Origin of the sequence: Aliidiomarina shirensis (genome assembly GCF_003987345.1) — a bacterium.
In the GTDB taxonomy this organism is placed as follows: domain Bacteria; phylum Pseudomonadota; class Gammaproteobacteria; order Enterobacterales; family Alteromonadaceae; genus Aliidiomarina; species Aliidiomarina shirensis.
Window position 1 is genome coordinate 57,672 of record NZ_PIPP01000004.1, and the last position, 57,671, is coordinate 115,342.

Sequence of the window (57,671 nt, forward strand, 5' to 3'; positions counted from 1 at the left end):
GTTAAGCGGTGAATGCGGCCAGCAATGTTTTTCAAGCCTTCAGGGCCATGATAAACCGCATAGAACGATGCGATGTTGGCTAACAACACCTGCGCGGTACAAATATTCGACGTCGCTTTCTCGCGGCGAATATGTTGTTCACGGGTTTGCATAGCCATACGCAGAGCTGTTTTACCGCGTGAATCTTTTGATACACCGATAATACGGCCAGGCAACGCACGTTTGAATTTTTCACGGGTTGCAAAGAATGCCGCGTGTGGACCACCGTAGCCCATTGGCACACCAAAGCGTTGCGCCGAACCGAACACCATATCCGCGCCCATTTCACCCGGTGATTTACAAGCAACTAAGCTCATTAAATCAGTAGCTACTGCCACTAAACCTTTGTTGGCTTGAACCGCTGCAATTACGTCGGTTAAATCGAGAAGCTCACCATTTTCGGCTGGGCTTTGTAGTAACGCACCAAACACATCGTAATTTGCCGCTTCATGCCACGCGCCTTGCACGATTTCGAAGCCGAACATTTCTGCCCGTGCTTTTACTACATCAACGGTTTGTGGAAACACGTTATCGGCAATAAAGAATACGTTCGATTTTGATTTGCTCACGCGCTGCGCCATCGCCATCGCTTCTGCCGCTGCAGTGGCTTCATCTAACAATGATGCGCTGGCCATTTCCATACCAGTTAAATCAATGGTTACCTGTTGGAAATTCAAAATTGCCTGTAAACGGCCTTGCGCAATTTCTGGCTGATAAGGCGTATAAGCAGTGTACCAACCCGGATTTTCTAAAACGTTGCGCAGAATCACATTTGGCAACAAAGTATCGTAGTAACCCATACCAATGTAGCTAGAAAACACTTTGTTTTTCTTTGCTATTTTACGCAGGCGTGCAAGCGCATCGCGCTCTGTCATGGCGCCGCCTACTTGCAAAAATGGTTCGCGCAAAATCGAGCCTGGCACGGTTTGTGCTGTCATATCTTCAAGGCTTTTGGCCCCTACAAGCGCCAGCATATCTTGCTGTTCTTGGGCATCTGGGCCGATGTGGCGGGATACAAATTCTTCGTGATTTTCTAGCTGGGTTAGCGTTTTACTGCTCATTTGCCTGATCCTGGTTTACTGTAATTATCGCTACAGTGTTTAAGAAATTACGGGCGTTCATACCTAAATTTTCTTTACTTTCGTTCGCGTTAAAACGCGCAAACATGCGCAGCACTTAATGATTTAACGCGCGAAAGTAAGAAGAAAGCCCCGGCAATCTGCCAGGGCTCTTCGTGCTTTAATGCTTATTCTTCTTCAATTGAAGCAGCGTAGCTTTCCGCATCAAGCAAGCTTTCTAATTCGCTTTCATCGTCGGCTTTAATCTTAAATAACCAACCATCACCGTAAGGGTCGCTGTTTACCAATTCTGGAGAATCTTCCAATTCTTCATTTACCGATAAAATTTCACCCGCGATAGGCGCATAAATATCAGAAGCGGCCTTTACCGATTCAGCAACTGCTACATCATCGCCAGCAGCAACGTTATCGCCTACTTCAGGCAGTTCTACAAAAACCATATCGCCCAATAATTCTTGAGCGTGCTCACTAATACCTACGGTGTACACGCCATCGCCTTCACTGCGAATCCATTCGTGTGAGGATGCATACTTTAATTCGTTTGGTACATTGCTCATGATTTAACCCTTACCTAAGCCTTTACAGGCACTGTGTTGTTATTAATTGAATCAATTTTAGAACGCTTGCCAACCGAATGGTTAGCTAACCGCTTTGCCGTTGCGAACGAAAGACGGCTTCACAACTTTTACTGTAACTAATTTTTTGCGCATTTCCACCTGAGCGGTTTCGCCAACAGGTTGTGGCACTCGAGCCATCGCTACACTGTAACCTAAAGTTGGCGAGAAAGTACCTGAAGTAATAACGCCTTCACCACCTTCCACAATTACTTTTAAGCCACCGCGGAGCACGCCTTTTTCTTCCATAACCAAACCAACTAACTTCTCGGTTCCTGCAGCTTTTTGTGCTTCTAATGCGGCACGGCCAACAAAATCCCGATCGCTTGGTTCAAACGCTACCGACCAAGCCATGTTAGCGGCTAATGGCGATACGGTTTCATCCATATCTTGGCCATATAAATTCATACCGGCTTCTAAGCGCAACGTATCACGCGCACCCAAACCACATGGTTTAACGCCAGCAGCGATTAATTTATCCCACACGGCACCTACAGTATCATTTGGAATAATAATTTCGTAGCCAGCCTCACCGGTGTAGCCAGTAGTTGCTACAAACAAATCGTCTAGTTGGATACCCACGAAAGGCTTAAGCTCACTCACTTGCGCGTGTTGCTCAGCGTTCATTAATACTGCAACTTTCTCTTTCGCTGCTGGGCCTTGTACCGCGATCATGGCAAATTCTGTGCGCTCAGTGATGGCAACATCAAACTCACCGCTTTGTGTTTCTAACCACGCCATATCTTTATCGCGTGTGGCTGAGTTAACAACCAAACGGTAAGAATCTTCGTTGAAGAAATACACGATCAAATCATCGATTACACCGCCGTCGTTATTCAACATAGCGCTGTAAAGTGCTTTACCTGGAGTTTGCAGTTTTGCCACATCGTTCGCTAACAGGTGGCGTAGGTAAGGTTTCGCATCACGGCCGGTAACATCCACTATAGTCATGTGGGATACATCGAACATGCCAACATCGCGGCGCACTGCATGGTGTTCTTCAATTTGAGAACCGTAATTCAACGGCATATCCCAACCATGAAAATCAACCATTTTCGCGCCAGCAGCCAAATGATTCGGGTAAAGCGGAGTACGTTTCGTCGCAGTTAATGCCATAAGTTGCGCTCACTTCTCTGTAGTTTTTTTGTGCAATCAGAATGGGCATCATTATAGAAGCCAAGTGCCTTTGCAACAAATTAAAAACCACAATAACAGTATTTATAAAATTTATACTTCGTACGCTAAAATTGATATTATTAATAGCAACAATCACTTTGACGATATTTGAAGCGCCATATACACGCGCCAAGTACACGCATCAAATACGCGATTAACTGCCTGAGTACGCCAAAATGAATAGCTTATCGTTAGAAAGCCTACGCTCGTTTATTACGGTTACCGATTTGCAAAGCTACACCCAAGCCGGTGAACGGCTGGGCCGCTCGCAACCGGCCATCAGTTTGCAAATAAAACGCCTCGAAGAGCGCATTGATCACGCCGTGTTCGAGCGCCAGGGTAACAAACTAAAACTGACGCCCGCGGGCCAAGATCTTTACCAAGGTGCCCGGCAGTTGCTAGCGATGCATGATCAACTGCTTGCGCGTTTTGCGAAAGCGCCAATATCTGGCCAGGTGCGCCTAGGTATTCCAAGTGAGTTTGCCACGGCATTGTTGCCACGCATACTTGGCCAATTCGCCAGTAGCTACCCGCAAATAACACTTGAGGTTACTTCTGCGCTCAGCCGCGAACTGCGTTTGGGCGCCAGCCGAGGGCAATTCGATATTATTCTCACGGTTGCGGAGCAAGCTCCGGAAGATTCGGTAAAGGTTAAAGAAGATGAATTAGTTTGGGTTGCCGGCCGCCCTGATTTTCAATGGCAAGGTGCGGTGCCCTTAGTATTAGCCGCCGAGGGCTGCATTTATCGCCGCCGCGCACTACAAACGCTAAAAAGTGGTAATAGTGCCTGCCGAATTGCCTACACCAATAGCGATTTAACGGGTATTAGTAGCGCACTGAAAAGCGATTTAGGTATCACCGTGCTCGCCCGCAGCTCGTTACCGAATGATTTGATAGAAATGAAAGGTGCCGAGCTATTGCCACAATTGCCACCTCTCGGCACGGTAGGTATTTATTTAGAGCGCCACGGCTCTCGAAAAAACGATGCGGCAGAGCATCTATTGGAATACCTGCACGAGTATTTAAACCCTGCCTAAATTATTTTTTTGCTAACCCAGTTCATTCGCTTGGCGAAGAAAGAAATCTTTTACCGGGTTGGTTTGATTTACCAAGCTTAACCCAACCGAACGCGCGGCTTTTAACACCGGGTTAGTGCCGGTAAATAGCTGGTGGAAACCTTCCATCGTGGCGATATGCCGAACCGCGGCGGCTTTCCGTGCGCGCTCATAACCGCGCAACGCCCGGCTTAGTTCATGGTTATCCCACTGCCCGTTTAACGTACCCAAGGCATTGAGTTTATTCGCGAGGTGAAACGCATCGCCAAAACCCAAATTTGCCCCTTGGCCTGCTAACGGATGAATCGTGTGCGCAGCATCGCCCACTAACACCTGGCGGCCATGCACCCATTCTTGGGCATATTGCATCACGAGCGGAAAGCTCATGCGCTCACTTACCGGTTTTAATAAGCCAATACAGTTGTTGCTCGCCACTGTGAGTTGCTGGCTGAATGCTTCTTCGGGCATTCCGCACAGTTCTTGGGCTTCTGTGCTTGGCAAACTCCACACAATTGAACACTGGTGCGGATTCGCCATCGGCAGCAACGCGAGTGGCCCACCGGCAAGAAACACTTGCCGAGCGATACCTTCATGCGGTTCGCTTGATTCAACGGTTGCTACTAGGCCTTGTTGTTCATAATCGCGATGGATAACCGGTGTGCCGACATGCTCGCGCAATTGCGAACGAGCACCATCAGCGGCTACCAACAGCTGCGCCAAAATTACGTTGCCGTTATCCAGCTCAACGCTAACATCGTTTTCGTGATACTCAGGCTTCGCAATGCCCACGCCCGATACCAATTCCACGCCCACGTTTTTCGCCTGTTGCCAAAGCGCCGCTACCAACACTTGGTTCTCGAGGATGGTGCCTAAGGAAACAAGATCAGCTTGCGCCGCAGTAAACTCAATCTTGCCAAAACTATCATGCTCCCAAACCGACATGCCTTGATAAGGCGCAATTCGTTCCTGCGGTAATCGTTCCCACGCGCCGAGCTCGGTGAGCCATTGTTGTGCTCCGGAATTAATAGCACTTACTCGCAACGTTGGCTGCTCCGGCATTGTTTCCGGATGTTCATTGCGCTCAACCACCACCACACGGCGCCCAGCTTTAGCTAACGAAATAGCGAGCGCCAAGCCAACCATTCCGCCGCCAACAATTAAAACCTGAGTGCGTTGTAATGCCATGAGAACTCCAAAAAATTGCGATGCCTAGATTACGATGCCTAAATTCTGGTGCGTAGATACAGTGTAGAGCGTATTACCATAATGAGCGAAAGCCCATCGCCTTCCGCATCAGTGGCTTTTTCAATACCGAGCAGGCTCTGAGTGCATACAAACCTTTACTACGTATATTCCGCCATAGTGGTTCTTGATTGGAAAACACCGCTACTAAACCATGGGTTAAGCCAACAATTTCAGCGTAATCTCGTTTCCGTAAGGCTTGGTAACGGTTCAGCCCTTCAATTCCGCCAAAATCACTCGCTGTTATATTGGTCGCCAAATCAAGAATATCGCGCACACCTAAGTTGTAACCCTGCCCCGCAACGGGGTGCAACGTATGGCAAGCGTTACCCAATACAACGGCGCGATAGCCAATAAAGCGCTCCGCCATTGCTAACTGCAGCGGAAACGTGGCTTGGTACTCTACTTCGGCAATCCGCCCAGGCGCTGCACCAAATATATTTTGCACCGCGCGAACTTGATCGGCGGCATTCGCGGCTTGTAATTGCTGAGCGTTTTCTTGATGCATACACCATACTAACGCCGCTTCGTGTTTGCCCTGTGGCAAAAGAGCGGCCGGGCCTTCCGCAGTAAAGCGTTCAAACGCCCAATTGTGATGCTGCTTCGCAAATCGCACTTTGGCAGCCACCGCTACTTGCGGGTAGGCTTCCTGTTGCATGGCAATACCAAGCTTAGTACGCGTTGGTGAATTCGAGCCTTCCGCTACAATCAATAATTTCGTGGCTATTTGCTCGCCGTTATTTAGGCCAAGCCTTAATGCGGTATCTTCAGCATTGATCGTGGTTATTTGCACACCTTCAAGATGGGCAAACGTCGCTTCTGTGCAGCGCTTCGATAATTCCTGCTGCAACGCGCCAGCCATAGCGACGTACCCAAGAGCCGGTAAATTTTCTTGGCTGGCATGCATAGTTGTTGTGCCGGGGCTATTGGCATCAGAAACATGAATGTGCTGAATTGCCGGGCTTTGCAATAGCTCGCCCTGCCACACACCATGTTCCGCCAATACTTGCTGTGTTCTTAAGGCCAAGGCTAACCCGCGCGGATCTTGTTTAGCCGGGCCTTGCTGTTGATCGAGCAATACAATTTCGGCACTGGGGAATTTTCGTTGTAATACTAACGCGGCTAAACAACCCGTTAAGCCGCCACCCGAAATAGCAATATCAACGTTGCGCCGCATGGCTTTGCTCCTGTTGACGGCGTGCTTGCGCCATCAACGCCTCAATTCCTTCAATACTTTTGGGAACACCCGCAGTTAAATTCTCGTGGCCTTGGGCTGTTATCAATAAATCATCTTCAATTCGCACGCCAATCCCCCGATACTGCTCAGGCACCGCCGTATTATCAGGCGCAAAATACAACCCTGGCTCCACCGTTAGCGCCATTCCTGCGGCAAGTTTTACCGGCTTATCATCTTTTTGATAGCGGCCAACATCGTGCACATCAAGGCCCAACCAGTGGCTCAAACCATGAATAAAGAATTGCCGGCAACTTAATTTATCAATGTGTTCACGCACCGAGCCGTGCAAAATCCCAAGTTTCACCAAGCCTGCCGTAAGCACCTCGATGCAGGCTTCCTGCGCTTTCACTATCGTTGAACCTGGCTGTAAATGTTCAAATGCGGCTGCTTGCGATGCTAAAACTAATTCATAAATTTCCCGCTGCGGCTTACTAAATTTACCGTTTACCGGAAATGTGCGGGTGATATCGCCAGCATAACCAGCGTATTCAGCGCCCGCATCGATCAAGATCAAATCACCATCGTTTAATACATCGGTATTTGCTGTGTAGTGCAAAATACAGGCGTTCGCACCACCGCCACAAATACTGCCATAGGCGACACCGCTGGCTCCGTGCATGGTGAATTCGTGCTGTAATTCTGCCGCCACCTGATATTCATGCACGCCCGGTTTTACAAACCCCAGAGCCCTGCGATGCCCTGCCACGCTGATTTCCGCAGCTTTGCGCATCAACGCCTGCTCTGCCGGGGATTTAATTAAGCGCTGCTGATGCAGTTGGGGGCGTGGATCATGTAAACGATCAGGCGCAACTTTACTGCGTTTTGGTGCATTTCGCAGTGTGGCTAATATTTCGCGTAACTGCTGTTCGAAACTTGGAAACTGCTCAAACGCCACATATAAATCACTATGACCATTAATTAACTCGGGTAACTGCAGATCTAAGGTACTGCTTTCATAACACGCGGAAACTCCGCTCAATAGCTGTGCCTGTTCCGTGCCTAGCCGGCGCCCGTGCCATACTTCTTCGTGCGGATCTTTCGGCAACACAAACAATATTTCACTGTCTTCGAGCTCAGGTGCAAGCACAAGCACCGCATCGGGCTCGTTGATGCCGGTTAGATAGAAAAAATCACTATCCTGACGAAACGGAAAATGAGTATCGCGGCTACGCACCACTTCACTCGCCGCAGGAAATACCGCAATACTTCCGGGCACCATGGATTTTATAAATGCCGCGCGGCGGGCCTGCAATTCAGATACAGCTATCATCATGGTCTCAATGCAACGTTGAATTACTTGGAACAGACGGAGCCGGCGTTGAGCCTAACTCGTTAAAACACATAATGGCGGTAATGCGCACGTATTCGCTTACTTCATAGTAGGCGCGTTCGTCATCTTCACCGGTTGCTACTTCAGAAGATAAGCGTGCAATTTCGGCTAAATCTTGAATCGCTTCTTTTAAATCGTCCGAAGCTTTCGCTAAATTCTGTTGATGAATGCCAAAGCCGACCAGAAAACACTGAGCCCATTCGGTGAGTGCAGTTAACCGATCGCTAAGTGGCTCATCGTCGCTTGGTAAAATCAGTTGGAAATCTAAATCATGGCTGGCTAAATCAACGATGGTTTGCTGCTGTAACACTTCTAGCGTGTTGATCATGCTATCGCTAAATTTCTGGCCTTCATTCGCAAGATCAGCCATAGCTGCAAGCCATTCGCGTTCTTTCGAGGGCGCACTACTTGCAATTAAACCGGTTAGCATTCCATGTACCTCGGCCGCGCTAAGTATAATATTCTCTTCCTGCAACTGCCGATTTAACTGTTCAAACGTTTGTGCTGAAGTTTCACTCATAAGGAATCCGCGTTTTCTGCTAAATATGTGCTTATGCTACCACTGCAATTACCTTGCAGCCAGAAAAGCTGTGTTAATCCCGTTGCAAGTTGCGAGCGGGATAGTTATGCTTCGCGCTATAGGAAATAGGCAATCGCTAAAACTTGGGTCAGAAGGAAACTCGCATGAGTGGTAATGTTGTGGACATCAAAATTCTCGATCGGAATTATCGAGTGATGTGCCCAGATGGGCAAGAAACAGCTTTGCGTGATGCGGCTCGCCAGCTTGATGAGCGCATGGTAGATACGCGCACATCAACCAAGCTTACGAATATGGAACAAATTGCCATTATGGCGGCGTTAAATTTGTGCCATGAATGGATTCAAGAAAAAGCAGCCGAAACGAAAAAGATTACCGCGCTAGAAGATAAAATTGGTTTATTGCAAGCCACTATCGAGAAAGCGATTGGGAATCCGAAAGCCGCAGCCGCTGAATTAAAATCCATCGATGCTGCCGCTAAGCCGGATTCAGAATAAACAACTAGTACAGCGTTCTCTGGGGTGTTTGCCAGCATGTGCATGTCCCTGAGCCGATACCGTTAGACCAGGGTCCTGTCGAGCTGCCAGTGCGCAAGCCCACCATGCAGTGGGAAGCCTGCGGTAGTTTGTTCAGCACCCGCCTTGAACCTTTGGGTTCAAGGGCTACCACGATGCAGCGGCACCTTGGAGAACACCCTATTCTTGCTCGTCGGCCTTCGCTTGCCGAACCATTTCCCGAACATTCGCCAACATTGCCTGCGCATCATAGAGCACACCATCACGCATGGTATATAAAACACCTTGGCTGCGAACCGCTTCATTTTCACTGTTCAGCATGTAGTGCCCAGTTCCGTATAGCACTTTAAAGTTACGCAACGGATTCTCTTTTACGATAACGAGATCAGCCTTTTTGCCCGGGATCACGCTGCCAATATCATCTTCCAAGCCTAACGCTTCGGCTCCTGAAAGGGTTGCCGCACGTATTACTTCTAACGGATTAAAGCCGGCTTCACGCAATAATTCGAGTTCTTGCACATAACCAAAACCATAAATTTTGTAAATATAGCCCGCATCGGAGCCGGTTGTTACGCGGCCGCCGTGGTTTTTAAAATCGTTCAAAAATGCCATCCACAACCGGTAATTTTCACGCCACGCAATTTCATCATCGGTGGTCCAATCGAACCAATATGAACCATGAGCATAACGGCTTGGGGTGAAGAAGCGTTCCAGTGTAGGTAAGGTGTAATCCGCGTGCCATTCAGCATTGCGTTGAGCACTGGCATTGCGGCTCGCTTCGTAAATGGTAAGGGTTGGGTTAATGGTAAAATCCATTTCTATTAATTTGTCGCGAACATAGTTCCAACGCTCGCTACCCGGTTTTGCGGCTTGCGCCCACAAGCGCCCGGCTTCACTGAAACGATCTTGCTCATTTTGATAATTGTAATCTGCTGAATAATCTTGAATTACCCGATCGGTGAACAATGCTTCCGGTAAGCCATACCAATGCTCCATACTGGTTAAGCCCATGGCTGCGGAATCGAGTACATTCGTGCGCACTACATTCAACTGCGCATGATGCATCATGGTACCAAGCCCTAATGCATTCGCCGTTTCAATAGCCGCCGCGATGACCCGTGGTGGCGCGCCAAAGAATTTTACGCCTTGCGCACCTTTCTCGGCCGCTTGCTCTACCCATGCCGTGGCTTGCTCGGCAGAAATAATCGGCTCACTCGAGCCCATACCAAATCCAGCGTAAGGAATAACGCGCGGAGCCACAATTTCATGCGCAGCGGCTTTTCGCGCTTGTTCTACCGTCCATTCTAAGCCCCGAAAGCTGCCCGGTTCGCGCACCGTAGTTATTCCGTGAGCTAACCATAATTGATAAACATATTCCGGCGGAATATTTGGCGCCGAACCACCTGTATGGCCATGCATATCCACAAAGCCCGGCAACACATAATGACCGCTAATATCTATTTCACGATCGCCTGGACGAGCTTCTGGCCGACCATTTTCGCGAATGGGCACACCCGGGTAACCCACAACATCAACACGCACTATTCTATCGCCCTCAATCACGATATCTACTGGCCCCACAGGCGGTGCACCTTCACCATTGACTAGGGTGCCACCCCGTAAAATAATGCGTTGAAAAGGCCCTTCGCTAACGCTATCGTTTGCGAACGCAACCGAAGTGTTCATGCTGAAAGCAACCACAACAAGCGTGCAGCTCATTGCAAAAACCGAAATAATCCGTGAAATGCTCATGGGTGTGCCTTGTATTTGAATGTTATATTGTGGTTATGATGAAGCTAGTTTCGCAAGCTACGGTGAAGCTGTAAAGCACCAGCCGATAACTGCACGCATAAATCAGCTCTATGGCATTTTCAGATCCGAGCGAAGATAACGTTAAAAGAGAGCCGCTGTGAGTAACCACTTCGAACACAAGCAAGCCACTCGAAACGAATTGCGCAAGTATTTTCGCCAACGCCGGAATGTTTTGAGTGCTGAACATAAACATAGCGCGAAAAAAGCACTGGCACAGCGCCTCATGCAATTTGTGAATGAACAGCCAAGTATTCAAACCGTAGCCGTTTATTTAAGTAACGACAGCGAGCCCGATTTACACGCGTTTATCGAAGCATTGTGGCAAGCGAATATCCGTGTTGCTTTACCCGTGATTCACCCCATTGTGGCCGGCCATTTACTATTCGTTCACTACACACCAACAACGCAAATGCATGAGAATCGATATGGCATAGCGGAGCCGAAGCTGGCGTGCCAACAGGTTATTCCCCTTTCGCAAATCAATTTGATGTGTATGCCGCTCGTGGCCTTCGATGCGCAAGGAAATCGCTTAGGAATGGGCGGAGGCTTTTATGATCGAACCTTGGCGCACTATCGCCAACAAGCATATCCAAACCTGCAACTCATGGGAATTGCCCACGATTGTCAGCAAGCGCCTTCCTTACCCACAGAAGCCTGGGATATTCCTTTAGCGCACGTTTTAACACCCAGCAAGCATTGGCAATTTGCCGCTACCGGAACTTTAAGCACTGACAGCTCAAGCGAATAGCCGTATAATATCTATCCATTCTCGTACGCCGTAAATATTTAACTCAACAGCAAGGATTCCGAGCAATGGCAGAGCCTACCAATCGCCAAGACCGTGCAAAAAAACAAGCCGCTGAAGCAGCCATTGAATTTATCCAGCCTGGCATGATAGTTGGTGTTGGCACGGGTTCAACCGTTAACTACTTTATTGACGCCCTTGCGAATATTAAGCAGGAAATTGAAGGCGCCGTAAGCAGTTCAGAAGCTTCAACCCAACGCTTAAAAGATCATGGCATTCCGGTTTATGATTTAAATGGCGTGGGCGCACTTCAGGTATACGTTGATGGTGCCGATGAAATTACTTCACAACTACACATGATTAAAGGCGGTGGCGCCGCACTTACCCGCGAAAAAATCGTAGCGGCGGTTGCCGAAACATTTATCTGTATTACTGATGATTCCAAGCAAGTTGAAATGCTCGGTGATTTCCCGCTTCCGGTTGAAGTGATTCCAATGGCGCGTTCTTACGTTGCGCGTGAAATTGTGAAACTAGGCGGCGATCCGGTTTATCGTGATGGCGTGGTAACGGATAACGGCAACGTTATTCTTGATGTTTATAATCTGCATATCGATAACCCTATAGAACTTGAGAACAAACTCAATCAAATTACAGGGGTAGTAACCAACGGCTTGTTTGCAGCACGCGGCGCGGATATTGCGCTGATAAGCAATGGCGATACGTTAACCACGTTACACAAAAATGAAACTCGCTGATAACTAATTTCTGAAAAAGGATTCAACATGGCACCCGTTTTATCGCTGGCGAAAAAGAAGATAAAGATTCTCTTGCTTGAAGGGGTGCATGAAAGCGCTATTACCTGTTTGCAGCAGCACAGTTACCATGAAATCGATTGCAAGCCTACAGCCATGAATGAGAATGAGTTGGCCGATATTATCGGCGAGTATCATTTTGTGGGCATTCGTTCGCGCACGCAATTAACTCGTAAGGTCCTTGCCAAAGCTGAAAAGTTAAATGCCATTGGTTGCTTTTGTATTGGTACCAATCAGGTAGATACCCAGGCGGCTCGTGAGCTCGGGATTCCAGTATTTAACGCACCGTTTTCCAATACCCGCAGTGTTGCCGAGCTGGTGCTTGCTGAAATGATCATGCTTTTGCGTAAAGTGCCGGAAAAAAGCGCGGCGTGCCATCAAGGTGGCTGGCTAAAATCAGCTACCGGCTCTCATGAAGCGCGCGGCAAAACGCTCGGTATCATTGGTTATGGCCATATTGGCACGCAGCTTGGCATTCTTGCCGAACAGTTGGGCATGCGTGTGGTGTTTCATGATATTGAAACCAAACTTTCTCTCGGCAATGCGCTACCTATGCCTTCACTCGCCGCGTTGTTGCAAACCAGTGACGTGGTGAGTTTGCATGTGCCTGAAACCGAACTTACGCAGAACCTAATCGCTGCGAGCGAGCTTGAACTCATGAAGCCGGGCGCATCGTTGATTAATGCTTCCCGCGGCCAGGTTGTTGATCTAGACGCGTTAGCAGGCGCGTTAAAAAGTGGCCACCTTGCCGGCGCTGCCATAGATGTTTTTCCAGTGGAGCCGAAAGGGAATAATGATACGTTCGTTTCCCCTTTACGCGGCTTACCCAATGTTATTTTAACGCCGCATATTGGTGGTTCCACCCAAGAAGCGCAAGAGAATATCGGCACTGAAGTGGCGCATAAGCTGATTAAATATTCGGATAATGGCTCTACCCTTTCGGCGGTAAACTTCCCGGAAGTAAGCTTGCCGGTGCACGAAAACAGCAGCCGCTTATTACACATTCACCGTAACCAACCGGGCGTGCTTACCCGCATCAACCAGATTTTCGCGGAGTTAGGCGTGAACATCTCCGGCCAGTATCTGCGAACCGATAGTGAACTGGGCTATGTGGTAATGGATGTGGATAGTGAGCAAGCTGATACGGCTTTAGAGCAACTAAAAGAAGTGGCTGGTACTATTCGTTGTCGGGTGCTGCATTAAGTTGGCTACTTGATAATATTTTTCGGCGCCGAAAAACAAAAAAACCAGTTCACGTTGAACTGGTTTTTTTATAACGAGCGGCACTAAAACTAGCGGCCGCGCACCGTGTTTTCCATCATCTCGGGTGAAATGTGGCGCACATCTTTCCCGCGAACAAAGTAAATAATGTATTCAGAAATATTTTGGCAACGATCACCAATGCGTTCTAACGAGCGGGCCGACCACATTACATCCATAATTTTTGGAATGCTGCGTGGATCTTCCATCATGTACGTCATTAACTGACGCGTAAGCGCTTCATACTGCCGATCCGCATTCGCATCCATTTGGTGTACGCTAAACGCCGCTTCTTCGTCCATGCGCGCAAATGCATCAAGCACATTGCGCAGCATCAACAGAACCTGCTGGCCTAAATTCTCTAGGCTTACCAATAAGTGCTCTTGGTCTTTATTAAACGACGCTTTGGCAACATGCGCCAAACGTTCAGCTTCATCACCAATGCGCTCTAAATCAGAAATCGTTTTGATAATTGCCAACACCAGCCGCAAATCGCTAGCAGTAGGCTGGCGCTTCGCAATAATTTGCCCACAAGCCGCATCAATGCGCATTTCCATGGCGTTTATCTTGCCATCGTTATCTAACACGCGATCCGCTAATTCAGTATCATTGGTTTGAATCGCCGTTAGCGCATCACTGAGCTGCTTTTCTACCAAGCCGCCCATTGTAAGTACTTGATTGCGCACATCACCAAGCTCTTCGTTGAACTTACCGGAAATATGCTTACCAACGTTAAATTTGTCCATTTTTCTGCCTCTACTTAGCTGCGCTATTAACCGTAACGGCCGGTAATATAATCTTCCGTTTGTTTCATACTAGGCGTAGTAAACAACGAGTTCGTATCCGTGTATTCAATCAATTTACCCATGTATAAGAACGCCGTTTGGTCTGATACACGCGCAGCTTGTTGCATGTTATGCGTTACAATCACTACGGTAAATTGCGATTTCAGCTCTGTAATCAACTCTTCAATTGTAAGTGTAGAAATCGGATCTAGCGCTGAAGTTGGTTCATCGAGTAACAGTACTTCTGGTTCAATGGCAATGGCGCGCGCAATAACCAAACGTTGCTGCTGACCACCGGATAAACTAAACGCACTTTCTTTTAATCGATCTTTTACTTCGTTCCATAACGCAGCGCCTTTCAGTGAACGCTCTACAACTTCATCAAGTGTACGGCGATCATTTACACCCATCAAACGCAAACCATAAACCACATTTTCATAAATCGATTTTGGGAACGGGTTCGGGCGCTGGAATACCATGCCTACTTTCCGGCGCAATGCGGCGACATCTACATTACGATCATAAATATTATCGCCATGCAGCAAAATTTCGCCATCAACCCGGCACGTATCAACCAAATCGTTCATCCGGTTGATGCAACGTAACAACGTTGATTTACCGCAACCTGAAGGCCCGATAAACGCAGTTACTCGGCCTTTAGGGATATCCATGTTAATGCCATCAAGTGCCTGCGTTTCGCCATAGTACAAATCCAAATCACGGATACTCAACGCTATCTCATCTTCAGATAAGGCATTTACATCAATTTTATCTAACTTATTCTCTGTATTTACAGTGATCATAGTCAATCCTATCGAAATTGAATTCGGCGGCTCAAGCTTAGTGCTCAAGCGCTCGGAATTTTTCACGTAAGCGGTTGCGCACGCCTATTGCCGTTAAGTTCAAACCTACGATTACAGTAATCAGTAAGAATGAGGTGGCATAAACAAGTGGCCGCGCCGCTTCAACGTTCGGGCTTTGGAAACCCACATCATAGATATGGAACCCAAGGTGCATAAATTTGCGATCTAGGTGTAAGAACGGGAAGTTTCCATCAACTGGCAATGCCGGCGCTGATTTCACTACACCCACCAGCATAAGTGGTGCTACTTCACCTGCCGCCCGCGCTACCGCTAAAATCAAGCCGGTCATGATCGCAGGCGATGCCATTGGCAAGATAATACGCCAAATGGTTTCCGCTTTCGTTGCACCCAGCGCCAGCGAGCCTTCGCGCACTGCACTTGGAATACGTGATAAACCTTCTTCGGTAGAAACAATTACTACCGGTAAGGTTAAAATCGCCAACGTTAGCGCCGACCAAAGCACCCCTGGCGTTCCAAACGTGGGGTTTGGTAGCGATTCCGGATAGAAGATCTGATCAAGCGTTCCACCCACCATGTAAACAAAGAAGCCTAAGCCGAACACACCATAAACAATCGAGGGCACACCTGCGAGGTTAATTACGGCGATACGAATAAGCTTAGTAATGGAGTTCTTGCCGGCATATTCATGCAAGTAAATAGCGGCTATCACACCAAACGGCGTAACAATCACCGACATCAACAACACCATAAACACGGTACCGAATATCGCCGGAAACACCCCACCCTCGGTATTGGATTCGCGCGGATCTTCCGTTAAGAACTTACCGATTTGCGAGAAGAAATATCCCCACTTCTGCAATATGTTCATATCGTTCGACCAAGTCGCGTCGAGCACCATGTTCATGCTCATGCGAACTTCTTCACCGCGCATATCAATCATGATTACGCCATCACGCTCACTTTCGGCGCGAACCGCAAACAATGTTTGTTCTACCTCGCGATATTCCGCACGCAACGCTTCTTCTTGCGCTTGAATCTCGGCTTCCGCAGCTTCGGTATAGCTATTATTTAACTCTAACCGCCGCCGATCTAAACGTAATTGCTCGAGTTCATAGTTAATTCGCGCAATCGGCCCTTTGGAAATCGATTCCGCTTCATTGCGAAGTTCCAAAGCACGTTCCATGCGCTTACGTAACTCAACTTTGATATCAGCACCGCCGGTTACTACCGATTCGCCATTCTCTAGCACATCGTGCAGATAACCATAAAAGTTACCATTGCGAGAACGTTCGAGTACCACCAAATCTTTCGGCGTTTCTAAGCGCACTACATTGGGCTCTAAAACCCAAGTAAAATCTAAAGGTACGAGTTCACGGTTACCAATTTTCACCAAATAGCGGGTAACAAATTCGCCATCAATTTGGCTAATATCAACACCCGCATCGGATAAACGCGTTACCGGAATTCGTTCACGCTCGTAGATTTCACCAATGATCGTTTGCCGCTCGGTATCACTGAAATGAAACTCATAAATATCCGCTGGCCAGAAAAAGCTTAAGCCGCGCCATGCAATTAAGGCAACAAGACCAAGCACCGCAATCAAGGCAACACTTACGCTGCCCGCTGTCATCCAAATCCAAGGAGAACCTGATTTAAACCAATTATTCATCATAGCGCCCCTTACAACGAACTGTATTTTTCACGTAAACGCTGGCGCACAAACTCGGCCACCGTATTAAACGCAAATGTGAATACAAACAACACAAACGCCGCGAGGAATAGAATTCGATAATGGGTACTGCCCACTTCCGATTCCGGCATTTCCACCGCAATGTTTGCAGATAAGGTGCGCATCCCTTCAAAGATATTCCAATCCATAATCGGCGTGTTACCTGTAGCCATTAGCACAATCATGGTTTCACCCACTGCACGGCCTAACCCCATCATTACCGCCGAGAAAATACCTGGGCTTGCGGTAAGCAAAATCACTCGCGTAAGTGTTTGCCATTCCGTAGCACCTAACGCTAAAGAGCCGCTCGATAGGTGTTTCGGAACACTAAATACCGCATCTTCAGCAATTGAGAATATGGTAGGGATTACGGCAAAGCCCATCGCTATGCCCACAATGAGAGCGTTGCGCTGATCGAAATCAATACCTAACGTGTTGGTGAGGTAGCCGCGCGTATCACCATCAAAGAACCAAAGCTCTAAGGTATCGCTCATAGCAAATGAGCCCCAGCCAATCAGCAATACTACTGGGATAAGTAACATAGCTGCACGGCCATCGGTTACCTTATTGCGAATATCATTCGGCAATAAATGCCAAAGAAACGCGGCCAGCAGAATAGAAATTGGCAGCAACAGCATGAAGGCTACGAACCCCGGCAGTTGATTCTCGATTAAAGGTGCCAACCAGAGGCCAGCTAAAAAGCCAAGAATTACGGTTGGTAGAGCTTCCATAATTTCGATGGTTGGTTTTACTACTTTGCGTAGTGCCGGTGTCATAAAATAGGCGGTATACACAGCTGCGGCCAAGCCAATTGGCACCGCAATCAGCATGGCATAAAACGCCGCTTTTATGGTACCGAACGAAATCGGCACTAATGAAAACTTCGGTTCAAAATTATCCGAGCCCGAGGTTGATTGCCAGGTGTAACCCGGCTCATCATAATTCTCGTACCAGATTTGCCCCCAAATACCGCTCCAGCTCACTTCCGGGTGCTCGTTATGCAATGTCATCACGTGCAACTCACCATCACTAATTGCAACCAAGTGATTTGCCCGTGGCCCAACAGCCGCTTGCTCTACCGATACACCGGCAGGGTTCCCTTTGAATAGCTCACGGTTTGATGTGGTGTGGAAAATACCCACTTCGCCAGTATCCGCTACCGCATAGAAACTGCGGCGATACTGTTCTGGCACGATATCAACAACTGCAGCGCCTAAATTGAAGCTACGAATAGGCTGAAATTGGCGTTCACCTTCGCCGCTTACTTCGAACCACTGGCTAATGTAACCAGAATCATGGCCAATCATTAATGAGCTTTCACCCGCAAGCAAGGCTAGCGAGGTAATAGCACCACGGGTGCCATCTGTTGAAATAATTTGGCTTTCGGTAATATTGTTCATATCTTGCAAGTTAAAGATGTGAACCCGTTGATCACCACTGCCATTAACCTGCACCATTAACTGCCGCAAATTCGGAGTAAGTAATAACTCACCTACTTCACCGCGCACCGGAATTTCTGCTCGTTGGCTGCTCCAGGTGAAACGCCGGGTCATCATGTTTTGGCGACCAGTAACACGGCTCACCACCAGGCGTTTATCTTCTGTAACTGCCGCGAACATCATACTTTCGCCATCGCGCTCAAACGCCAACCGCTCAATACTTGCCCCTTCACTATCGACAACCATTGGCTCGCTGCCATACGGCTTGGTTAACGAAGGTTCGATAGAGCGAATATCATTTGGGTAGGTAATCTGAAACTCGGGCCGAACAACTAGGGCAGACCCATTTGTATAACCTACTGCATAATCACCAGTAGCTTGGCTAGCCCGCGCAATTGCCGAAAGGCCAACTTCAGGGCTTGTTCCATGAATGACACTTGTTTCTAATAAAATTTCGCCAGCATTTCGTTTTACCGCGGAATCAGCATCGCGATCGTTATCAAGAGTGCGCAAATGAAAGAATACAAAGCGCCCGTCAGCTGTTACTCGGTATCCTACTTCGGCACGTGCTTCCATTCCAAGCATGATCGTTTCTGCATTCCCACCAGGAATTGCATAACGCTCACCCTCATCAATGGAGGCCGGTTTAAAAATCGGCAGCACCACGTAGAGCAAATAGAAAAAGATAAGTAGGAGCGCGATTAAAACCAAACCGCCGCCAAGGGTTACCCCAAAGCGAGCGGCACGGTCTTTAATTAGGCGCGTCCGACCAGCAGAAAACTGCGATGAGGTCTTCGACATTGCCATATCTAAATTAACCTTAATTTACTTGTTAACTTATTCTTCCCACAAACCTAGGGCACGCAAATCTTCTTCTGCAACTGCGGCAGGAAGCGGTACGTAACCATCGTTGTTTACAATTTTCTGGCCTTCATAAGATAGCATCAGTTTCACAAACTCAGCAGTTACCGGATCCAATGGACGATTCGGATGCTTGTTCACATAAACATATAAGAAGCGCGATAATGGATACTCACCGCTACCCGCTGTTTCAGCATTTACTTCAACGTAATCAGTACTGTTACCCCAAGCTAGTGGCAACGCGCGAACGCCTGATGTTAAGTAACCAATGCCTGAGTAACCAATTGCGTTCGTAGACGTTGAGATAGATTGCACTACTGAGGCAGAACCCGGTTGCTCGTTCACGCCATTTTTAAAATCGCCGCTGCAAAGCGCGGTATCTTTAAAATAACCATAGGTGCCTGATACTGAGTTGCGGCCATATAATTGGATATCACGCGTAACCCAGTTGCCGGTTAAACCTAAATCACCCCAACGATTTACATCAGAGTTAGCACCACAACGGCGAGTTGACGAGAAAATCGCATCCACTTGCTCGATGTTTAGCCCTTCAAGAGGATTATCTTTATGAACGAAAACGGCAAGCGCATCGATAGCAACGCGAATTTGCGTAGGTGGATAGCCATTGCGGCGTTCAAATGCTTCGATTTCACGAGGGCGCATGGCACGGCTCATAGGTGCCATATTTGATGTACCTTCCGCAAGCGCTGGTGGCGCAGTTGAAGAACCTGCAGCTTGCACTTGTAAGGTTACATTTGGATACGAGCGCTGGAATTCTTCTGTCCAGTACGTCATCAGGTTAGCAAGTGTATCCGAACCCACAGAAGAAACTGTGCCGGAAATACCACTAACACTCTTATACGGTTTTAAGTTTTCATCCACTTCAGCGTTCGCTGTACCTGCAATCAACACCGCAGCTGCGGCAACACTAAGCATCGTTTTAAATTTCATGGCCATCTCCGATGGGTTATTGAATTAACGATTATAGTTTATGGCTCAAATGTGACAGCATTGTGACAATTATGACAATTTTAATTCACGCCGTAAGAGGTGCAATAAAATCATTTAATTTCAGGATGTTGGAGAGCTTACTAATTCAGGTGGAATGCGAAAATAAAATTTACTACCCACACCCACCGTGCTCTCAACTTGTAACTTAGAACGATGATGTTCGAGTGCATGTTTCACTATAGATAACCCTAGCCCAGTTCCACCCGAAGCGCTATTTCGATCTTTCTCAACGCGATAAAAACGTTCGGTTAGCCGCGGAATATGCTCCAACGGAATACCAGGGCCTGAATCTATAACCGAAAACTCGGCAAAATCACGAACGAGCTGCCAGCTAACCTTAATATTGCTGCCTTCGGGGCTGTATTTAATCGCGTTGGTCAATAAGTTCATCCCGGCGCTACGTAGCTTATCCTCACTGCCCCACACCGATAAATCAGGCGTAATAGCGACATCAAGGTGCAAGCGTTTTTCCTGCATAACTGGCCCCAGTTCAGCAATGATATCGTTGAGCAAACGGCTCATTGGCACTCGTTTACTAAAGTTATCTTGGGTTTGCACTTCCATGCGTGATAACTCAAGCAACTGGTTTACCATTTTTTGCATACGCTGGGTTTGCCCCTGCATATCGTGAACTGCTTTCTCCATCATTTGTGGCGGCAGGCTTTCGCCATCTTCCAGCATTTCAAGATAGCCATTCATTACAGTTAACGGTGTTTTTAGTTCATGGGAAACGTTAGCAACAAAATCTTTGCGCATACGTTCAAGCTTGCGAAGCTGAGTAACATCGCGCGCGATCACTAATAGTTGCGTGCCTGAGTAGGGCATAATCCGCAGCTCTAGCTCACGTTGATCACCTGTCGGTGAAATCAGCGTAATCGCTTCGCGAAAATCGCCTTTTTCGAAATATTTGTTAAAACGAGGGTAGCGAATGAGGTTTGTAATGCGAATATTTTTGTCGGCGGGCCAGCGAATACCAAAGTAGATTTGCGCAAGTTTATTGGTCCACTCTAAACTACCATCCGCGCTTAGCACCATACCCGCATCAGGGATTGCTTCCGCAGCTTGGCGGAAACGTTGTAAAAGCACCGATAACTGCCGGCGCTTAAATTGTGCTCTACGCAGAGTACCGTAGATGCCATCGTAGATATCGCTCCAAGCACCCGGTGCTCTGGGTGGTAGCGTTGTTCTACTTTGCCATAACCAACGATTAAGACGTTGAAAAAAGAAGAAATTCCAAGCCACTGAACATGCCAGGCCAACCGCAAGTGCTAGCCACAGCTGTTCAAACACCCAGCCAACAACGAAGAATGGCAGCAGCCATAACAACAGCCGTTTGGCTAAGCGATATAAGTTATAGTGACGTTCCATTACCGCGTAGAGAACCGATAGCCCACACCACGCACCGTTTGTACCAAACGATCATGCCCGTGATTAGAAATGGCTTTACGTAACCGCCGGATATGCACATCAACTGTGCGATCTTCAACATACACATTAGTTCCCCATACATGGTCCAACAATTGTTCGCGGCTATATACGCGCTCAGGATGTGTCATAAAGAAGTGCAATAAACGAAATTCAGTAGGACCCATATCAAGCGATTCGCCATTAGCTGAAATGCGATGCGATACTGGATCTAATATTAAGCCATCGATATCAAGCAACTCATCAAGGCTCGTTGGATTGACTCTACGAAATACTGCGCGCATGCGGGCAATGAGTTCTTTGGGTGAAAAAGGCTTGGTCATGTAATCGTCTGCCCCAACCTCAAGCCCTTTGATTTTATCTTCTTCCTCGCCACGCGCGGTAAGCATAATAATCGGGATATGGCGCAGATGCTCCGTGGTTTTAATTTTCCGAGCAAACTGAATACCACTGCCACCTGGCAACATCCAATCAAGCAAAATCATATCAGGGTAAGGTTCTACAATTAACTCTAAACCTTGCTGATAATCTGCCGCTTGTAACGGCTGGTAACCATGCTGTTCCAGAACAAACGCGAGCATCTCGCGAATTGGCGCTTCGTCTTCGATAATCAGTACTTTGCTTGGCATAAGGCTCCACCTATCCACTTGTCAGTGTTGCTATTATGAGAACCATCTATGACATTTTTATGACGAATAAACATTTTTCTAACGATATGACACATTTAAGTAGTAACGCCACCCTAAAGATTACTAATTAAAAGCTCCACAATACGCCCACAGAAACAGCAAATGGATCATTGCCCGGTATAATCGTAAGCGTTTTACCATGGCCACCCCCTGATACGTTCGCCGTGGCGAATTGAGCGTTATCAGTGTGCGATGCTGTGGCGTATAAGGTAACCGCATCATTTACTTTACGGTTAACACCAAAGGTAACCATGGTGGCATCAAGATCATCGGTTACACTTGCCGTACGGTAAAACACTTGGGCTCGCAAACTATATTCAGCATTTAGTGCGTAAGCGCCTGTTATTCCGAACGCTTCTTGCGATCCTATTCCTTGCAAACCACTCGCACGTTGATAAAACACCGCATTCGTCCAGGCACCTTGCTTGCGAATCAAAGCCACTCTAGTGCCTTCCAACGCTTCAAGCCCTTCTCGATTCTGCTGCTCAAACCCGATAATAGCTTGCCATTCATTCAGTTGGTACGATAGCGAAGTACTAAACGTATCGTTATCAGTATCGGTATTGGCACCGGTTTGTTCACTTGTTCCGTAGTGTGCCATCCACGTTAAGTTGTATTTCGTTGGCGAGGTGTAATGCACACCGCTTTTCAGACGCCGATCAAAATTCATTTCGCCGCTACGTACGATGTTTCGCCCTTCACCCACTTGCTCACGAAATTGTTCAACCGCGTTCAGTATGCGCTTTACTGGAGAATCGTAATATCCGGCTCGTACTGTACCCCAGTTGCCTTGTAAGCCAATAAACGTGTTCCGTGCTGATAGTGTGCTCGCACCTTCAGAAACATCAACTGTGCGCTCAATCTGCCCTAATAGAACTAACTGGCTATCTAATTGATACCGCATCTTCACGCCGATTCGGCTACTGTTACTTGATACATTTAAACCACCATCGTCACCATCGTTGAGGTAATCCCCAGATACGTGCAGGCGGCCATAAAAAGATACATCCGGTGTCGTTTCACTATCTGCGTATGCAGATACAGGGGCCATGCAGCCAAGTGCACAAATACTGGCTACAAAGGGCGCCATTGATTTCGAAAGCATCATTTAATATCTCCAAAAAGTATTCAAGTAAAGCTTGAGCAGTGGGTTAATTTCACGAGAATTGCATCTTTATGACGAAAGTATAACGCATGGATGAATTTTATATATCCAAATCGTTATGCTTTTAAGTCTATTTTATGCACTAATTGTTTCAATTATATTACACCGGTGTTACGCCCCCGAAAATGATTCAGTTGCATTTCAAAATGCGAACCTGCAATCTATACTTCGTTGATTTCGCTTTACCCCAACACTACTGCACAAAGGTTATAGAATTTTCGTGAAACGCACAAAGAAGCAATCACAGCCGTTAGCTAGCAGAAGCATTGTTCGTACCTTGCTAACCAGCGTTCTCACTGTATATTTTCTACTCACTTTGGTGATTACTACTGGCCAGATAGCAGCAGAATACCAAAACACTCGAAATACCTTGTTGAATGATCTACGCAACCAACACTACACCTTTGCCGCAAGCATCGCCCGCTCGCTATGGGAATTTAACGAATTACAAACAGAAGCATTAGCAGAAGGACTGATTAATGTGCCCGCCATTAGCGGCGTGGTGGTTCGCGACGACCAGCAACGTATTTTAGTGCGTAAAGGCATCATCAACAATTCAACGGCGTTCGAACCACTCGATAAAGCTGGGCCGATTGCGGAAAGCCAAGGTACTTTTGGTTATTATAGCCCGCTAACCTTTGAGTTTGGTAATACCTCAGAAGTTGTGGGCGATGTTATTTTGTTCTCGAATCGCGATGTAACTATTGAGCGCCTAAAGCCCAGCTTAATACTGCTTATTTTTGCTGCCATTGTTAAAAGCAGTATCCTGATCATACTATTTTCCCTCGCTTTTCGCTTCTATCTGCGTACACCACTTGAAGAACTTATTCGGCAAATTCGAAACTTTGATCCTGAAGCTATGGATTCCTCCAGCATTCACCTGCAACAGTTGGAAAGCAACGAGTTTAGTGTGCTCGAAGATTCCTACAACGATTTATTGCAACGCTTAAGAGAGCACCAGCTCGAACTCGCCAACGCACAACATGATTTGGCGCGCGCTAATAGAAAGCTCGAAGATCAGAATTTAGTGTTGGCACAAGAAGTTTCCGAGAAAACCATGGGCATCAGCAACCTCATGCTTGATCTTGATCGCCGTCGGCACGATTTAGAGGTTCGCCAACAATCTCTTGAGCATGAAATTCATCAACGACGTATTACCGAATCGAAGTTAAAGCAAAGTAATAAAGATCTAGAGGAAAGTGTTGAGTTCTTGCAGCAAACCCGCGAGCAATTGCTCAACAGCGAAAAAATGGCTGCACTAGGTAACTTGGTAGCGAGCATTACGCATGAAGTAAGCACGCCACTGGGTATTGGCATTACGGCTTCATCATTCTTACAAGAAGAGCTCAAGAAAATAAAAGCACACCTGGCGGAAGGTGCAATTGATAACAAAGATCTCGCGGCCTGCCTAGCCAATGTCTGTGAATCTGCGGAGCTGATTGAAAATAACCTAACGCGTGCGAACGAGCTTATGCATGGGTTCAAGCAAGTAGCCGTTGATCAAAGTTCTGAAGCTATGCGCAGCGTTGAAGTTGGTGAATATGTGCAACGAATTATCAAAACGCTAAAACCAAAACTGCAGAAATACAATGTATCAGTGCACGTGAACTGCCCAACGATTCACGCGCAATTTATTACCGGAGCACTGGCGCAAATTCTCACCAATATGATCGTAAATAGCCTGAAGCATGGTTTTACCAACCGCAACACGGGCGAGATAAAAATCGACATCACATTGGCATCAAGCCAACTATGTTTTGCCTATTCCGATGATGGTGTAGGCATGAGTAAAAGCGCCTTAGAGCGTATCTTTGAACCATTCTTCACTACATGCCGCGATAGTGGTGGCAGCGGTTTAGGCACACACATCATTTATGATTTGATCACTGAACGGCTAGGCGGAGAAATCTCTGTCGATAGCCAACCTGATCAAGGTTTGCGTTATCAGTTCTCATTTCCTGTAACTTTAACCAACGCAAACTGACAGGCTGCCGATACTCAGGTATTATGCGGCATAATTTTTTACCCTAGTTTATTTGGAGCACCCGCAATTATGTGGTTTAAAAACTTGCGCGTTTATCAGTTTACGCAACCGTTCGCTTGGTCGGAAGAAGCTGAAAAGCTCCTTGAAGAACGGCGCTTTACCCCTTGCTCGCGGCAAGAACCTGCAAGTTTCGGTTGGGTTCCTCCAGTTGGTGAAGAAGATGGCCCGTTATTGCATCGCGTAGGCGATAACCTTCTGTTCTGTGCAAAGAAAGAAGAGAAAGTAATGCCGGCGAGTGCAGTGAACGCAGAATTGGAAACAATTCGTGAGCAGTTTCAGCAAGAGAATGCGCGGCCGATGCCGAGAAAAGAACAGCAAGCGATGAAAGAAGAGATTATTCATCGTATGTTGCCACAGGCTTTGTCACGTTACGCCGTTACTTGGGCCATGATTGATTTAACCAATCAAAAGCTCATGGTTGATACTTCAAGTGCCAGCCGCGCTGAAGATTTAACCGCATTGCTGCGCAGTTGTTTAGGCTCACTTCCCATCAAGCCTTGGGGTGCCGAACAAACAGCCGAAGTATTCTTTACCGAATGGCTGAAACAGCAATCAGCTCCTGCACCGTTCGAACTTGGCTTGGAAGCAGAACTTCGAAGCTTTGGTGAAGATGAATCAATTGTTCGTTTCAAACAACATGATTTAACCACTGACGAAGTAAGCTTGCACTTACAGCATGGTAAATTAGCTACACAAGTTGCGCTTGAGTGGGATGAACGGCTAAGCTTCCTGTTAACCGATGATTATGCAGTAAAGCGAATACGCTTTAGTGACGTATTAAAAGAGCAACGCGATGATCTCAATCCTGAGAGCCGCGCCGAACAACTAGATGTCGATTTTGCCTTGATGAGCGGCGAACTGAATCAGTTAATTATAGAATTGAACCGTATTTTTGCGGTTTCCGATAAAGCTAGCACGGAGTTGTCTGCGAATGAATCCTGAATGGGATCAGCTCGAACTTGATTCGGCATTAGTGAATACCTTGTTGGATGCGGGCTTAATGAAGCCTACAAAAATTCAGCAGGAAGTTATTCCATTAGCGCTTGATGCGCGCGATGTACTTGCGGCATCGCCAACAGGCACCGGCAAAACGCTGGCGTTTTTGTTGCCTGCTATTCAGCATTTGCTCGATTACCCCCGCCGAACTCCGGGATCTGCGCGTGTTTTGGTGCTGGCACCAACGCGTGAACTTGCAGAACAAATTGGCCGCCAATCAGAAATGCTCTGTGCTGCCGTAGGGCTCACCACTCTAACGGTTACCGGTGGCGTGAATTTTGGCAGCCACACCGGTGCGTTCAAAGAAAACTTGGATATCGTAATCGCCACACCGGGCCGTTTGCTCGATTATTTGGGCGATGAAAAATTCAGTGCTGAAGAACTAGAAATATTGGTGCTTGATGAAGCTGATCGCATGCTCGATATGGGCTTCCGCCAGCCGGTTGAACAAATTATCAACGAAGCTATGAATTTGCGCCAACGCCTACTATTTTCGGCGACCGCAGATCACCACACCTTAGCTACTTTTAGTAAGCAAGTGCTCGCGAAGCCTGAGTTTATTAACGTAGAGCCGCCTCGCCGGGAAAAAGGTAAAATTCATCAGTGGGTTCATATTGCCGACGATGTAAATCACAAACAGGCGCTAATCAAACATTTATTAGGTGAATTTAACGGCCGCGTTTTAGTATTCGTTCGCAAGCGTGAACGCGCCCATGAACTTGCTGAAGTGCTTCAACGCATGGGTTATGGCGCAGTAGCGCTCGAAGGCGGATTACCGCAAGATGAGCGGCAAAAGCGATTAAAATCATTCTCCGATGTACGCCAACGTATTCTTGTAGCAACCGATGTTGCGGCACGGGGCTTAGATATTCCAGATGTGGAACTCGTAGTGAATTTCGATTTACCACGCAAAGGCGATACGTTTTTACATCGTATTGGCCGAACTGGCCGCGCGGGTAAAACGGGTACCGCAATTGCGTTGGTTGAAGCGCATGATGCCGAAAACCTTGGCCGCATTGAGCGCTATTTAACCGAACGGTTAGAACGCCGATTTGTTGCTGAATTACGGCCGAAGTTTAAGTTTCCAGAGCCGCATAAAAAATCAAAAGCGAAGAAAAAGAAGAAAGCTGCGAAAGCCGATAAAACCGGCGCTAAGAAATCGACAAAGCAAAAAGGCGCTCGGCCAAATTTAAGTACCGTAAAGGGGAAAGTAGAACCCATTAAAAAACGCAGCTCATAAGCTGCGTTTTTTGTGTTTCTTGTAAGCTGCTCTAGCAATATAAAAACCAAGCACGCCTAGCATATCAGCAACAACATCCCAAATATCAGCCCCGCGCCCCGGTATATGGTGTTGCGCTACTTCAATGCCCATTGCATAAACGAATAATATCGGGAGTGCTATCCATAGCCGTGGTCGAAATGCTAAGTGCATAGTAGTAGCTAACACGAAGAATAAGCCGAAATGAACCACTTTATCCGCATGTGCAAAGCTAGCTATTGAGGGTGTAGGAGGTGTTTGCATAACAAACAACGCCGATACAACAACAACCACAATAATAAAAAGAATACGCCAAAACACGCGTGGTTTAATCCTTATTTGAATTCGTTTGCTCATAAACACCCGTATGCACAAACCCTTGTTCTTTAAGATAGATAGCCTGTAGGCGGCTCATCACACCTTGTTGGCAATACATTAAATATGTGGTGTTCTTATCTAGTGTATCCTGTTTGCGCGCGATTCGAAAAAAAGGAATGTGTAACACTTTGTGTTTTTCCAACTGCAAAGGCGCTAACTCTTCTTCGTCATCTGTACGCACGTCAATAATTACTGCATTTTCAGGAATACTATCTTGATATATGGTTGGGCCAGCAACCGGATTTACGCGAACTTCACGAATATCTACGGCGTTGCTCTTCGCAACTACTTCATTAATCAAACTATCCGGCAACACGGCCTGTTCCGTTTCTAAGATTAAATCAGGATTTACGCGCACGGAAGGCTGTTGCGAGATAACCCCACAATATTCTGGTACTACCGCCGATAAATGCTCAACACCAATTTTTCGAGCTTCATTCACAATATCTTGCTTATCACTCACAATCAGGGGCCGCAAAATAAGTGCATCGGTAGCTTGATCAATAATTCGCAAATTACTAAGGGTTTGGCTCGCTACTTGCCCAACCGCTTCGCCAGTAACTAACGCGTGGGCTTTCACCAGCTGCGCTACTTGCCCAGCTGCTCGCATCATCGCACGCTTCAGCATCACACCCATACTGCCTTGATCAGCGTGCTCAAGAATACGTTCTACTACTTCTGAAAAATCAACGGTAATAAATTTCACGGCGTGAGTGCGGGAGTATTTTTCCCAAATGAAATAGGCGATCTCGCGCACAGCCGCTTCATGTGCATCGGCACCCAAATTAAAGAAGCAAAAATGCGTGCGCGCACCCCGCCGAATCATTTGGTAGCTCGCTACCGCAGAATCGAAGCCTCCGGACATCAGGGATAACACGGTTTCTTGCGTGGGTAATGGGAAGCCCCCCAGCCCGGCAAAACGCAGTTCCACCATAGAAACGGTGTCATCGATAACGTGAAGCACCACTTCTTCTTGCGGATTCTTTAGGGCAACTTCTGTACCCGGAACGCGCGCCCGGATACCGCCACCAATATAGCGCGCCATATCAATCGAGGAAAACTCATGATTGCCTTTGCGTTTCACCCTTACCGCAAAGGTTTTATTGCTTAACCGCTGCGTTTGGCTCGCTAAAATCCACTCTAACAGTTGCTCAAACTCGGTTAGCGGGTGTTCGGAAACTTGTTCAAAATAAGCGATGCCAGGCGTTTGCTGCAAAAACTGAATAATTTTCGCGGTAACACTTGCATCGGCTGCATGATAAATATCGATACGATCCCAGCGGCTATTAACACGCACTGAGCGATCTAAAGGCTTCATAAGTGTGCGCAGATTACCCGTTAAAACTTTTAAGTGGCGCTGGCGCACCGAACGGCTTTTGATCGTAATCTCAGCATGTAAACGTACAATAAACTTCATGAAACCCTCAAACTTTTGTGCATTACTTATGGGTAATAACCGCAGTACACTATGTAGTACACCGTGCAGTACACCATGCAATAAACCATGTTACCAACCGAAAAATAGTGGGCGATTATAGCCGATTTGAGCGGTAGCAACCAGAATCAATGAATATCAGCTATATCGACAGCAAAAGCGGTGCAGATTCAAAGCTAGCTGTGGTATTTTAGCGTAATCGTAAGCAACTTCGAGAAAGCACCTATGAGTACTAAAGAGAACACCGAAGCATTGGGGTTCGAGCAAGCCATGGAAGAGCTAGAGCAGATCGTGAGCGCGCTTGAAGAAGGTGAACTACCTTTAGAAGAATCGTTAAAACAATTTGAACGCGCCGTACATTTATCGCGTGTGAGCCAACAGAAGCTTCAACAAGCTGAACAAAAAGTACAGGTTTTACTCCAGCAAAATGGAACAGAAAGCTTGGAATCGTTCGCTGACTTAAATACACCAACCAGCGAGTAATGGTTGTTTCCTACAGCTTATCGAAAGGCTAAAAAAGTAATGTCTGCTGAAGATCTACTATTTGCGCGCATTGATTACTATCGTCAGCGCCATGTAAGCTACTTGGAGCAAAAACTGCAACAACATGCTCCTGCAGAGAGGCTCCGAGCGGCCATGGCTTATGCCGTTTTACTCGGCGGCAAGCGGGTTCGGCCATTTTTGGTGTATGCCACTGGCGAAATGCTTGGCGTTGAAGAAGCAGTTCTTGATGCTCCAGCAGCTGCGATTGAATGTATACACGCGTATTCGTTAGTGCATGATGATTTACCCGCAATGGATAACGATACCTTGCGCCGTGGTAAGAACACGTGCCACATTGAATTTGATGAGGCAACTGCTATTCTCGCAGGTGATGCGTTACAAAGTTTAGCGTTCGAGCTATTAGCAGCACCACAGCAAACGATTTCCGCGAACCAGCAAGTGGCGATGCTTTCAACACTCGCTAAGGCGTCTGGGTTACATGGTATGTGTGGGGGGCAAGCGCTTGATATTAGCGCTACAGGAAAAACCATTACCACCACCGAGCTTGAGCAAATTCATCAACTGAAAACTGGCACATTGTTGCGAGCAGCAGTGCAGCTTGGCGCGTTAAGTTCGAACCAAGTGGATAATAGAACTTTAACGTTACTCGATCAGTTCGCAGAAGCGATTGGGCTCGCATTCCAGGTGAAAGACGATATCCTTGATGTTACAGGCACCACAAAAACACTCGGGAAAACGCAAGGGGCGGATGCCGCTTTAGAAAAAGCCACGTATCCGGCTTTGCTCGGCCTAGCAGGCTCAAATGATTTACTCCAACGCCTGCAAGAAAAAGCGCTACACGCGCTTTCATTGATCCCGTACAATACTTCTCTTCTAGAGCAGTTTACTGAATATTTGGTAACACGAGACCGGTAGTATATATGACGCAAAAACAGAACAACCTCTTTCCATTGCTACGCCTAATTGATTCTCCAGCGGATTTGCGCGGGTTACCGAAGCAAAAGCTAAATCAGGTGAGCGATGAGCTGCGTCAGTTTTTATTAAGCTCCGTAAGTAAAAGCAGTGGCCATTTAGCCAGTGGTTTGGGCACGGTAGAGCTCACGGTAGCTTTACACTATGTGTTCAAAACACCCTTCGATCATATCGTTTGGGATGTAGGCCATCAGGCCTACCCGCATAAAATCCTTACTGGGCGCCGCGATCAACTACACACGATTCGGCAAAAAGATGGCTTACACCCGTTTCCTTGGCGGGAAGAGAGTGAATATGATGTGCTCTCAGTTGGCCATTCCAGCACATCTATCAGCGCAGCGTTAGGCCTTGCAATCGCCGCCGAGAAAGAAGCTGAAAATCGAAAAACTGTTGCCATTATTGGTGATGGTGCACTTACCGCTGGCATGGCTTTTGAAGCCATGAACCACGCAGGTGATGTAGCGCCCGATATGTTAGTGATCTTGAATGATAATGATATGTCGATTTCAGAGAATGTCGGCGCTCTGAATAATCACTTTGCACGCCTTTTATCCGGCAAAGTTTATACGTCATTGCGTGAAGGCAGCAAACAGTTGTTAAGTGCAATACCAAGCATGCGCGAGCTGGTAAGCCGGGCCGAAGAACATGTGAAAGGCATGGTTACACCGGGCACTATTTTTGAGGAACTTGGTTTTAATTACATTGGGCCAATTGATGGCCACGATGTTGATGCGTTAGTTGATACCCTTACCAACATGCGCACCTTGAAAGGCCCACAACTGTTGCACGTGGTGACCCGAAAAGGTAAAGGCTATGCGCCAGCCGAGAAAGACCCGATTGGTTATCACGGCGTGCCAAAATTTGATCCCAGTATTGATTCACTGCCAGCGAAAACACCTACCATTCCTTCCTATTCAGCCGTGTTTGGCGAATGGCTTTGCGAAGTTGCACAAACCGATGAAAAGCTCATGGCAATTACCCCTGCTATGCGCGAAGGTTCTGGAATGGTGGAGTTTGCGCGCCGGTTCCCGAAACAGTATTTTGATGTCGCAATTGCCGAGCAGCACGCAGTAACCTTTGCCTCGGGTTTAGCTATCGCCGGTATGAAACCTGTGGTGGCAATTTACTCAACATTTTTACAGCGCGCCTACGATCAACTTATTCACGATGTAGCACTGCAGAATTTAGATGTACTTTTTGCAATTGACCGCGCAGGTATTGTCGGTGCCGATGGCCCTACCCATCAGGGCGCATTTGATTTGAGCTTTATGCGTTGTATTCCGAACCTCGTTATCATGACCCCTAGCGATGAGAACGAATGCCGCCTTATGCTCTACACCGGTTACCAGCATCAAGGCCCAGCGTCGGTGCGATATCCTCGAGGTAATGGTATTGGTGTTGAATACAGCCCCCTAGTCGCATTACCGCTAGGCAAAAGCCGAACCGTGCGCACAGGTAAAAAGCTCGCCATCTTGAATTTCGGTACATTGCTGAACGAAGCGCTTATTGCAGCGGACGAGTTAGACGCTACTGTGATTGATATGCGCTTTGTAAAGCCTTTGGATACCGAAGCGGTATTCGAAGCTGCTAAACAACACGATGTTTTAGTTACCGTTGAAGAAAATGCTATAAGCGGCGGCGCTGGCAGTGCCGTAAGCGAAGCATTAGCGGAAGCAGGCATTATGCAGCAGGTTATCCACTTGGGGCTCCCTGATAGCTTCATAAAACATGGTAGCCAAGAAGAAATTCGAGCAGAGCTTAAGCTTGATGGAAAAGGTATTGCCGCGCAAATAAAAGCCCGAATCTAGTTCGGGCTGTTTGCAAAATATGCGCTGAGTATTTGAGGTCTTTAGTAAAGCGGTATCCAGCCCAACGCCAACGCAATATGCATCAACACAAGCGCGAAGAAGCCTGCGAGCACATCGTCGATCATAATACCGAACCCGCCATCAACATGTTTATCTAACCAACGAATCGGCCACGGTTTCAAAATATCGAAAATGCGGAACAGCACAAAAGCCAGCAAAAGTGCCTGCCAACTTACCGGTATGGCTATCATTGCAATCATATAGCCGGCGATCTCGTCCCATACAATGTGTGATGAATCATGCTCGCCCATAGCCTTTGCCGTAGCGCCACATAAATAAACACCAATAATCGTTACAAATGCCACTACGCCGATATAAGCCGCAACATCGAGCGACGCAAACAACCAAACTAAAACAATACCGGGCAATGTGCCGAAAGTGCCAGGTGCCTTTGGTGCCAAACCCGAGCCGAAGCCGAACGAAAGAAAATGAATGGGTTGTTTAACGAGTTCCCGAATACTTTGTTTTCTTGCCATTGAACAAGCCCCTTTAAACCGTTAATCGCGTGAAGCGAAGTGGCTATACCCATCTAAATTAATATCTCGCGGCTGATTTTTCTCGAAAAAGCGCATTTCTCGCGAGCCATCAATGATACCCACACAGGTTACCTTAACACCCGCTTGCAGCGCCAGTGTTTCTAATCCACCACAGCGGCTCTCGGGAATGGTGAAGCACAGTTCGTAATCATCGCCACCCGCAAGCTGATATCGCCAGCCCTCTGGCCCTGAAATACTACCCGCGAATGCTTTTGAATACGGCAACGCATCTAATTGAATGCGCGCACCCACTTTTGATGCGGTAAGAATGTGTTTTAAATCACCGAGGAGGCCATCGGATAAATCAATTGCCGATGTAGCTTGGTTCCGCAATAGCTGCCCTAAACCAACTCGGGGAGTGGGATAAAATAAACGTTTCTCGAGTTCTGGTAACCATTGTTCGGGCACATTTACGCGCCCCTGTTGCCCTGCAAGAGCTAAAGCAGCATCACCAAGGGTTCCGCTCACGTAGATTCGATCACCCGGCTGAGCGCCGCTGCGTTGTAAATAACGGTCCGCTGGAACAATACCTTGTGCCGTGAGCGTTAGTGTTAGCGGGCCTTTCGTGACATCACCGCCAATTAACGCACAACGGTAGTAATCAGCCGCTGCAAAAAAGCCGCGGCTGAATTCCGCTAACCAAGCTTCGTCAATTGCTGGGAATGCACAACTTAATGATAACCAAGCGGGCTCTGCACCCATAGCGGCTAAATCACTAAGATTTACAGCAACTAGCTTGTGCCCTATCGCTGCAACTGGCACCTTATCATCAAAATGAACACCCGAAACCATGGTATCCGTGGTAATGGCGATACCACAATCACTTGGTGGAATCACCACTGCCGCATCATCGCCAATACCCACAGCTACATCGCGCCGACTTCGGCTTTGCGAAGTAGCAGAAACAGCAGAGCCGGTATCATTACCGGCTCCCTTGGAACGTTGGAAATATTTCGCGATTAGCGAAAATTCATCTGGCTGGATATTCATCTGCGAGGCTGAATTATTGGCGAGTAGAGCGCAAAGTATCTATGGCCTTATCAAGTACACCGTTCACAAAACGATGGCTATCATCAGCACCAAAGGCTTTCGCTAACTCAATAGCCTCGTTCATCACAACTTTATAAGGCACATCGAGGCGAGATTTTAATTCGTACGCCGCCACTCGAAGCACTGCTCGTTCAATTTGGTCAAGATCAACAAAAGGACGATCCGTGAATGGTGCGAGCGCTTGATCTAAATTTTGATGATTACCAGCAACACCTCGAACTAAATCAAGGAAGTAATCAACATCAACTTTGCTAACATCATTTTCTGATAAAAATTCAGCTTCAATATCTGAAATACTATTTTCAGATAACTGCCAAGAATAAACCGCTTGGAGCGCTAAACGACGTGCTTTACGACGAGCTGCAGGTTTCACTCTATTCTCCTTAAAGCTGTTCTAGCACGTTAATCATTTCTAAGGCACTTAATGCGGCGTCAGAACCTTTGTTACCATGCTTCACACCCGCACGGTCGATCGCTTGTTCGTCGGTATCTGTGGTAATTACACCGAAGGCAACTGGAATACCGGTTTCTAGAGCCACTTGGGCTAAACCTGAATTAGCTTGGCCAGCCACTAAATCAAAATGTGGTGTACCACCGCGAATTACTGCACCAATGGCAATCACCGCTGAGTACTTGCCACTTGCAGCGGCTTTTTTTGCTGTTACCGGAAGCTCATACGCACCGGGCACTTTTACAATCGTAATATGCTCAGGTTTAATTTGGCCGATTCGTACTAACGTATCAACCGCACCTTCCATCAGTTTTTCAACGATGAAACTATTAAAACGAGATACAACAATAGCTACTTTTTTACCAGGTGCCGCAACACCAGCTTCGATAACGTTCATGATCAATCCTTTCAACTCACCACAGAGTTTATTCACACTATGCTGGCCCCATTCATACGAATGGGTTAAGCCTGTTTTCAATTAGGCGCGAAGAATAGCATAATTTATCGTTGATCGGTAAATATACACGCGCAGAATTGGCCATTTACTGCAGTTCGGGGTTCTTTCCGGTTGCTTTATTCGTGAAGCTTTTAATCCGTGTTAACGCCGCTTCGGTATCGTCACCAACTTCCATAGGCGCACTGATTAAAATTGAGCGCGTAGCAAAACAAAACGCCACCGGCACTACCGGCACGTTGGCGTTACTCGCCATATGCAAAAAGCCTTTTTTCCACTCAGTTACTTTGCTCCGGGTTCCTTCTGGTGCAATAACTACCACTAACTGCTCGCGCTCTTGGAATTGTTGAACAATTTGGCCAACAACGCCGTGTGCACTGTGTCGCTGCACCGGAATACCACCGAGCCACGTAAGCACGCCTTTCACCGGGAACACAAAAATTGAGTGTTTACCAAGAAACGATAAGCGCAAGCCGAGCGCTAACTTTACGCATAAACCTACAAAAAAATCCCAGTTAGAGGTATGAGGAGCTACCGGAATAATCGCTTTCGGGATATCCGGTAATTCACCAATAATTTTCCAACCACCAAATAACTTCAGCCCTACACGGCCAACCCAGCGGCTAAATTTGTTACCTCGAGTTGGCAGAAACTGATATGTAGAAGGATGCCGCATCACTACTGCTGAAGCCTTTGCCGAATCTCACGTAACTTAGATTTCACCAAAGCACGGTTATCCGGACCAATGCGCAGCATTTGCTTCTGCGCGGCCGGTAAATTTTCCAATTCTGGATCGGCATAGGTGTACATCACTTCTTCATCGCTCAACGCCAACAAACCTCTTGGCTCGGGCGTATCAAGCAGAATAGCAATGGCATCTAAAACACGCTCTTCAAAATTCATTCCTGGCTCTTTGATTTCGCCAAATGCTTCCTCGAATAGAGGCTGGAAGCGCTCATACTGCGAAACCAAAATATCGGTATCCATTTCATAGAACCAGCTAACAATATCGTTGTAACGGCTATAACTACGCTCATCCACGTATATTTGGCCATCAATCTGCTGCACGATAAATCGAGATTGCGGGCCATTGATTACCGCCGCTTCACGAACAACCTCGCCTCTGGCCATATTATCAACAAACACCACGAACTTTCTGAGCATATTTTCTGATTGCACAGGCTGCGTGTTGATATCCTGTTCCGCAAGCTCTTCAAGAACCACACTGCTGCCTTCATTCAACGAAGGTAACGGCTCTGGCTCAGGTTCCGGCTCTGGAGCAGGCTCAGGCTCAACTACCGGTTCTGGCTCGGGTTCTGGCTCAGGCTCGGGTTCCGGTTCTGGCTCTGGTTCAGGTTCTGGCTCACTAACTTGTTCTACCGGTTGCGGAGTTGGCTCGGGTTCTGGCTCACCACCGCGGGTTAGCCAAAGCGCAATAATAACGATAAGAATAACGGCAATAGCAGCGCCAATAATACGTTGCTGTTTCTGTTTATTGTCGCTGTGTTGGATATCATCGGATTGTTCTTGCGTATCCATAACTACTCCTGTTGCAACCTAATCTGAATGCGAATCAATGTTATCAAGATAGTTCATTTCTGCGAAAAACGAGTTCTTTCTCCGAAGACATCGATTCATCAAAGTAATACCCCGCCTCTGAGAATGACCGCAAATCTGCAAGAGAGTTCGGCTTTTTCTCAATAATATAGCGAGCCATTAAACCACGTGCTTTTTTTGCGTAAAAGCTGATTACCTTTAATTTGCCATTTTTCGTATCTTTAAATACCGGTGTTACTACTTTTGCATTCAGTTTTTTCGTAACCACCGATTTAAAGTACTCATTTGAGGCAAGGTTAATCAGGATATCAGAATCGGTTTCGGCAATAGCTTCGTTTAGTTTTTCGGTAATACGATCGCCCCAAAAACTATATAGATCTTTACCCCGAGGATTACTCAGCTTGGTGCCCATCTCTAAACGGTATGGTTGCATTAAATCTAATGGCTTCAATACACCATATAAGCCCGAGAGTATGCGCATATGCTGCTGGCCGTACTGCCAATCTGCACTTGATAGTGAGGCTGCATCAAGGCCTGTGTAAACATCACCGTTAAACGCAAACACAGCTTGTTTCGCGTTATCTTCAGTGAACGGCGTTGCCCACTCAGCGTAGCGCGCTGCATTCAAGCCCGCGAGTTTATCGCTAATACTCATTAGTGATGCTAAATCCTGTGGCGATAGCTCTTTACACACATTTACCAACGCCGCTGCATCATCAAGCATTTCCGGTTGGGTAAAGTTGTCAATTGGTGCTGGTGTCTCGTAATCTAAATTCTTAGCTGGGGAAACTACAAATAACATAACTCTCATACCTCGTTACATATCATGTTTAAAGGTTACCACAGGAAAAAGCAAAAAACCCCCAACACCGTGGGCATTGAGGGCTTTTATCGAGTTCAGCAGCAAGTACTATAAATAGTTATCTTGCTCTTCACCTTCTTTCTCAATTTCAGGCGGCATTAAATCATCACGTGAAATACCCATAGCCAATACTAACGTACTGCGGGTGAATACGGATGAGTAAGTACCGACAATAACACCCATCGATAACGCTACCGCGAAACCAAATATCATCTGGCCACCGAAGAACATAAGCACCAACAACACCAATAATGTAGTGAGTGATGTTACTAATGTACGGCTCAATGTTTGGCTCAACGAGATATCGATAACTTCTTCCGGTGTATTCTTACGAAGTTTTCGGAAGTTCTCTCGAATCCTATCGGCAACTACAATACTATCGTTTAGCGAGTAACCTATCACCGCGAGTAACGCCGCAAGAATGGTTAAATCTACCTGCATTTGCAGTAGTGAGAACAAACCCAAGATCAAAATAACATCTTGCGCCAAACCCGCTACAGCACTTAGCGCTAAACGCCACTCGAAACGGAATGATACGTATACCAAAATACAAATAAGCGCCACTAACATCGCTAAGCCACCGGCTTCCGCAAGTTCTTCACCTACTTGCGGGCCAACGAACTCTACCCGGCGCACATCAATGCCACCGTCGATGTTACTTTGCAATACTTCTAGTAACTCATTACCAATGGTATCTGATGCGGCATCATCACGAGGTGGAATACGCACTAAAACATCGCGTTGGGTACCATAGTTTTGCACTACCGCATCACCAAACTCGTTGCCTTCCAGTACCGTTCGTAGCTCCGCTAAATCAGCAGGTTGCTCAAAGCCAACTTCAACTAACGTACCGCCGGTGAAATCTAGGCCCCAATTGAGCTTATTAACCGCGAGTGAACCCAAGGATAATAAAATCAAAACCACACTCAATATCGTTGTCCACTTATTAATGGACATAAATTTTAAGGGGTTATTTTCATCAATTTTCGTAATCTGAAACATGATTCGTTCCCCTTAAATCGATAGTTTCGTGAGGCGTTTTTGGCGGCCCCAAGCTAGGTTAATGACAGCTCGAGTACCGGCAATAGCCGTAAACATCGACGTTACAATACCGATCGCAAGCGTTACTGCGAAGCCTTTAATCGAACCGGTACCCACAGCAAATAGAATCAACGCTGTAATTAGAGTTGTTATATTCGCATCCGCAATGGTTGAAAACGCATTCTCATAGCCACGGGCGATCGCTTGTTGCGGGCTCCTGCCCTCAATCAGCTCTTCCCGTATTCGCTCGAAGATAATAACGTTCGCATCAACGGCCATACCTACCGTAAGAACGATACCCGCCATACCTGGCATGGTAAGCGTAGCTCCCGGAACCAGCGACATAATACCTATGATCATCACCAAGTTCGTTAACAGCGCTAAATTCGCAACCATACCAAACTTACGATAGTAGATACCCATAAACAGGAGCACTAACACAAAGCCAGCTACGATAGCCGTTAAACCCGCTTTTACGTTTTCGGCACCAAGGCTCGGGCCTACGGTTCGCTCTTCAACAATTTGAATAGGCGCAATCAATGCACCGGCGCGAAGTAGCAACGCAAGGTTTTGCGCTTCTTGTGCTGAACCCACACCAGTAATCCGGAAATTACTTCCGAGCACGGCCTGAATCGTAGCTACACTCACTACTTCTTCTACGCGTTCAAAGTCAATTGTGCCTTCGTCAGTTCTTTCATCCGTAGCAATAAATTCAATGAACACCGTAGCCATGGGCTCACCCACGTTCCCACGAGTCGCTTGAGTCATTAAACGACCACCCGCCGAATCAAGCGAGATATTTACCTGCGGTCGGTTACTTTCATCGTAACCTACGCTAGCATCTACAATATGATCACCGGTAAGAATAATGCGATTCTGCAGCAGCACTTGGCCACCGCCACGCATATCATACAAGCGGCTGCCGAAAGGAACTCGGCCGGCCATCGCATCTTGCAGATCATTTTCGGTATCTTGGAAACGGAATTCTAGCGTTGCCGTAGCGCCTAAAATCTCTTTCGCACGCGCGGTATCTTGAATGCCAGGCAGTTCAACTACAATGCGATCTTGGCCTTGACGTTGAATTACCGGCTCAGCGACACCTAGTTCATCTACTCGATTTCGCAGAATCGTGATGTTCTGATCAATCGCGTTAGCACGCGTATCTTGTAAGAACTGATCCGTCATCTCTAAGGTAATCATGTTTTGAGAACTATCCGTTCTCACATCATAACCTTCGTATTGATTCCGCAACGAACTCACAGCACTTTGATAATCTTCAGCATTGCGCAATTCAATAACAACGTCATTGCCTGATTCTTCAACTCGGCGATAGCGAACACGCTCATCGCGTAAGCGATCACGTACAGATGTCACCATTTGATCACGGATCTTCACTAAAGCCTCTTCCATGTCCACTTCCATTAAGAAATGCACACCGCCCCTTAAATCAAGGCCCAGCTTTAACGGTTCACCACCGATAGAATCCAACCAATTCGGCGTTGCAGGCGCTAAATTCAGCGCAACTACATAGTTAATTCCGAGTTCTGAAACAAGCATTTCACGTGCTGCAAGTTGTTCATCATCAGAATCAACGCGCACCAAAATTTGCCCATCTGCGTACTCAACACCAATTGGCTGAATGCCACCGCGCTCAAGTGTACGCTCTACTTGCCCGAGCGTATCGAGGGTTACTTCACCACTTCGAGTTGCAGAGATTTGTACGGCATAATCTTCACCGTAAATATTTGGCAATGCATAAAGGCCTGCGAACAGCACCACAAACATGATTACCAGATTTTTCCACAACGGATATCTGTTTAACACAAGTCCGTCCTTACAAGATTGAATCGATTAAAGTGTTTTGATGGTGCCTTTTGGCAACACTGCTGCAACTGCACTTTTCTGCACGGTTACTTCAACGCCTTCAGTAAGGGCGATAACCATAAAGTCATTATCTTCAGCTACTTTCACGATTTTACCGATTAAGCCGCCTTGTAATAACACTTCGTCAGTTTTAGCTAACGACGTAACTAATGATTTATGCTCTTTTACGCGCTTCGCTTGTGGACGGTAGATTAAGAAGTAAAAAATCAAACCAAACAATAGCAACATAATGACTAATGAGAAGGTGCCGCCTTGTTGGCCAGCTTCTTGGGCATAAGCGTTGGCAATTAAAAAATCCATAACTCTTCCTCTTTATATTTAGAATCAATACCTTAACTTGGTATTATTGATTTATAGGGCAAAATTAACGCTGTATTGTAACTGAACAGGGAACGAAGCGAAACGTTCGCAACCCACAGATATCGTATCCATAGCGCTAGGTATCGCATGGAAACGCTGAAAAACTGCGATTCACATTATCCGTCCTGCCTATATGCGGTCCGTTTCTATTAAAAACAACCTATATGTAAACAATTTATTGAATAGTTATGCCCCGCACTAAGCTTTTGCTAAACTCTAGCCATCGCCTTTTCGCTACAGCACTACCTTCTCGGAGCCCACAATACATGGAATTATCGTTTTATATTGCCGATTTAATGGGTGTAGCCGTATTTGCAATTGCCGGCACATTACTCGCATTTCGTAAGCAAATGGATGGTTTTGGTGTTGTAGTACTCGCCTCGGTAACGGCCATCGGCGGTGGTACTACGCGAGATTTAATTCTTGATGCACCCGTATTTTGGCTAGATGATCCTACCTACTTTATTGTTATTGGCGCAGCTGCGTTAGGTACGATTATTTGGTTGCGTTTTAAAGCCTATATCCCACTAAATAGATTGTTAATTGCCGATGCCTTAGGTATCGCCTTTTTCACCGTACTGGGCACCGAGAAGGCGCTGCAAGCAGGTGTTAGCCCGATGGTTGCGATTGTTTTAGGAACGATGACGGCGGTTTTTGGTGGATTACTTCGTGATGTAATGGCTCGCGATATACCAATGGTGCTGAAAAGCGAATTATACGCCACCACCTGCATTGCCGGCGCCATTGTATTTGTAGTGCTTTACGATCTAAACCAAAGTATCGCTATGGTTGCAGCCATGCTTACCACATTAGTGTTGCGCTTTGGTGCTATCCGTTACCATTGGTCACTTACCGTTTTCAAAGAACACCGATAAAGAAAAAGCGGCGCTTAAGCGCCGCTTTTACATATCGAATACTAATTTCAAAATCTCGGTAATTTAATTACCACCTAACCGGCCCCGTAGCGATTCACGCAAGCGATCTTTAAGTATGTCACCGATTTCTAAATCGTCTGGCTCCACTGAAAACAAATCGTTTAACGTTGCATTCTGCTCTCGCGCACCGGCTAAATTACCTACTAACTCCTGTAAACGAGGATCCCACTCGGCGGTTGCTTCTCGTACACGAGCATCTAGATCTTGGCGCAACTCGTTCAATTTAGCATCAGCTTCAGCGCTTAAGGCTGTTGTTAAGCCTTGCTGTAACTGACGATCTAAATCAGAGCGAATACTAAGGCCGGGAGCGCGCATTGCGCCCGAAACACCTACGTTCATATCGAACTCAGTAATTCCTGCAAGCACATCGCCTAATATTTCAGCCCAACGAGCATCGCCTTGCATTTGCATGGCTACATCTTGCAAGCGCACAACACCGCCACCGCTAATCTGGCCAGCTTCAACCCCCACTTCACCCTGGGAATTTAAAACGGCACTGAGTAAGCGCGCGGCAACATCGTTTTGCGAAAACAGCTGTTGTTCCGTGAGATTCACACCTTGCACCTGCCAACTTTGGCTGCCAGCAAAACCGGCTAAATCACTCAAGGTAAAACGGCCATCAAGGGCAAGTGATTGCCAATACTGCGAAGCAGATGCCGCCAAAGTATAGGTAGAGGGTGTGCCGCCAATACGGTCATGCTGCCAAGTTAAATTCTGCCACTCAACGCCAATATGTGTATTTGCAAATTGAATATCGGTAAGTGCTTGCTCAATCAAGAACACTGGACGTTGCTGACGATCAAAATCAATGTAGCGGCCTTCCCAGCGGCTTGGCTTGGTTTCGTCATCTTCGGAGCGCGTAAGCATTGGCCCAATAAAATCGAAGGCCATGAAGGCATAATTGCTCCACTGCTCTACTACAGGGCCAAACAAGATACCACTTACTTCCGTTAAACTATCCGGATCAAGCGATAGTAACGAGCGTACCCGAGCGATATCTTGGCCCGGCGCCGCACGCAGCTCTTCCAAATCGGTACGGATAACCTCAACTGCCTGTTCCGATGCATTCACAAAAGCGCGCACTGCATCACGGTCGGCACGCATATCATCGCGTAATGTTTCTAGATCTTTCTGTAACTTTACTAGTTCTTCCAAATTTCGCGGGCGCGTTTCGGTAATCGCCTCCAAACGCGCTTTATATTCATCAAGGGTTTCGCTTTCAGGTAAATTCTCTTTGGCGTTTTCTACCGCCGTTCGCTGCTGGCGAAAATTATCTTCGATTTGCTCTACCAACATCGGCGTTCGTATTTCACTCCGCTGCAGAATTTGATCAACTGAAGGGATATCAATATTCAAATCAGCAAAGGTTTGCCGCCAATCGCGTGGTTCGCGCTCAGCTTTATAATCAGCGCGAACTTTACCTGCCTTCTCGCGCGCAACGCCCATTGCAATTCCTGTCATGCGTAAATCGGTAATGTGAATTCGGCCGATAACAGCATCCCAAAAATACAGCTCTGCGGCCGCGGTATCGGCTTGCAACCGATTCTGTTTCGGCTGTTCGGGATCGGTAAACTGAATGCCTTCCATACTTACAGCAAAGGGCTGCCAGTTAATCTGCACTTGCGCAATATTCACTTCGGCGCCATTTGCTCTGGTTAATCCAAACTCCAATCCAGATTTCACTAACGGGCCTGCAAAAGTACGAATGGTGATGGCTAATAACCCAACCACAACAACAAAAGCGATGAGCCCCGGCCAACGAATAATGTTCTTCATAGCGAACCTCCGCGCAATCCACTAATTCTCTGGTAGGTTACGAAAAACTTCGTACCTTTAATCACTTGCACAAAGCGCAGGCGATCAAACCAAGCTTTTACCCGGCCGCGGTAGGCAACGATAAGGTGATAACTAATGAAGAGCCATGGCACCGCGAACAATAATGCAAACACCACGCTACCCATGGTTATCGTGTGATTGTATTGTAGCAACCGTGCCAAGGGGCTTTCATACAAGCCAATCCACAAGCCTTGCAATGCTTCCGCTTGTAAAATCGTTTCACCTAAATAATCGAACACTGGGTCGATTAAATAAGCGATACCGGAAAACAGCGCGAATGACACCAAAAAACCGGCGAAGTTAATGCGCAACGAAAGGGCCAAAAATAGAATCAGTATATTGTGTAAGCTAAACAAAGGCGTAAGCCCGAGGAACATTCCTAACACAAATGCCCAAGCGAGCGCCCAAGGGCTGGTTTCGGCATTCAAAGCTTTTAATAACTTTGCTAATAACGTAATCATTCATGTGCTCCTTTCGATACGTTAAACTCCACTATCCTTACAGCTTAGCACCCAGTGCTTTGGCTAGCTCGGCTGTTTGCGCACTTTTTTCAGAACTGCCAGCATGCCAACCGTGTAAATTTTCCTGTAGCAACGCAGTTAACGCTTGAATGTGCTGCTCATCAGCATTCAAGCATGGGATGTATTCAAACCGCTCACCACCACTTTCCATAAAGTACTCACGGTTCTCTTCACCAATTTCTTCAATCGTTTCCAGGCAATCGGAAGAGAATCCAGGGCAAACCACCTGCAATGATTTCACACCTTGTTCTGGTAGCGCTTTTAACGTCATGTCGGTATATGGCTGCAACCATTCTTCACGGCCAAAGCGAGATTGGAATGTCGTCATAAATTCGTCTTTCCCCAACCCTAGATTCTCGGCTACCAAACGCGTAGTTTTGTAGCATTCACAATGATAAGGGTCGCCGCGATCAAGATATTTCTTCGGCACGCCGTGATAGGAAAATATCAGCTTGTCAGCACGGCCATGCGCATCCCAATGCGCTCGAATCTTATCGGCAACGGCTTGAATGTAGGCTGGGTAATCATGGTAATGGCTAATGAAACGTAAATCAGGCAACCAACGACGAACGGTAAAATCATGGCTAATCGCATCAAATGTTGAAGCACTCGTAGATGCCGAGTATTGCGGGTACAACGGCAGTACTACCAACTTGCGTACGCCTTGCTCTAATAACTTATCAATTGCACTGTGAATTGAAGGATTGCCATATCGCATACCAAATTCAACGACGATATCATTACCGTAAATTTTTTCTAGCTCAGTGCGCACACCATCTGCTTGCGCCTGAGTATTAAACAACAAAGGCGAGCCCTGCTCTGTCCATACGGTACTGTAGGCTTCCGCTGAGCGGCGGGGGCGAATACGCAAAATTACGCCATGTAATATAACTTTCCAAAGCAAACGTGGAACTTCGACAACCCGAGGATCTGAGAGGAATTCAGCTAAATATTTTCGCAGTGCTTTTGGCGTTGCCGCATCAGGTGTGCCAAGATTAGTGAGTAGCACGCCAATTTTTGGAACCTGGTTATGGCTGAAGTTCTTAGAGCCTTGAAATTTCATGTAAAATATTCCTTATAAAGCGCTTGCTAATAACGCAGTTTTCAGCGATAAATCGCCCCGACAAACGCGGCGTTTGGTAACTCAGTACAAGGTACAATAATGCACAATGCACCCCTAATTATTATTGATGATATTGCTGATTGGCAGCCCTATCATCCGAGCCAATCCATTATCAGTGCGGCTGATTATATTCAGCAAGCCGGTAAACATCGTGGCCCCATTATCAACCTGTGTGGCGATTTGAGCTACTTATCCACTGGGTATTACGTGAGCTTGCTTGCTGAAGCCAGAAGCCAACGCGCGTTGCCATCCGTTTCGGCTATTAACGATCTCGCGAATCTATCGCATTATCAACTGTTCCTGAATGATAATACCAAGATATTGAATCGTTTCGTTGCTCAGCATCAACCTGAGAATCCAAAACATGTGCGTTTATTACTATGTTTTGGCCGTACCGCGTATCCTGAGCTAGAAGATCTCGCTCGGCACACGTTTGAAGCTTACCCATGCCCACTGCTTGAAGTTGAGTTTTCATTTGAAGGTAGATGGCATCTCAATGCTATACGTAATCGTGCGCTTTCGGATCTAAATGATGATGAACAAACCTTATTTGGCGAATCGCTAGAATATTTTTCCAAACGCGTATGGCGTAAAGCCCGCAGCCGCAAAGAATACCGTTATGATTTGGCCATCTTGCATGACCCGAACGAACGTATTCCAACCAGTGATAAAAAAGCACTGCAAAAATTCATTCGCGCCGCGCGTGAAAATGATATTGATGCGGAACTGATTACTGCGGCTGATTTTAACCGATTATTAGAATTTGATGCGTTGTTTATTCGCGAAACTACCCGAATAAACCACTATACCTATCATTTCGCGAAAAAAGCGGAAGCAAATGGCCTAGTGGTTATCGATCATCCAGATTCGATTTTGCGCTGCGCCAACAAAGTGTTTCTAAATGAAATGCTAGAAAAAAATAAAATACCGCGGCCGCGTACCGAGTTATTGGTAATGGGCAACAATATAGATTACCGCGCCATCGGCGAACGCTTTGGTTATCCTGTGGTATTAAAAATTCCAGATGGTTCATTTTCTATTGGCGTTGAGAAAGCGCGTGATGATGAAGAGTTTCAAAAGGTAGCTGAAGGCCTCTTCAAAACCTCTACGATTCTGTTAGTGCAAGAGTTTCTGCCAACCGATTTCGATTGGCGAATTGGGGTTATCAATAACCGAGCAATTTACGCCTGCAAATATCTGATGGCCCGTAACCATTGGCAAATTTACAATCACAGTAGTGAAACTTCGCGCGGTAAAAGCGGCGGCTTTGAATACTTTGGTGTTCATCAGGTGCCAAAAGAAGTAGTAAAAATTGCATTACAAGCCACACGGCTTGTAGGTGATGGCTTATATGGTGTGGATATCAAAGAAACGGCGAATGGCCCTGTTATCATCGAAATCAATGATAACCCTTCAATTGATAGTGGTGTTGAAGATGGCTACTTGGGTGATGAATTGTACCGGATTATTATGGACGATTTCCTGCGCCGCATCGAAGATTAAGGTAGCATCATGAACGTTACTATTCGGCGGGCAACCAACACCGATTTGAGCGCGTTAGTTACATTAGAAAATAACTCTTTTAACTACGATCAAATTGGTTTGCGCTCGTTTGCGCATTTACTAAAGCAGCGGAGTTCGCTGCTTTGGTGCGCTGAAGCCGATCAACAAATTATTGGCTATGCCATTATTCTTACGCGGAAAAACAGCCGGAAGTGGCGTATTTACTCGATAGCTATTGCCCCAGAAGCTCGGGGAAAAGGTATCGGTAAGGCGCTCATGCTCGAAGTAATCGAAAGCGCAAAAACTGCTTCTGTAAGTGCGCTATCACTCGAAGTAAAATGTGATAACAAGGGTGCCATTGAGCTTTATCGCCAACTCGGGTTCGAAGTAATTGATCTATTACCAGAGTATTATTCCGACGGTACCGATGGTTACCGCTTGCAACGTACACTCGAACCGCAATAAGAACTCTCTAAACGTAAGCGTTTGCGGTGATCATTTGCCCAAACGCTCACGTATCCGCTATTCTGGTAATCTAATTCATCTGCAGCAACGGAGTACTGATGAACAACTTCAGTTTTTATAACCCAACCAAAATTCTTTTTGGTGAAGGGCAAATAGCAAATATTGGTAAAGAAATTCCAGAAGATGCGCGCGTCATGCTTGCCTACGGCGGCGGCAGCATTAAAAGTAATGGCGTTTACCAACAAATCATCGATGCTATTGGTAATCGAATCGTGTGCGAGTTTTCTGGCATCGAAGCAAACCCTGAGTTCGAAACACTTTGCCGTGCCGCCGATGAAGTAAATGAACATAAAGTAGATTTTATTCTAGCCGCCGGTGGCGGCTCGGTAGTGGATGGCGTTAAATTCATTGCTGCAGCAGCTAACTTTGCTGGTGATCGTTGGGAAATTTTAACCAAGGGTGGCAAGGGCATAGAATCAGCCATTGCTTTTGGTAGCGTTTTAACGCTGCCAGCTACGGGTTCAGAAATGAACAGTGGTTCGGTGGTTACACGGGCAGAATATAAAGCAAAGCTACCATTTGGCAGCCCATTGGTGTTTCCACAATTCTCAGTGCTTGACCCAACCACCACATACACCTTGCCGATTCGGCAAGTGATTAATGGCGTTATCGACCCATTCACTCATGTGATGGAACAATACCTCACTTATCCTGTAGGCGCGCATTTGCAAGACCGGTTAGCTGAAGCTATTTTGCAAACCTTGATTGATATCGGGCCAGAAGCGCTAGCACAGCCAGAAAACTATGAGATTCGGGCGAATATTATGTGGTGTGCCACCATGGCCCTCAACGGTTTGATTGGTGTTGGCGTTCCTCAAGATTGGTCAACCCACATGATTGGCCATGAGCTCACCGCATTGTATGGCTTAGATCATGCGCAAACATTGGCTGTTGTATTACCGGCGAACCTGCGGGTACGTAAAGCCGATAAGCTCGCAAAACTAAGTCAGTTCGCCGAGCGCGTGTGGGGCATTACTGAAGGTAGCGACGATGAAAAAGCGGAAGCGGCTATTGCTAAAACGGAAGAATTCTTCCGTAACTTGGGCGCTGGCACGCGAATCGAAGATTACGATTTAGAGCCCTCAGTAATCAATACCATTATTAAGCAATTAGAATCACACGGCATGGTAAAGCTTGGCGAAAACAAAGATGTAACGCCAGAAGTTAGCCGCAAAATTTTAGAAGCAGCGCTTCGTTAAAACAGTAAATTTCTACGCTTGATAAAAAACGGGGTGCGAAAGCACCCCGTTTTTTATTTGTCTGATATACCTATTTACATTCCTGAACCGCAAGGCACGATATCTCTCACTACCGTTGTTGAGCACTGCCGAGTTTCTATGCTTGTAGAACATGTACGCAGGTTTGTCCGCCGCTCGCAAACATCATACGTTAAATCTTGCCAAGCTAGTGGGGGGCTATCAAGTGGTTCGCTGATCGAAACGGTCGTTCCATGCGAAGGGTCATTCAGGAGTTCTGATAAACACCCAATGTCCGACATTGTAAGATTAACATTCGCACCATCCCCGGTAACTCCAAGCAGCGAACGGCCTGCAATTACTGAGCCTCCTCGCTGTAAAGAAAACTCGAGGTGAAATGGTTCTACGCCGCCCACACTCGGATTTCCATGATAATCCACTTGAAACATTAATCGATTATCTTCTGCCGGTTCGCCGAACGAAATAACGTGGTTTAACGCTCGTTCAATGTAGTTAAAGTTCACTGAGGAACTATAACCTGTGGGCGTGGTGATATCGAAGCCTCGAGATTGGTCACGCATACTGGAAACAGCACCTCGAAAACTAGAGTTTTCAAGCTGGGAAGAAATGGCATCAGCCATATAGTCGTGTAGATCGTGTTTAAACTCGTCATCAATTAGGTACTGCACTGGGCTTGCACTGCAATCTTGAGGTGATTCATCGCCAGTTGCGGCTGAAAAAAGATTTAACTCACCAGAAGGATTAAACGAATTACCCTTTTGAGCTGCATAAACTGCATCTCGCACCACTTGATGATATTGAAAAAAAGTAGCCGTAATATCATTCTCAAGGCTGGTTAAACTCAAGGGTTGTATAACCGGATTCTTATCATCACACCAAGTATCGAAACACGAATATTGAATTCCAAATTTCCAAGATTGTTCAGTGGTTGGATTAGCGACAATAATAGTTCTATTTGCACCGATACAAGAAACATTACTCTGGGTGGGATCTGTTCTGGGAGAATCTTTGATCACACATTCTGGAACCCGAGCTTCTCGTCGCGCAATCCATTCAGCTTTATTAGTATCACAGGTATCACAAGCAAAAATATCGTCGCCTGGCGGAGTTGCCTGCGCCTCAGCGGTGGTGTGAAAGAACGAGAATCCGATAACCAAAAAAAAACTAAACAAGCTTTTTTTTATATCCATGTTGTTAATATCCTTGTGTTTAATATCGATGAGCTCGATAAATACTCGCCTAGAATTTCTAACACAACCGTTACATTTGAGCAAACCTTAAACATATCAGCGCACCGCAACTATCTCACTCATTTCTAATCCAGCCAATATTCTCGGTTAACTTTCAGAATTCGGTTGCCATCACTTTTATAGCGCTGCATGATTTTTTCAATCGGCTCAGCTATTTGGCTAAGTTCTCGGCTTTGCAAGTAATCAGGATTGTATAGCTTAGAAGCGCTCCGTTCTCCCAGATCACAGGCGAAGGTGACAATCGTTTTACCCGGCTCTCGGTGCAGTGCTGCAAAAAATGCTGCGGCCACGTTCAAAGCCGAACTACTACCCAACACAATACCATCTTGTTCACGGACAAAATTAGCGATGCTCACTAAATCTTGATCCGGTAAATTCAGGGCATAATCAATTTTCGCCTGCCGGAAATTTTCAACTAAGCGCATGATACCAATGCCCTCTGTCATCGAACCGCCGGCAGATTTATATTCACCACTGCGCAAAAATTCAAAACTGCCGGAGCCATCTGGGTCAGCCAACCAAATTTCAATGTTTGGGTTTTGCTCTTTTAAATATCGTGAATTGCCACCAATAGTGCCGCCGGTACCCGATACCGACACCAAAATATCGACGTTTCCTTCGGTTTGTTGCCAAATCTCAGGGCCAGTATGCAAGTAATGGGCCCGCATATTGCTGGTGTTTTCAAATTGATTCGCCCACCAGAAATTATCATTCTCTTCTGCTATGCGCCTTGCCGTATGGTAGAAATGCTCTCGGTTCTTGAACGGCACAGGCGGAACAGCCTTCAGCCGCGCGCCATGAAGCTCGATCATCTTGGTTTTTTCTGGTGTTTGATCATTGGGCATTACCACCAATAAATCATACCCAAGCGATTTTGCCACCACGGCCAAACCAATACCGGTATTTCCCGCCGTACCCTCTACAATGCTCATGCCCGGCTGCAACTCGCCACTATCAATCGCATCTTTAACCAATTGCAAAGCTGCACGATCTTTAATCGACCCACCGGGATTTTGATATTCACACTTAACATAAATATCAGAACCTGAAATCTTCGATAGTGATTGAATTTTCAACAGATCAGTATTCCCAATCATATCGGTTTGCCGATCTACTACGCGAGATACCATTTATTTTTCCTTTTATCTTAAGCGCCAACAGGTAAGCTAAGGCGGAAAATCAGTTGCAGCCCCAAATCATGCACTCGTCTTTGCAGACAGCGAGCTTGTGCAGACAGCGAGCTTGGTAAGCTAATGGGGCGCCACCTAATATGCTTCATTATAACGGTTTTAGATATGCGATGTTGAGAACGAAATAGAATATAAAATAAGCGACAAAAAAATTGGAAAGCTCAAAATATCCCATATATACTGAAATAGCTTGATCACCAGCAAGTGTTTGCTCAGTTTGAACGAAACCTCCTCGGAAGCGCTCGTCCCCTGCTCTAATATCTCTGCTGCTTTAAGCACTAGTTTCGCTGGCTTTGGCCAGTCGTTTTAAATATATATGTAAGTTAGGAAAGATTATGTCAGATACAGTTACTGGTACCGTTAAATGGTTCAATGAATCTAAAGGTTTTGGTTTTCTTGAGCGCGAAGGCGGTCCTGATGTGTTCGTACACTTCTCTGCAATCACCGGCGATGGTTTCCGTACCTTAACCGAAGGTCAGAAAGTTCAGTTTACTATCACCCAAGGCCAAAAAGGCCCTCAGGCTGAGAACGTAACTCCTGCGTAATTAGGTTTGCAATAACAACCTAGCAGTGAAAAAACGAATTGATAAATGGTCGGCAAATGCCGGCCATTTTTTTATTCAGAATTCTTCGTAGAAACTTATATTTCCCTACGTAGCTGTTACCACCATGCGCAAGTATTAATCTAACATCCCTTGTAACACAATAAGTTGCGTGTCTGCGGTTGCTTTAATTTGGGTATTCACCGATGGGTTTAGCACCGTTTTACCACCTATATTTTGATAGCCTAACAACACCGCGCGCTCAGCAAATGCATACTCACGTAATTCTGCAATTGATATTGTGCGTTGTAACTTCTCGGGTAAAAATCGCAAAGCCATTCTCGCGCCATGGGCACTTAACAGATGCTCGTAAACTAAACGAAGTTGTGGATAAACCGCTACTTGCGCTAATACGTGGCTCACTACAACCGAACTTACTAACACTTCGTTGTTACTGTGATTTACGTACGCGGCATTACTCGGGTCATGAAGCTCTACCATGATATGCGGCCGAGAATTGTATTTACCTTTGGCCAGCAAATAGTCCAGTAGCATAAACGCCACAATGCTTCGCGCGTCTGCCTCTTCTCCTGACGCCAGCCGGTCACTACTAAACATCATCACAGAATCAAAATCTTGTGGTTTTAACGCCGACATGACTGATTCCGCAGTGTAATCAGCCTGCTGCCAATCAATTTCTACTTGCTTTGCCCGCACCGGCCAGCGTTCTTGAAAGAGTTGCTGGCGTTCTTCAATCGATGCCGACGATACATTCGTGACATAATATTTAGTGCGCTCGTCTTTTGCCATTTCGTCGAGGAGCGTGATCACTCGGTTATTCCACCCAAGCATAAGAATTTTACGCCGTAATGGACGCTCCGGCGTTATTAAGCGCTCACTTACTTGCATAGGCCGATGGTTCATCGCGCGCTTATGCTCTTGCGCATCTTGATGGCTGGTCGCCAGATAAAGAACCTCGTCACCCTCAGCTATCGTAAAGTTCCCCGGCGGCGCCAATATAGTTTCCGTGCTACCCGAGCGCTTACCTTTTTCAGGGCGTAACACTCCGCATGGCGTAGCCTTTTGCGCACCCGCGAACACCTGGTTCCACTGTTTACCAACAAAGGGAGCTGCTGGCTCTGGCATAAATTGCGCTTGTTCGGGATCAATCAGTAACGCGTTCACAGCTCCGGATAACCCTGGATACAGTGCGCTACGCATCAAAATGCGCGCGATAATCAAATCACTCGCAATTACCTGCAAATTTCCTTGATAAGTATGTAATGCAATAGGCACTTTTCGGGCATCTTGAAGCTCTGCCACTACCTGCGGATCTTTGCCATTGGCATATTCAGTTTGTAACGAGAGTAATACCTTAATAACGTCCGTATCCGCACTTAAGGTTTGTTCGGCAAAGTTACTGCGCGAAGGAATAATTACCGTTTTTGCATCAGCAATAGCCACTCTATCTAAATGTTCAGGATTTAAAATAGAACCTGAGCGCAGAACGATTCGGCGGCGATTTTTTCCAGAAAAATCCTCCGCCAACAACTCTTCAGATGGCCCTTCGGTAATATCTTCTGCTAAAACGGCAATTTTATTTACGTTTTGCTCCGGAATAATTGGATTTACAAGTTCGTTCAACACCGGCAGCGTTCTCGATGTCCAGCCCAGCAAAACCGTATGGTTGCGAAAGCTCACCGGTGTTTGCCCAAGTTCAAAATGACGCATCTGCCGGAACAGCCATTGGGTCATGATGGCCACTAAAGTACCCATAAACAAAACATAGCCCGCAATTGTGAGCAATGTGGATATCACCCGGCGCAACAAGCCTTCATCGTCACCAAGGTAGCCAGGATCTGTAAGCCGCAAGAAGCTCCACCAAAACTCTTCACTCAAATCCGCTTCGCCGCGAGTTAAGTAGAAAGCTAAGAAGCCGCCCGTAACCGCTACAAGCACTACAATGCCCCACGCTAATAGCAGCTGTAATAGCGCACCACCACCGAGCATGCGCTCAATCGAAAACTTAATTTTTGCCGAAATCCGAGAAGCTATGGCCATGGGTTAATCCTATTCAAAACCATTTTTACTAGTGTACCGCGAAATCGAAAATATTGTATTTTCAATGTTTTTCTTGCCATGTATAAATTTTAGTCAACTTGTCTTTTCTGTCACGAATGCTAGCCTAAGTAAGCTAAAGGCCCAGATTGGGCATCCCACAAAGGAGTATGTATATGAGTACATTGAAAGAATCGCCTTGGCGATCTGCGCTGCTTTTGCCGGTGTTTATTCCCGCGGTAGCGGTTATTACTCTTCTCGTTCTCGGCACGCTCGTTAACCCAGAGCTCGCCGGCGAATTCTTCTCCGCCACCCTAGCCAAAATAACCGAAGATTTCGGTTGGTTCTACATGTTGGCTGTTGCTTTATTCTTAATGTTTATCGTGGTCATCGCCGTGTCGAAATGGGGGCGGATAAAATTAGGCCCTGATCACGCAGATCCGGAGTATAGCTTTCTTTCATGGTTCGCCATGCTCTTTTCAGCCGGGTACGGTATCGCATTATTGTTTTTCGGTGTTTCTGAACCTGTACTTCATTATGCTAGCCCGCCACAAGGCGCGGCTTTAACCGTTGATGCTGCCAAACAGGCCATGCAAATATCATACTTTCACTGGGGCTTTCATATTTGGGCCATCTACGGCTTAGTAGGCCTCGTATTAGCTTACTTTTCGTTCCGCCATGGGTTGCCCCTATCAATGCGCTCAACGCTATACCCGCTCATCGGTGAAAAAATTCATGGCCCAGCCGGGCACGCCGTTGATACCTTTGCGATTCTTGGCACCATGTTTGGTATCGCAACGACACTAGGGCTTTCGGTTATCCAAATTAACACCGGGCTAAATTATTTGTGGGAGGACATCCCCGTAAATAATATTGTGCAAATTATTGTTATTTTCGTGATTACCCTAATGGCCATCGCGTCGGTTGTTGCCGGTTTGGATAAGGGTATAAAACGCCTTTCAATCCTAAACATGAGCCTCGTAATGTTCTTGTTGTTGTTCGTATTTTTTGCGGGCCCAACAGTGCATATTCTCGAAACTTTCCTACAAAATACCGGTAGCTATCTCAACTATATTGTTGAACGTACGTTTAACTTGCAAGCCTATACCCGCAGCGATTGGATCGGCAACTGGACCTTGTTTATCTTCGGGTGGACCATCGCTTGGGCACCATTTGTTGGTTTGTTCATTGCCAAAATCAGCCGTGGCCGAACCATTCGCCAATTTGTGGTGGGCGTAATGCTCGTACCTACCATTTTCACCTTCTTCTGGTTCGCTGTATTTGGCGACACCGCTTTACATATGATCATGGTGGAGGGTTACGAAAGCTTAATTGGTGACGTGCAAGAAAACCAAGCCATAGCGTTATTCAAGCTTTATGAGAATTTACCGCTTACCAGTATTCTTTCGTTTGTAACCGTTATTCTTATCATGACGTTCTTTGTTACCTCATCGGATTCCGGTTCGTTGGTAATCGATTCTCTTGCTTCCGGCGGCAATTCTGATACGCCAGTATGGCAACGGGTATTCTGGGCAAGTTCAGAGGGTATTGTAGCTGCTGTACTGTTACTTGCAGGTGGCCTCGGTGCCTTACAAACCGCAGCGATTGCGAGTGCCTTGCCATTTGCCATTATCATGCTCATCGCCGCCGTTGGGTTATGGCGAGCATTGGTGATTGAAGGGCATCAATACAGCAGTTTACGCAGCCACACGCAAATGCATCGCCGTGGCGTACATGCGGGTTCAAACTACTGGAAAACACGTTTGGCAGGGCTTGTTGATTTCCCAGCGCGCACAAATGTGGAAACATTTATTCGCGAAACCGGGAAAGAGTGCCTCGATGAAGTGTGTACTGAGCTTACAAGCCAGAAGTGGCAAGCGGAAGTGCATATGGAGGAGGAGCCCGCCCGCGTTACCTTACGTGTGGATAAAAATGAAATCGATTTCACCTACGAGATTCGGATTCGTGCCTATGCGCGCCCTGATTTCGCGGTCGCGAAAAAGGCGAAAAAAGAAACCGATGAATACTACCGTGCTGAAGTGTTCTTACGCCAAGGTGGCCAATCGTATGATATTTACGGGTTCGAAAAAGCCGATATCATTAACGATGTGCTTAACCAATTTGAGAACTACTTGCACTTCATTCATCACTCGCCCGGCAGTTTGCCATGGGATTTGGCGCAACATGATGATGATTTATCAGAAAAGCCAAAAACTGACGACGATGGTGAACCAGCAAAAAGCTAACGAATATTTGTGAGCGAATAAAAAACGCACCATGGATTTTTTCTGCCATGGTGCGTTTTTCTTTTTTATCTTCTTGTGAACATTCTCGATAACATGCTCGATAACATTCTCGATAACATTAAAGAATCACAACGTTAACACTGAATTACATCAATAAACGATATTCAGAAAAGCTTGGGATACGCTCAACTATGCGCCCTTCAGTTTCCCGTAGTTTTTCTAAATCAGCGCACATGGCTTCGCCTCGAATTTCCATTTCCGCGCCCCAGCCTTCCATTGTGGTTTCAAGCTCTTCGCCCATCGTTTCCATACGCTCACCAAACTGTTCCATGCGTTGCTCAAAACCACCAGAGCCCGAGAACATCGCTTTGGTAACCATCCAAATCATGCTGCCCATCGAATCTTCTACAATTTGCTCAATTTCTGTATCCAGCGTATCACCCAAACGATCGCCAAATACCTCGAGCTGGCTCCCTTGCACAACGTAAGTGCCATTCGCTTGATAGGCAACCGTTGCAAATTCTTCAGCCAACGTGTGATTTAGCTTTTCGATACGGCGCACAATTTTGTGGCGTTCACCAAACATCTCAGAGAAGGTAGCGGATAAAGCATATGAGGTCATTTCCAGCGCTTCAGCCATCACATCAACCACAAATTCTGATTGTGCTGCCAATCCATTTTTGTATTGAATCAGCATACCGCGCTCTTCAGCATCAACACTTACTGAATCGCCATTAATATATAAATCACCGTTGTGTAAGATACGAAATAGCTCAATATCACCATCTTTCACCGTAAGGGTTTCATACGATGCGTGAATATCTTTATCTAAATTAAACTGGCAGCTTTGCGTATCCTGCGAATTCACAATTGTAATTTGCCGTGAAGGAACCTGCATTGGCGATTCCTCAGTTGCGGGCATAGCAATAGTTGCTGCTAAAAGAATACTTGTGATCATTATTTTATTCCTCGTTCTTGCCTGAACACAGCCATGTTCCGTGGCACCTAGTGGGTTTGCAGTTTTAACAACCTCGCAATTGCGCGAGATCGTTAAGATTCTTTTAAGGAATAAGCAATTGCCATGCCATTAATTGCAAGATATTGATTTATATAGCTAATAAAAATACAAATAAAAAGCTCGAGAAATATAATAGTGATTATCACTACTTCTTCCTCGAGCTTATTCGGTTTTTTAACCACTAATTACGTTTTTTCCAAACGCATTTTAATCATTCACTAAACACACGTTTTAGGTATTACATATTAGTTATCGGGTTTACAAACCTAATACTGATTTACCCTGTTCAAATACGATGTCTACCGGAATATCAGCGCTATCAATGCGATCTAAATCGCCTTGCAACCCAGCATCAACACTACCCATCTCTGTAAAGAGCTGAGCAACTCCAGTGTAATCGCCGTCGCCTTGTAAACGTAAAATTAAATCAGAGAGCGAATTCATCGCTGCCCGCATATTTTCCATATCTACCGCGTATTCGCCTTGCTCATTACGCACGAAAGCACCGTGTTCCGCAAAGTAGTTAAAGCGAATCATGTTTGCTTGGCCATGGGCACTTGAGGCGCCAAAACGCACAGAGCGGAAAATGCCGGCTAAGAAGGTAACATAGTAATCTTCTAGCTGACCTTCAGTAAGCACGCCCTCTTCAAGCAACTGAGTTACCATATACAAGCC

General features: G+C 46.5%; 52 protein-coding genes, 1 other RNA gene and 1 pseudogene (2 of these 54 cut by a window edge). 18 read left to right on the plus strand and 36 right to left on the minus strand.

The window, feature by feature from the left end:
• From gcvP to gcvT, 3 genes are all read right to left on the minus strand, one after another.
• Positions 1-1,100, minus strand: the start of a protein-coding gene (gcvP, locus tag CWE13_RS09465; RefSeq protein ID WP_126808101.1) for an aminomethyl-transferring glycine dehydrogenase. Its footprint begins 1,786 nt before the window's first position; the window shows 1,100 of its 2,886 coding nt (coding positions 1-1,100); it begins with the start codon at positions 1,098-1,100; its stop codon lies beyond the left edge, outside the window.
• 185 nt (positions 1,101-1,285) lie between these two features.
• Complete coding sequence (gene gcvH, locus CWE13_RS09470) at positions 1,286-1,675, minus strand: glycine cleavage system protein GcvH (protein WP_126808103.1); 390 nt, start codon at positions 1,673-1,675, stop codon at positions 1,286-1,288.
• An 81-nt stretch (positions 1,676-1,756) separates the two neighbouring features.
• On the minus strand, positions 1,757-2,848 hold the full coding sequence (gcvT, locus tag CWE13_RS09475; protein ID WP_126808105.1) for a glycine cleavage system aminomethyltransferase GcvT: 1,092 nt from the start codon (positions 2,846-2,848) through the stop codon (positions 1,757-1,759).
• 236 nt (positions 2,849-3,084) lie between these two features.
• Here gcvT and CWE13_RS09480 point away from each other — a divergent pair, with 236 nt between their 5' ends.
• Entirely contained in the window at positions 3,085-3,945 is an 861-nt protein-coding gene (locus tag CWE13_RS09480) for a LysR family transcriptional regulator (protein ID WP_126808107.1), read from the plus strand.
• Between the two features lie 12 nt (positions 3,946-3,957).
• Here the strand turns inward: CWE13_RS09480 and CWE13_RS09485 are convergent, their stop codons facing one another.
• The 4 genes from CWE13_RS09485 to CWE13_RS09500 form a co-directional block, all read right to left on the minus strand.
• The gene (locus tag CWE13_RS09485) at positions 3,958-5,148 is read right to left on the minus strand and encodes an FAD-dependent oxidoreductase (RefSeq protein WP_126808109.1); all 1,191 of its coding nucleotides are present in this window, start codon (positions 5,146-5,148) and stop codon (positions 3,958-3,960) included.
• A 73-nt stretch (positions 5,149-5,221) separates the two neighbouring features.
• Positions 5,222-6,382 (minus strand): FAD-dependent monooxygenase, encoded by a 1,161-nt coding sequence (locus CWE13_RS09490; RefSeq protein ID WP_126808110.1) that lies wholly within the window; start codon positions 6,380-6,382, stop codon positions 5,222-5,224.
• Positions 6,366-7,712: a Xaa-Pro aminopeptidase gene (gene pepP / locus CWE13_RS09495; protein WP_126808308.1), complete on the minus strand. Its 1,347-nt coding sequence runs from the start codon at positions 7,710-7,712 to the stop codon at positions 6,366-6,368. Before pepP ends, CWE13_RS09490 begins: the two co-directional genes overlap by 17 nt.
• A 7-nt stretch (positions 7,713-7,719) precedes the next feature.
• Positions 7,720-8,292 carry a UPF0149 family protein gene (locus CWE13_RS09500; protein ID WP_126808112.1) on the minus strand — a complete coding sequence of 191 codons (573 nt, stop codon included), beginning with the start codon at positions 8,290-8,292 and terminating at the stop codon, positions 7,720-7,722.
• 164 nt (positions 8,293-8,456) lie between these two features.
• Here CWE13_RS09500 and CWE13_RS09505 point away from each other — a divergent pair, with 164 nt between their 5' ends.
• Both CWE13_RS09505 and ssrS read left to right on the plus strand, forming a co-directional pair.
• Entirely contained in the window at positions 8,457-8,807 is a 351-nt protein-coding gene (locus CWE13_RS09505; protein WP_126808114.1) for a cell division protein ZapA, read from the plus strand.
• A 13-nt stretch (positions 8,808-8,820) separates the two neighbouring features.
• Positions 8,821-9,004: non-coding RNA, 6S RNA (ssrS, locus tag CWE13_RS09510), on the plus strand.
• 1 nt (position 9,005) lies between these two features.
• Here the strand turns inward: ssrS and CWE13_RS09515 are convergent.
• Positions 9,006-10,577, minus strand: coding sequence for an amidohydrolase family protein (locus CWE13_RS09515; RefSeq protein WP_126808116.1), 1,572 nt, complete (start codon positions 10,575-10,577; stop codon positions 9,006-9,008).
• A 157-nt stretch (positions 10,578-10,734) separates the two neighbouring features.
• Between CWE13_RS09515 and CWE13_RS09520 the strand changes: the two genes are divergently transcribed.
• From CWE13_RS09520 to serA, 3 genes are all read left to right on the plus strand, one after another.
• Positions 10,735-11,385, plus strand: coding sequence for a 5-formyltetrahydrofolate cyclo-ligase (locus CWE13_RS09520; RefSeq protein WP_126808118.1), 651 nt, complete (start codon positions 10,735-10,737; stop codon positions 11,383-11,385).
• Between the two features lie 65 nt (positions 11,386-11,450).
• Entirely contained in the window at positions 11,451-12,137 is a 687-nt protein-coding gene (rpiA, locus tag CWE13_RS09525; protein ID WP_126808120.1) for a ribose-5-phosphate isomerase RpiA, read from the plus strand.
• Between the two features lie 27 nt (positions 12,138-12,164).
• A complete protein-coding gene (serA, locus tag CWE13_RS09530; RefSeq protein ID WP_126808122.1) occupies positions 12,165-13,397 on the plus strand; it encodes a phosphoglycerate dehydrogenase in 1,233 nt (410 codons plus the stop codon).
• An 89-nt stretch (positions 13,398-13,486) separates the two neighbouring features.
• Here serA and phoU read toward each other — a convergent pair whose 3' ends face one another.
• The 8 genes from phoU to CWE13_RS09570 form a co-directional block, all read right to left on the minus strand.
• Positions 13,487-14,200, minus strand: a complete 714-nt coding sequence (phoU, locus tag CWE13_RS09535; protein ID WP_126808124.1) for a phosphate signaling complex protein PhoU — start codon at positions 14,198-14,200, stop codon at positions 13,487-13,489.
• A 26-nt stretch (positions 14,201-14,226) separates the two neighbouring features.
• On the minus strand, positions 14,227-15,042 hold the full coding sequence (gene pstB, locus CWE13_RS09540) for a phosphate ABC transporter ATP-binding protein PstB (RefSeq protein ID WP_126808125.1): 816 nt from the start codon (positions 15,040-15,042) through the stop codon (positions 14,227-14,229).
• A 37-nt stretch (positions 15,043-15,079) separates the two neighbouring features.
• On the minus strand, positions 15,080-16,732 hold the full coding sequence (gene pstA, locus CWE13_RS09545) for a phosphate ABC transporter permease PstA (RefSeq protein WP_126808310.1): 1,653 nt from the start codon (positions 16,730-16,732) through the stop codon (positions 15,080-15,082).
• Between the two features lie 11 nt (positions 16,733-16,743).
• Positions 16,744-19,038, minus strand: a complete 2,295-nt coding sequence (locus tag CWE13_RS09550; RefSeq protein ID WP_126808127.1) for an ABC transporter permease subunit — start codon at positions 19,036-19,038, stop codon at positions 16,744-16,746.
• Positions 19,039-19,068: 30 nt separating this feature from the next.
• Complete coding sequence (locus CWE13_RS09555) at positions 19,069-20,043, minus strand: PstS family phosphate ABC transporter substrate-binding protein (protein WP_126808129.1); 975 nt, start codon at positions 20,041-20,043, stop codon at positions 19,069-19,071.
• A gap of 120 nt (positions 20,044-20,163) precedes the next feature.
• Positions 20,164-21,471 carry a phosphate regulon sensor histidine kinase PhoR gene (gene phoR, locus CWE13_RS09560; RefSeq protein ID WP_126808131.1) on the minus strand — a complete coding sequence of 436 codons (1,308 nt, stop codon included), beginning with the start codon at positions 21,469-21,471 and terminating at the stop codon, positions 20,164-20,166.
• Positions 21,471-22,157 carry a phosphate regulon transcriptional regulator PhoB gene (phoB, locus tag CWE13_RS09565; protein ID WP_126808132.1) on the minus strand — a complete coding sequence of 229 codons (687 nt, stop codon included), beginning with the start codon at positions 22,155-22,157 and terminating at the stop codon, positions 21,471-21,473. Before phoB ends, phoR begins: the two co-directional genes overlap by 1 nt.
• A gap of 127 nt (positions 22,158-22,284) precedes the next feature.
• Entirely contained in the window at positions 22,285-23,325 is a 1,041-nt protein-coding gene (locus CWE13_RS09570) for a porin (RefSeq protein WP_126808134.1), read from the minus strand.
• A 1,723-nt stretch (positions 23,326-25,048) separates the two neighbouring features.
• Between CWE13_RS09570 and CWE13_RS12760 the strand changes: the two are divergent.
• The 3 genes and pseudogenes from CWE13_RS12760 to srmB form a co-directional block, all read left to right on the plus strand.
• Positions 25,049-25,288: pseudogene (locus CWE13_RS12760) on the plus strand (ATP-binding protein); the annotation flags it as partial.
• Between the two features lie 147 nt (positions 25,289-25,435).
• Positions 25,436-26,368: a recombination-associated protein RdgC gene (rdgC, locus tag CWE13_RS09580; RefSeq protein ID WP_126808138.1), complete on the plus strand. Its 933-nt coding sequence runs from the start codon at positions 25,436-25,438 to the stop codon at positions 26,366-26,368.
• Positions 26,358-27,662 (plus strand): ATP-dependent RNA helicase SrmB, encoded by a 1,305-nt coding sequence (gene srmB, locus CWE13_RS09585; protein ID WP_126808140.1) that lies wholly within the window; start codon positions 26,358-26,360, stop codon positions 27,660-27,662. Before rdgC ends, srmB begins: the two co-directional genes overlap by 11 nt.
• Here the strand turns inward: srmB and CWE13_RS09590 are convergent.
• Positions 27,657-28,037: a VanZ family protein gene (locus tag CWE13_RS09590; RefSeq protein WP_126808141.1), complete on the minus strand. Its 381-nt coding sequence runs from the start codon at positions 28,035-28,037 to the stop codon at positions 27,657-27,659. The two genes, srmB and CWE13_RS09590, sit on opposite strands and share 6 nt — an antisense overlap.
• The gene (thiI, locus tag CWE13_RS09595) at positions 28,009-29,475 is read right to left on the minus strand and encodes a tRNA uracil 4-sulfurtransferase ThiI (protein WP_126808143.1); all 1,467 of its coding nucleotides are present in this window, start codon (positions 29,473-29,475) and stop codon (positions 28,009-28,011) included. The genes CWE13_RS09590 and thiI overlap by 29 nt, the downstream gene beginning before the upstream one ends.
• A gap of 243 nt (positions 29,476-29,718) precedes the next feature.
• Between thiI and CWE13_RS09600 the strand changes: the two genes are divergently transcribed.
• The 3 genes from CWE13_RS09600 to dxs are packed head-to-tail and all read left to right on the plus strand — an operon-like array spanning position 29,719 to position 32,777.
• Positions 29,719-29,976: an exodeoxyribonuclease VII small subunit gene (locus tag CWE13_RS09600; protein ID WP_126808145.1), complete on the plus strand. Its 258-nt coding sequence runs from the start codon at positions 29,719-29,721 to the stop codon at positions 29,974-29,976.
• A gap of 39 nt (positions 29,977-30,015) precedes the next feature.
• Positions 30,016-30,912: a (2E,6E)-farnesyl diphosphate synthase gene (gene ispA, locus CWE13_RS09605; protein ID WP_126808146.1), complete on the plus strand. Its 897-nt coding sequence runs from the start codon at positions 30,016-30,018 to the stop codon at positions 30,910-30,912.
• A gap of 5 nt (positions 30,913-30,917) precedes the next feature.
• Complete coding sequence (gene dxs, locus CWE13_RS09610; protein ID WP_126808148.1) at positions 30,918-32,777, plus strand: 1-deoxy-D-xylulose-5-phosphate synthase; 1,860 nt, start codon at positions 30,918-30,920, stop codon at positions 32,775-32,777.
• A gap of 41 nt (positions 32,778-32,818) precedes the next feature.
• On the opposite strand, the gene CWE13_RS09615 is transcribed toward dxs, so the two are convergent.
• The 10 genes from CWE13_RS09615 to yajC all read right to left on the minus strand — a co-directional run bounded on the left by CWE13_RS09615 (position 32,819) and on the right by yajC (position 40,972).
• Complete coding sequence (locus CWE13_RS09615; RefSeq protein WP_126808150.1) at positions 32,819-33,313, minus strand: phosphatidylglycerophosphatase A family protein; 495 nt, start codon at positions 33,311-33,313, stop codon at positions 32,819-32,821.
• A gap of 21 nt (positions 33,314-33,334) precedes the next feature.
• Positions 33,335-34,363: a thiamine-phosphate kinase gene (gene thiL, locus CWE13_RS09620; RefSeq protein ID WP_126808151.1), complete on the minus strand. Its 1,029-nt coding sequence runs from the start codon at positions 34,361-34,363 to the stop codon at positions 33,335-33,337.
• Between the two features lie 13 nt (positions 34,364-34,376).
• Complete coding sequence (nusB, locus tag CWE13_RS09625) at positions 34,377-34,796, minus strand: transcription antitermination factor NusB (RefSeq protein ID WP_126808153.1); 420 nt, start codon at positions 34,794-34,796, stop codon at positions 34,377-34,379.
• 10 nt (positions 34,797-34,806) lie between these two features.
• Positions 34,807-35,271, minus strand: coding sequence for a 6,7-dimethyl-8-ribityllumazine synthase (gene ribH, locus CWE13_RS09630; protein WP_126808155.1), 465 nt, complete (start codon positions 35,269-35,271; stop codon positions 34,807-34,809).
• 145 nt (positions 35,272-35,416) lie between these two features.
• Positions 35,417-36,004 carry a 1-acyl-sn-glycerol-3-phosphate acyltransferase gene (locus CWE13_RS09635; protein WP_126808157.1) on the minus strand — a complete coding sequence of 196 codons (588 nt, stop codon included), beginning with the start codon at positions 36,002-36,004 and terminating at the stop codon, positions 35,417-35,419.
• Positions 36,005-36,006: 2 nt separating this feature from the next.
• Positions 36,007-36,867, minus strand: coding sequence for a DUF3014 domain-containing protein (locus CWE13_RS12520; protein ID WP_157980956.1), 861 nt, complete (start codon positions 36,865-36,867; stop codon positions 36,007-36,009).
• A 43-nt stretch (positions 36,868-36,910) separates the two neighbouring features.
• The gene (gene yaaA, locus CWE13_RS09650) at positions 36,911-37,687 is read right to left on the minus strand and encodes a peroxide stress protein YaaA (RefSeq protein ID WP_126808160.1); all 777 of its coding nucleotides are present in this window, start codon (positions 37,685-37,687) and stop codon (positions 36,911-36,913) included.
• A 108-nt stretch (positions 37,688-37,795) separates the two neighbouring features.
• A complete protein-coding gene (secF, locus tag CWE13_RS09655; protein WP_126808162.1) occupies positions 37,796-38,749 on the minus strand; it encodes a protein translocase subunit SecF in 954 nt (317 codons plus the stop codon).
• Positions 38,750-38,761: 12 nt separating this feature from the next.
• Positions 38,762-40,612: a protein translocase subunit SecD gene (gene secD / locus CWE13_RS09660; RefSeq protein ID WP_126808164.1), complete on the minus strand. Its 1,851-nt coding sequence runs from the start codon at positions 40,610-40,612 to the stop codon at positions 38,762-38,764.
• Between the two features lie 27 nt (positions 40,613-40,639).
• Positions 40,640-40,972 carry a preprotein translocase subunit YajC gene (gene yajC, locus CWE13_RS09665; protein ID WP_007420209.1) on the minus strand — a complete coding sequence of 111 codons (333 nt, stop codon included), beginning with the start codon at positions 40,970-40,972 and terminating at the stop codon, positions 40,640-40,642.
• A 326-nt stretch (positions 40,973-41,298) separates the two neighbouring features.
• Here yajC and CWE13_RS09670 point away from each other — a divergent pair, with 326 nt between their 5' ends.
• Positions 41,299-41,907: a trimeric intracellular cation channel family protein gene (locus CWE13_RS09670; protein WP_126808165.1), complete on the plus strand. Its 609-nt coding sequence runs from the start codon at positions 41,299-41,301 to the stop codon at positions 41,905-41,907.
• Positions 41,908-41,970: 63 nt separating this feature from the next.
• On the opposite strand, the gene CWE13_RS09675 is transcribed toward CWE13_RS09670, so the two are convergent.
• The 3 genes from CWE13_RS09675 to hemH are packed head-to-tail and all read right to left on the minus strand — an operon-like array spanning position 41,971 to position 45,387.
• Positions 41,971-43,743: a TIGR03545 family protein gene (locus CWE13_RS09675; protein ID WP_126808167.1), complete on the minus strand. Its 1,773-nt coding sequence runs from the start codon at positions 43,741-43,743 to the stop codon at positions 41,971-41,973.
• Positions 43,740-44,264 carry a TIGR03546 family protein gene (locus CWE13_RS09680; RefSeq protein ID WP_126808169.1) on the minus strand — a complete coding sequence of 175 codons (525 nt, stop codon included), beginning with the start codon at positions 44,262-44,264 and terminating at the stop codon, positions 43,740-43,742. Before CWE13_RS09680 ends, CWE13_RS09675 begins: the two co-directional genes overlap by 4 nt.
• Positions 44,265-44,301: 37 nt before the next feature.
• Entirely contained in the window at positions 44,302-45,387 is a 1,086-nt protein-coding gene (hemH, locus tag CWE13_RS09685; RefSeq protein ID WP_126808171.1) for a ferrochelatase, read from the minus strand.
• A 99-nt stretch (positions 45,388-45,486) separates the two neighbouring features.
• Here hemH and CWE13_RS09690 point away from each other — a divergent pair, with 99 nt between their 5' ends.
• The 3 genes from CWE13_RS09690 to CWE13_RS09700 all read left to right on the plus strand — a co-directional run bounded on the left by CWE13_RS09690 (position 45,487) and on the right by CWE13_RS09700 (position 48,674).
• Positions 45,487-46,950, plus strand: coding sequence for a RimK family protein (locus CWE13_RS09690; protein WP_126808172.1), 1,464 nt, complete (start codon positions 45,487-45,489; stop codon positions 46,948-46,950).
• A gap of 9 nt (positions 46,951-46,959) precedes the next feature.
• Positions 46,960-47,415, plus strand: a complete 456-nt coding sequence (locus CWE13_RS09695; protein ID WP_126808174.1) for a GNAT family N-acetyltransferase — start codon at positions 46,960-46,962, stop codon at positions 47,413-47,415.
• Positions 47,416-47,513: 98 nt separating this feature from the next.
• Entirely contained in the window at positions 47,514-48,674 is a 1,161-nt protein-coding gene (locus tag CWE13_RS09700) for an iron-containing alcohol dehydrogenase (RefSeq protein WP_126808176.1), read from the plus strand.
• Positions 48,675-48,748: 74 nt separating this feature from the next.
• On the opposite strand, the gene CWE13_RS09705 is transcribed toward CWE13_RS09700, so the two are convergent.
• Both CWE13_RS09705 and CWE13_RS09710 read right to left on the minus strand, forming a co-directional pair.
• Positions 48,749-49,882: a hypothetical protein gene (locus CWE13_RS09705; RefSeq protein ID WP_126808178.1), complete on the minus strand. Its 1,134-nt coding sequence runs from the start codon at positions 49,880-49,882 to the stop codon at positions 48,749-48,751.
• 125 nt (positions 49,883-50,007) lie between these two features.
• On the minus strand, positions 50,008-51,072 hold the full coding sequence (locus CWE13_RS09710) for a cysteine synthase A (RefSeq protein ID WP_126808179.1): 1,065 nt from the start codon (positions 51,070-51,072) through the stop codon (positions 50,008-50,010).
• Positions 51,073-51,467: 395 nt separating this feature from the next.
• On the opposite strand from CWE13_RS09710, the gene CWE13_RS09715 reads away from it, so the two are divergent.
• Entirely contained in the window at positions 51,468-51,677 is a 210-nt protein-coding gene (locus CWE13_RS09715) for a cold-shock protein (protein WP_126767394.1), read from the plus strand.
• A 135-nt stretch (positions 51,678-51,812) separates the two neighbouring features.
• Here CWE13_RS09715 and CWE13_RS09720 read toward each other — a convergent pair whose 3' ends face one another.
• Positions 51,813-53,735, minus strand: coding sequence for a potassium channel family protein (locus CWE13_RS09720; protein WP_126808181.1), 1,923 nt, complete (start codon positions 53,733-53,735; stop codon positions 51,813-51,815).
• A 173-nt stretch (positions 53,736-53,908) separates the two neighbouring features.
• Here CWE13_RS09720 and CWE13_RS09725 point away from each other — a divergent pair, with 173 nt between their 5' ends.
• Positions 53,909-55,978: a BCCT family transporter gene (locus tag CWE13_RS09725; protein ID WP_126808183.1), complete on the plus strand. Its 2,070-nt coding sequence runs from the start codon at positions 53,909-53,911 to the stop codon at positions 55,976-55,978.
• A 145-nt stretch (positions 55,979-56,123) separates the two neighbouring features.
• On the opposite strand, the gene CWE13_RS09730 is transcribed toward CWE13_RS09725, so the two are convergent.
• Both CWE13_RS09730 and CWE13_RS09735 read right to left on the minus strand, forming a co-directional pair.
• On the minus strand, positions 56,124-56,936 hold the full coding sequence (locus CWE13_RS09730) for a DUF2884 family protein (protein ID WP_126808184.1): 813 nt from the start codon (positions 56,934-56,936) through the stop codon (positions 56,124-56,126).
• Between the two features lie 318 nt (positions 56,937-57,254).
• Positions 57,255-57,671, minus strand: the 3' portion of a protein-coding gene (locus CWE13_RS09735; RefSeq protein ID WP_126808186.1) for a dipeptidyl-peptidase 3 family protein. The gene runs 1,248 nt beyond the window's last position; the window shows 417 of its 1,665 coding nt (coding positions 1,249-1,665); its start codon lies beyond the right edge, outside the window; its stop codon occupies positions 57,255-57,257.

Bases quoted from the DNA above. Each gene is read 5' to 3' on its own strand.
- gcvH (WP_126808103.1), bottom strand. From the start codon at position 1,675: ATGAGCAATGTACCAAACGAATTAAAGTATGCATCCTCACACGAATGG.
- gcvT (WP_126808105.1), bottom strand. From the start codon at position 2,848: ATGGCATTAACTGCGACGAAACGTACTCCGCTTTACCCGAATCATTTG.
- CWE13_RS09480 (WP_126808107.1), top strand. From the start codon at position 3,085: ATGAATAGCTTATCGTTAGAAAGCCTACGCTCGTTTATTACGGTTACC.
- CWE13_RS09485 (WP_126808109.1), bottom strand. From the start codon at position 5,148: ATGGCATTACAACGCACTCAGGTTTTAATTGTTGGCGGCGGAATGGTT.
- CWE13_RS09490 (WP_126808110.1), bottom strand. From the start codon at position 6,382: ATGCGGCGCAACGTTGATATTGCTATTTCGGGTGGCGGCTTAACGGGT.
- pepP (WP_126808308.1), bottom strand. From the start codon at position 7,712: ATGATAGCTGTATCTGAATTGCAGGCCCGCCGCGCGGCATTTATAAAA.
- CWE13_RS09500 (WP_126808112.1), bottom strand. From the start codon at position 8,292: ATGAGTGAAACTTCAGCACAAACGTTTGAACAGTTAAATCGGCAGTTG.
- CWE13_RS09505 (WP_126808114.1), top strand. From the start codon at position 8,457: ATGAGTGGTAATGTTGTGGACATCAAAATTCTCGATCGGAATTATCGA.
- CWE13_RS09515 (WP_126808116.1), bottom strand. From the start codon at position 10,577: ATGAGCATTTCACGGATTATTTCGGTTTTTGCAATGAGCTGCACGCTT.
- rpiA (WP_126808120.1), top strand. From the start codon at position 11,451: ATGGCAGAGCCTACCAATCGCCAAGACCGTGCAAAAAAACAAGCCGCT.
- serA (WP_126808122.1), top strand. From the start codon at position 12,165: ATGGCACCCGTTTTATCGCTGGCGAAAAAGAAGATAAAGATTCTCTTG.
- phoU (WP_126808124.1), bottom strand. From the start codon at position 14,200: ATGGACAAATTTAACGTTGGTAAGCATATTTCCGGTAAGTTCAACGAA.
- pstB (WP_126808125.1), bottom strand. From the start codon at position 15,042: ATGATCACTGTAAATACAGAGAATAAGTTAGATAAAATTGATGTAAAT.
- pstA (WP_126808310.1), bottom strand. From the start codon at position 16,732: ATGAATAATTGGTTTAAATCAGGTTCTCCTTGGATTTGGATGACAGCG.
- CWE13_RS09550 (WP_126808127.1), bottom strand. From the start codon at position 19,038: ATGGCAATGTCGAAGACCTCATCGCAGTTTTCTGCTGGTCGGACGCGC.
- CWE13_RS09555 (WP_126808129.1), bottom strand. From the start codon at position 20,043: ATGAAATTTAAAACGATGCTTAGTGTTGCCGCAGCTGCGGTGTTGATT.
- phoR (WP_126808131.1), bottom strand. From the start codon at position 21,471: ATGGAACGTCACTATAACTTATATCGCTTAGCCAAACGGCTGTTGTTA.
- phoB (WP_126808132.1), bottom strand. From the start codon at position 22,157: ATGCCAAGCAAAGTACTGATTATCGAAGACGAAGCGCCAATTCGCGAG.
- CWE13_RS09570 (WP_126808134.1), bottom strand. From the start codon at position 23,325: ATGATGCTTTCGAAATCAATGGCGCCCTTTGTAGCCAGTATTTGTGCA.
- rdgC (WP_126808138.1), top strand. From the start codon at position 25,436: ATGTGGTTTAAAAACTTGCGCGTTTATCAGTTTACGCAACCGTTCGCT.
- srmB (WP_126808140.1), top strand. From the start codon at position 26,358: ATGAATCCTGAATGGGATCAGCTCGAACTTGATTCGGCATTAGTGAAT.
- CWE13_RS09590 (WP_126808141.1), bottom strand. From the start codon at position 28,037: ATGAGCAAACGAATTCAAATAAGGATTAAACCACGCGTGTTTTGGCGT.
- thiI (WP_126808143.1), bottom strand. From the start codon at position 29,475: ATGAAGTTTATTGTACGTTTACATGCTGAGATTACGATCAAAAGCCGT.
- CWE13_RS09600 (WP_126808145.1), top strand. From the start codon at position 29,719: ATGAGTACTAAAGAGAACACCGAAGCATTGGGGTTCGAGCAAGCCATG.
- ispA (WP_126808146.1), top strand. From the start codon at position 30,016: ATGTCTGCTGAAGATCTACTATTTGCGCGCATTGATTACTATCGTCAG.
- dxs (WP_126808148.1), top strand. From the start codon at position 30,918: ATGACGCAAAAACAGAACAACCTCTTTCCATTGCTACGCCTAATTGAT.
- CWE13_RS09615 (WP_126808150.1), bottom strand. From the start codon at position 33,313: ATGGCAAGAAAACAAAGTATTCGGGAACTCGTTAAACAACCCATTCAT.
- thiL (WP_126808151.1), bottom strand. From the start codon at position 34,363: ATGAATATCCAGCCAGATGAATTTTCGCTAATCGCGAAATATTTCCAA.
- ribH (WP_126808155.1), bottom strand. From the start codon at position 35,271: ATGAACGTTATCGAAGCTGGTGTTGCGGCACCTGGTAAAAAAGTAGCT.
- CWE13_RS09635 (WP_126808157.1), bottom strand. From the start codon at position 36,004: ATGCGGCATCCTTCTACATATCAGTTTCTGCCAACTCGAGGTAACAAA.
- CWE13_RS12520 (WP_157980956.1), bottom strand. From the start codon at position 36,867: ATGGATACGCAAGAACAATCCGATGATATCCAACACAGCGACAATAAA.
- yaaA (WP_126808160.1), bottom strand. From the start codon at position 37,687: ATGTTATTTGTAGTTTCCCCAGCTAAGAATTTAGATTACGAGACACCA.
- secF (WP_126808162.1), bottom strand. From the start codon at position 38,749: ATGTTTCAGATTACGAAAATTGATGAAAATAACCCCTTAAAATTTATG.
- yajC (WP_007420209.1), bottom strand. From the start codon at position 40,972: ATGGATTTTTTAATTGCCAACGCTTATGCCCAAGAAGCTGGCCAACAA.
- CWE13_RS09670 (WP_126808165.1), top strand. From the start codon at position 41,299: ATGGAATTATCGTTTTATATTGCCGATTTAATGGGTGTAGCCGTATTT.
- CWE13_RS09675 (WP_126808167.1), bottom strand. From the start codon at position 43,743: ATGAAGAACATTATTCGTTGGCCGGGGCTCATCGCTTTTGTTGTTGTG.
- CWE13_RS09680 (WP_126808169.1), bottom strand. From the start codon at position 44,264: ATGATTACGTTATTAGCAAAGTTATTAAAAGCTTTGAATGCCGAAACC.
- hemH (WP_126808171.1), bottom strand. From the start codon at position 45,387: ATGAAATTTCAAGGCTCTAAGAACTTCAGCCATAACCAGGTTCCAAAA.
- CWE13_RS09690 (WP_126808172.1), top strand. From the start codon at position 45,487: ATGCACAATGCACCCCTAATTATTATTGATGATATTGCTGATTGGCAG.
- CWE13_RS09695 (WP_126808174.1), top strand. From the start codon at position 46,960: ATGAACGTTACTATTCGGCGGGCAACCAACACCGATTTGAGCGCGTTA.
- CWE13_RS09700 (WP_126808176.1), top strand. From the start codon at position 47,514: ATGAACAACTTCAGTTTTTATAACCCAACCAAAATTCTTTTTGGTGAA.
- CWE13_RS09705 (WP_126808178.1), bottom strand. From the start codon at position 49,882: ATGGATATAAAAAAAAGCTTGTTTAGTTTTTTTTTGGTTATCGGATTC.
- CWE13_RS09710 (WP_126808179.1), bottom strand. From the start codon at position 51,072: ATGGTATCTCGCGTAGTAGATCGGCAAACCGATATGATTGGGAATACT.
- CWE13_RS09715 (WP_126767394.1), top strand. From the start codon at position 51,468: ATGTCAGATACAGTTACTGGTACCGTTAAATGGTTCAATGAATCTAAA.
- CWE13_RS09720 (WP_126808181.1), bottom strand. From the start codon at position 53,735: ATGGCCATAGCTTCTCGGATTTCGGCAAAAATTAAGTTTTCGATTGAG.
- CWE13_RS09725 (WP_126808183.1), top strand. From the start codon at position 53,909: ATGAGTACATTGAAAGAATCGCCTTGGCGATCTGCGCTGCTTTTGCCG.
- CWE13_RS09730 (WP_126808184.1), bottom strand. From the start codon at position 56,936: ATGATCACAAGTATTCTTTTAGCAGCAACTATTGCTATGCCCGCAACT.